44 protein-coding genes and 1 tRNA gene (1 of these 45 only partly in view) are annotated in these 54,506 nt (G+C 69.8%); 33 read left to right on the top strand and 12 right to left on the bottom strand.

What is annotated here, in order from left to right; genetic code table 11:
* Window positions 1–244: 244 nt before the first annotated feature.
* Window positions 245–775, bottom strand: coding sequence for a YceI family protein (locus CIK81_RS12725; RefSeq protein ID WP_096163334.1), 531 nt, complete (start codon window positions 773–775; stop codon window positions 245–247).
* Between the two features lie 256 nt (window positions 776–1,031).
* Here CIK81_RS12725 and CIK81_RS12720 point away from each other — a divergent pair, with 256 nt between their 5' ends.
* The 6 genes from CIK81_RS12720 to ccsB all read left to right on the top strand — a co-directional run bounded on the left by CIK81_RS12720 (window position 1,032) and on the right by ccsB (window position 6,705).
* The gene (locus CIK81_RS12720; protein ID WP_241964151.1) at window positions 1,032–1,568 is read left to right on the top strand and encodes a MarR family winged helix-turn-helix transcriptional regulator; all 537 of its coding nucleotides are present in this window, start codon (window positions 1,032–1,034) and stop codon (window positions 1,566–1,568) included.
* 83 nt (window positions 1,569–1,651) lie between these two features.
* Window positions 1,652–2,299 carry a histidine phosphatase family protein gene (locus CIK81_RS12715; protein WP_096163332.1) on the top strand — a complete coding sequence of 216 codons (648 nt, stop codon included), beginning with the start codon at window positions 1,652–1,654 and terminating at the stop codon, window positions 2,297–2,299.
* Window positions 2,296–2,940: a TlpA disulfide reductase family protein gene (locus tag CIK81_RS12710; RefSeq protein WP_096163331.1), complete on the top strand. Its 645-nt coding sequence runs from the start codon at window positions 2,296–2,298 to the stop codon at window positions 2,938–2,940. Before CIK81_RS12715 ends, CIK81_RS12710 begins: the two co-directional genes overlap by 4 nt.
* Window positions 2,937–3,752 carry a cytochrome c biogenesis CcdA family protein gene (locus tag CIK81_RS12705; RefSeq protein WP_096163330.1) on the top strand — a complete coding sequence of 272 codons (816 nt, stop codon included), beginning with the start codon at window positions 2,937–2,939 and terminating at the stop codon, window positions 3,750–3,752. The genes CIK81_RS12710 and CIK81_RS12705 overlap by 4 nt, the downstream gene beginning before the upstream one ends.
* A gap of 23 nt (window positions 3,753–3,775) precedes the next feature.
* Entirely contained in the window at window positions 3,776–5,542 is a 1,767-nt protein-coding gene (locus tag CIK81_RS12700) for a cytochrome c biogenesis protein ResB (protein ID WP_096163385.1), read from the top strand.
* The gene (gene ccsB / locus CIK81_RS12695) at window positions 5,539–6,705 is read left to right on the top strand and encodes a c-type cytochrome biogenesis protein CcsB (protein WP_096163329.1); all 1,167 of its coding nucleotides are present in this window, start codon (window positions 5,539–5,541) and stop codon (window positions 6,703–6,705) included. Before CIK81_RS12700 ends, ccsB begins: the two co-directional genes overlap by 4 nt.
* A gap of 215 nt (window positions 6,706–6,920) precedes the next feature.
* Here the strand turns inward: ccsB and CIK81_RS12690 are convergent, their stop codons facing one another.
* Window positions 6,921–7,253, bottom strand: a complete 333-nt coding sequence (locus tag CIK81_RS12690) for a PLD nuclease N-terminal domain-containing protein (RefSeq protein ID WP_096163328.1) — start codon at window positions 7,251–7,253, stop codon at window positions 6,921–6,923.
* A gap of 74 nt (window positions 7,254–7,327) precedes the next feature.
* Between CIK81_RS12690 and CIK81_RS12685 the strand changes: the two genes are divergently transcribed.
* Window positions 7,328–7,774 carry a DUF4229 domain-containing protein gene (locus CIK81_RS12685; protein ID WP_096163327.1) on the top strand — a complete coding sequence of 149 codons (447 nt, stop codon included), beginning with the start codon at window positions 7,328–7,330 and terminating at the stop codon, window positions 7,772–7,774.
* 90 nt (window positions 7,775–7,864) lie between these two features.
* Here CIK81_RS12685 and CIK81_RS12680 read toward each other — a convergent pair whose 3' ends face one another.
* From CIK81_RS12680 to CIK81_RS12665, 4 genes are all read right to left on the bottom strand, one after another.
* Window positions 7,865–8,761 carry a 1,4-dihydroxy-2-naphthoate polyprenyltransferase gene (locus tag CIK81_RS12680; RefSeq protein ID WP_096163326.1) on the bottom strand — a complete coding sequence of 299 codons (897 nt, stop codon included), beginning with the start codon at window positions 8,759–8,761 and terminating at the stop codon, window positions 7,865–7,867.
* A 162-nt stretch (window positions 8,762–8,923) separates the two neighbouring features.
* A complete protein-coding gene (locus tag CIK81_RS12675) occupies window positions 8,924–10,324 on the bottom strand; it encodes an AMP-binding protein (RefSeq protein ID WP_114355769.1) in 1,401 nt (466 codons plus the stop codon).
* A 5-nt stretch (window positions 10,325–10,329) separates the two neighbouring features.
* A complete protein-coding gene (locus CIK81_RS12670; protein WP_096163324.1) occupies window positions 10,330–11,340 on the bottom strand; it encodes a 1,4-dihydroxy-2-naphthoyl-CoA synthase in 1,011 nt (336 codons plus the stop codon).
* Window positions 11,341–11,364: 24 nt separating this feature from the next.
* The gene (locus tag CIK81_RS12665) at window positions 11,365–11,928 is read right to left on the bottom strand and encodes a GNAT family N-acetyltransferase (RefSeq protein ID WP_096163323.1); all 564 of its coding nucleotides are present in this window, start codon (window positions 11,926–11,928) and stop codon (window positions 11,365–11,367) included.
* A 123-nt stretch (window positions 11,929–12,051) separates the two neighbouring features.
* Between CIK81_RS12665 and CIK81_RS12660 the strand changes: the two genes are divergently transcribed.
* The 3 genes from CIK81_RS12660 to CIK81_RS12650 are packed head-to-tail and all read left to right on the top strand — an operon-like array spanning window position 12,052 to window position 16,542.
* The gene (locus CIK81_RS12660; protein WP_096163322.1) at window positions 12,052–13,029 is read left to right on the top strand and encodes an o-succinylbenzoate synthase; all 978 of its coding nucleotides are present in this window, start codon (window positions 12,052–12,054) and stop codon (window positions 13,027–13,029) included.
* Window positions 13,030–13,057: 28 nt separating this feature from the next.
* Window positions 13,058–14,968: a 2-succinyl-5-enolpyruvyl-6-hydroxy-3-cyclohexene-1-carboxylic-acid synthase gene (menD, locus tag CIK81_RS12655; protein WP_096163321.1), complete on the top strand. Its 1,911-nt coding sequence runs from the start codon at window positions 13,058–13,060 to the stop codon at window positions 14,966–14,968.
* Between the two features lie 14 nt (window positions 14,969–14,982).
* Complete coding sequence (locus tag CIK81_RS12650) at window positions 14,983–16,542, top strand: S1C family serine protease (RefSeq protein ID WP_096163320.1); 1,560 nt, start codon at window positions 14,983–14,985, stop codon at window positions 16,540–16,542.
* 25 nt (window positions 16,543–16,567) lie between these two features.
* Here CIK81_RS12650 and CIK81_RS12645 read toward each other — a convergent pair whose 3' ends face one another.
* A complete protein-coding gene (locus CIK81_RS12645) occupies window positions 16,568–17,908 on the bottom strand; it encodes an isochorismate synthase MenF (protein ID WP_158542031.1) in 1,341 nt (446 codons plus the stop codon).
* Window positions 17,909–18,081: 173 nt separating this feature from the next.
* Here CIK81_RS12645 and CIK81_RS12640 point away from each other — a divergent pair, with 173 nt between their 5' ends.
* Window positions 18,082–19,491, top strand: coding sequence for a DUF6350 family protein (locus CIK81_RS12640; RefSeq protein ID WP_096163318.1), 1,410 nt, complete (start codon window positions 18,082–18,084; stop codon window positions 19,489–19,491).
* A gap of 112 nt (window positions 19,492–19,603) precedes the next feature.
* Here the strand turns inward: CIK81_RS12640 and CIK81_RS12635 are convergent, their stop codons facing one another.
* A complete protein-coding gene (locus CIK81_RS12635) occupies window positions 19,604–20,029 on the bottom strand; it encodes a hypothetical protein (protein WP_096163317.1) in 426 nt (141 codons plus the stop codon).
* An 89-nt stretch (window positions 20,030–20,118) separates the two neighbouring features.
* On the opposite strand from CIK81_RS12635, the gene purN reads away from it, so the two are divergent.
* The 3 genes from purN to ppk2 all read left to right on the top strand — a co-directional run bounded on the left by purN (window position 20,119) and on the right by ppk2 (window position 23,610).
* Window positions 20,119–20,700: a phosphoribosylglycinamide formyltransferase gene (gene purN / locus CIK81_RS12630; protein ID WP_158542030.1), complete on the top strand. Its 582-nt coding sequence runs from the start codon at window positions 20,119–20,121 to the stop codon at window positions 20,698–20,700.
* Window positions 20,701–20,845: 145 nt separating this feature from the next.
* Window positions 20,846–22,501 (top strand): bifunctional phosphoribosylaminoimidazolecarboxamide formyltransferase/IMP cyclohydrolase, encoded by a 1,656-nt coding sequence (gene purH, locus CIK81_RS12625; RefSeq protein WP_096163315.1) that lies wholly within the window; start codon window positions 20,846–20,848, stop codon window positions 22,499–22,501.
* 203 nt (window positions 22,502–22,704) lie between these two features.
* Entirely contained in the window at window positions 22,705–23,610 is a 906-nt protein-coding gene (gene ppk2, locus CIK81_RS12620; protein ID WP_096163314.1) for a polyphosphate kinase 2, read from the top strand.
* A 99-nt stretch (window positions 23,611–23,709) separates the two neighbouring features.
* Here the strand turns inward: ppk2 and aspA are convergent, their stop codons facing one another.
* Complete coding sequence (gene aspA, locus CIK81_RS12615; RefSeq protein ID WP_096163313.1) at window positions 23,710–25,224, bottom strand: aspartate ammonia-lyase; 1,515 nt, start codon at window positions 25,222–25,224, stop codon at window positions 23,710–23,712.
* A gap of 86 nt (window positions 25,225–25,310) precedes the next feature.
* On the opposite strand from aspA, the gene CIK81_RS12610 reads away from it, so the two are divergent.
* The 4 genes from CIK81_RS12610 (at window position 25,311) to galK (ending at window position 29,633) form a co-directional block, all read left to right on the top strand.
* Window positions 25,311–25,601, top strand: coding sequence for a DUF3017 domain-containing protein (locus tag CIK81_RS12610; protein WP_096163312.1), 291 nt, complete (start codon window positions 25,311–25,313; stop codon window positions 25,599–25,601).
* Between the two features lie 84 nt (window positions 25,602–25,685).
* Window positions 25,686–27,164 carry a threonine/serine exporter ThrE family protein gene (locus CIK81_RS12605; RefSeq protein ID WP_096163311.1) on the top strand — a complete coding sequence of 493 codons (1,479 nt, stop codon included), beginning with the start codon at window positions 25,686–25,688 and terminating at the stop codon, window positions 27,162–27,164.
* Entirely contained in the window at window positions 27,161–28,249 is a 1,089-nt protein-coding gene (locus CIK81_RS12600) for a beta-propeller fold lactonase family protein (protein ID WP_096163310.1), read from the top strand. Before CIK81_RS12605 ends, CIK81_RS12600 begins: the two co-directional genes overlap by 4 nt.
* A 115-nt stretch (window positions 28,250–28,364) precedes the next feature.
* On the top strand, window positions 28,365–29,633 hold the full coding sequence (galK, locus tag CIK81_RS12595; RefSeq protein ID WP_096163309.1) for a galactokinase: 1,269 nt from the start codon (window positions 28,365–28,367) through the stop codon (window positions 29,631–29,633).
* Window positions 29,634–29,636: 3 nt separating this feature from the next.
* Here galK and CIK81_RS12590 read toward each other — a convergent pair whose 3' ends face one another.
* Together CIK81_RS12590 and CIK81_RS12585 are read right to left on the bottom strand one after the other, a co-directional pair.
* Complete coding sequence (locus tag CIK81_RS12590) at window positions 29,637–30,695, bottom strand: adenosine deaminase (protein WP_096163308.1); 1,059 nt, start codon at window positions 30,693–30,695, stop codon at window positions 29,637–29,639.
* Window positions 30,696–30,749: 54 nt separating this feature from the next.
* Window positions 30,750–31,994, bottom strand: coding sequence for a pyridoxal phosphate-dependent aminotransferase (locus CIK81_RS12585; protein ID WP_114355768.1), 1,245 nt, complete (start codon window positions 31,992–31,994; stop codon window positions 30,750–30,752).
* 245 nt (window positions 31,995–32,239) lie between these two features.
* Here CIK81_RS12585 and CIK81_RS12580 point away from each other — a divergent pair.
* The 14 genes from CIK81_RS12580 to tuf all read left to right on the top strand — a co-directional run bounded on the left by CIK81_RS12580 (window position 32,240) and on the right by tuf (window position 51,561).
* Window positions 32,240–32,312: transfer RNA gene (locus tag CIK81_RS12580), tRNA-Trp, on the top strand.
* 63 nt (window positions 32,313–32,375) lie between these two features.
* Window positions 32,376–32,648 (top strand): preprotein translocase subunit SecE, encoded by a 273-nt coding sequence (gene secE, locus CIK81_RS12575; RefSeq protein ID WP_096163384.1) that lies wholly within the window; start codon window positions 32,376–32,378, stop codon window positions 32,646–32,648.
* Between the two features lie 74 nt (window positions 32,649–32,722).
* The gene (gene nusG, locus CIK81_RS12570; RefSeq protein WP_096163306.1) at window positions 32,723–33,670 is read left to right on the top strand and encodes a transcription termination/antitermination protein NusG; all 948 of its coding nucleotides are present in this window, start codon (window positions 32,723–32,725) and stop codon (window positions 33,668–33,670) included.
* 195 nt (window positions 33,671–33,865) lie between these two features.
* Window positions 33,866–34,297 carry a 50S ribosomal protein L11 gene (rplK, locus tag CIK81_RS12565; protein WP_096163305.1) on the top strand — a complete coding sequence of 144 codons (432 nt, stop codon included), beginning with the start codon at window positions 33,866–33,868 and terminating at the stop codon, window positions 34,295–34,297.
* A gap of 4 nt (window positions 34,298–34,301) precedes the next feature.
* The gene (gene rplA / locus CIK81_RS12560) at window positions 34,302–35,021 is read left to right on the top strand and encodes a 50S ribosomal protein L1 (protein WP_096163304.1); all 720 of its coding nucleotides are present in this window, start codon (window positions 34,302–34,304) and stop codon (window positions 35,019–35,021) included.
* A gap of 441 nt (window positions 35,022–35,462) precedes the next feature.
* Window positions 35,463–35,978 (top strand): 50S ribosomal protein L10, encoded by a 516-nt coding sequence (rplJ, locus tag CIK81_RS12555; RefSeq protein ID WP_096163303.1) that lies wholly within the window; start codon window positions 35,463–35,465, stop codon window positions 35,976–35,978.
* Window positions 35,979–36,127: 149 nt separating this feature from the next.
* On the top strand, window positions 36,128–36,514 hold the full coding sequence (rplL, locus tag CIK81_RS12550; RefSeq protein WP_096163302.1) for a 50S ribosomal protein L7/L12: 387 nt from the start codon (window positions 36,128–36,130) through the stop codon (window positions 36,512–36,514).
* 887 nt (window positions 36,515–37,401) lie between these two features.
* Complete coding sequence (gene rpoB, locus CIK81_RS12545) at window positions 37,402–40,890, top strand: DNA-directed RNA polymerase subunit beta (protein ID WP_096163301.1); 3,489 nt, start codon at window positions 37,402–37,404, stop codon at window positions 40,888–40,890.
* A 111-nt stretch (window positions 40,891–41,001) separates the two neighbouring features.
* Window positions 41,002–44,886 carry a DNA-directed RNA polymerase subunit beta' gene (locus CIK81_RS12540; RefSeq protein WP_096163300.1) on the top strand — a complete coding sequence of 1,295 codons (3,885 nt, stop codon included), beginning with the start codon at window positions 41,002–41,004 and terminating at the stop codon, window positions 44,884–44,886.
* Window positions 44,887–45,367: 481 nt separating this feature from the next.
* Window positions 45,368–46,633, top strand: coding sequence for a resuscitation-promoting factor (locus CIK81_RS12535; protein WP_096163299.1), 1,266 nt, complete (start codon window positions 45,368–45,370; stop codon window positions 46,631–46,633).
* Between the two features lie 533 nt (window positions 46,634–47,166).
* The gene (rpsL, locus tag CIK81_RS12530; protein WP_096163298.1) at window positions 47,167–47,541 is read left to right on the top strand and encodes a 30S ribosomal protein S12; all 375 of its coding nucleotides are present in this window, start codon (window positions 47,167–47,169) and stop codon (window positions 47,539–47,541) included.
* Window positions 47,541–48,011, top strand: coding sequence for a 30S ribosomal protein S7 (rpsG, locus tag CIK81_RS12525; RefSeq protein ID WP_096163297.1), 471 nt, complete (start codon window positions 47,541–47,543; stop codon window positions 48,009–48,011). The genes rpsL and rpsG overlap by 1 nt, the downstream gene beginning before the upstream one ends.
* Before the next feature lie 90 nt (window positions 48,012–48,101).
* On the top strand, window positions 48,102–50,249 hold the full coding sequence (gene fusA / locus CIK81_RS12520; protein WP_096163296.1) for an elongation factor G: 2,148 nt from the start codon (window positions 48,102–48,104) through the stop codon (window positions 50,247–50,249).
* Between the two features lie 124 nt (window positions 50,250–50,373).
* The gene (gene tuf, locus CIK81_RS12515) at window positions 50,374–51,561 is read left to right on the top strand and encodes an elongation factor Tu (RefSeq protein ID WP_096163295.1); all 1,188 of its coding nucleotides are present in this window, start codon (window positions 50,374–50,376) and stop codon (window positions 51,559–51,561) included.
* Between the two features lie 356 nt (window positions 51,562–51,917).
* Here tuf and CIK81_RS18355 read toward each other — a convergent pair whose 3' ends face one another.
* Complete coding sequence (locus CIK81_RS18355; protein WP_096163294.1) at window positions 51,918–52,907, bottom strand: general stress protein; 990 nt, start codon at window positions 52,905–52,907, stop codon at window positions 51,918–51,920.
* Between the two features lie 315 nt (window positions 52,908–53,222).
* On the opposite strand from CIK81_RS18355, the gene ngcE reads away from it, so the two are divergent.
* Window positions 53,223–54,506, top strand: partial view of an N-acetylglucosamine/diacetylchitobiose ABC transporter substrate-binding protein gene (gene ngcE / locus CIK81_RS12505; RefSeq protein WP_096163293.1) — the 5' portion only. Its footprint extends 171 nt past the window's final position; the window shows 1,284 of its 1,455 coding nt (coding positions 1–1,284); it begins with the start codon at window positions 53,223–53,225; the stop codon falls past the right edge of the window.

The following is a 54,506-nucleotide window of genomic DNA, read 5'->3' as shown; positions in this document are numbered from 1 at the left end:
GGCGGGGCTCGGGATGCGCGGGGTGGTCATGGCGTGAACCTTATCGAGAGCGGCTGGGCGCCGGGACGCAGGACGCCCCGGTGCCGGGGCGGCAGAGCGGGGCGGTGAGACGGCGAGGGGGCAGTAGAGGGCGAGGCGAAGACGGGTGAGCGCCGGACGACGACGGGCCGCCCGCACCTCGGTGCGAGCGGCCCGTGCCTCTGTCGTGACGCGGTCGACGCGCCGACGGGGGAGGCGGGTCGAGTCAGGCCGCGGTGGGCGCGGTGAACTCGGCCTCGACGGAGATCTTGACCTCGTCGGAGACCAGCACGCCGCCGGCCTCGAGGGCGGCGTTCCAGGTCAGGCCGAACTCCTTGCGGGAGATCGTGGTCTGACCGGTGAAGCCGGCGCGGTAGGTGCCGAAGGGATCGGTCGCGGCGCCCTCGTACTCGAAGCTGAGCTCCACCTCCTGGGTGGTGCCGCGGATGGTGAGGTCGCCGACCAGCTTGTCGTCCGTGACCTTCGTGGAAACGAAGGTGATCTCCGGGAAGTTCTCCGCGTCGAAGAAGTCGCCGCTGCGCAGGTGGTTGTCGCGGTCCTCGTTGGCGGTGGTGACCGAGGCGGTCTTCAGCGAGACGTCGAACGAGAGGTTCTCCCCGTTGTCGCCGACCGTGAGGGCGCCCGTGACGTCGGTGAACTGTCCGCGCACCTTCGAGATGCCCGCGTGGCGCACGGTGAAGCTCGCAGCGGTGTGGGTCGGGTCCAGGGCCCAGGTGCCGGGGGTCAGATCAGTCATGGAAGATCTCCTTGAGGTCGTAGGGAGCGATCATGCTGATGCATGATCGCCTCGCTTCCTTGAAATCTAAACTAAACTGGAGGATGATGCAAGGACATGGCCACAGGGACAGGAGACAGTGATGCGTGACACGCAGTCAAGCACTGAGGGTGAGGTCGGGGCCGGCGCGACCGGATGCGCAGCAGAAGCAGTGGCAGAAGCAGCAGAGGTAGAGGCAGAAGCGGTGGCAGAGGCAGTAGGGGTAGAGGCAGAAGCAGTGGCAGCAGAGGCCGGGAGGGCGTCGACGCCGGAGGACCTCTGGCTCACGCCCTCGGAGCAGAACGCCTGGCGCGGTTTCCTCTACGCGACCACGCTGCTCACCGACCGCTTCTCGGAGGTCCTGCAGGCGGACCCGGAGATCGACCTCACGCTGGGGGAGTACGAGATCCTCGTGCGGCTGTCCGAGGCCCAGGGATCGTTCCTGCGCATGTCCGAGCTCGCGGATCGCGTGGTGCATTCGCGCTCGCGGCTGACCCACACCATCTCCCGGATGGAGAAGCGCGGGCTGGTGGAGCGGGTGCGCTGCTCCAACGACGGGCGCGGGCGTCAGGCGCAGCTGACGGTCGCCGGGCGCGAGCTCCTCGAGCGGGCCGCACCGATCCATGTGCGCTCCGTGCGCGAACTGCTGCTGGACGTCGTCGGCCACGACGACTTCCTCGAGCTCGGCCGGATCCTGGGTCGCGCGGTGCCGGAGGACGCCCCGATCGCCATCGGGAGTCCGGCTGCTCACGTCGAGGCCGCTCCTCAGGGCTGACATGGAGGTTGGATTGGTACCGTGAGGCGGCTCAGCCGCTCGGCTCCACTCCTGCTGATCTCCCGAGGGGGGAACGCGCACCCGTGACCACCACCATCGTCCACCTCGTCCGCCATGGCGAGGTGCACAATCCGGACCGCATCCTCTACGGCCGCATGCCCGGGTATCGGCTCAGCGATCGCGGCGAGCAGATGGCGCAGCACGTCGCCGATCACCTTGCCGACTCCGACATCGCCCTCGTGCGCTCCTCGCCCCTGCTGCGCGCCCAGCAGACCGCCGCGCCGATCGCTGCTGCGCACGATCTCGAGGTCACCACGGACCCGCGGATCATCGAGTCCGGCAACCACTTCGAGGGCCAGCGGATGGGTCACGGCGAGGCGAAGCTGAGCGATCCGCGCAACTGGCGCTGGTTCCTCAACCCCTTCCGTCCCTCGTGGGGCGAGCCCTATCGCGACCAGGTCTCCCGCGTGATCTCCGCCGTGCAGGAGGCCCGCCAGGCCGCGAACGGGCGCGAGGCGGTGCTGGTCCTGCACCAGCTGCCGATCTGGGTGACCCGCCGCAGCGCCGAGGGCAAGCCGCTGTTCCACGACCCCCGTCGTCGCGAATGCGGCCTGTGCTCGGTGACGAGCCTGCACTTCGTCGGTCCGCACCTCGCCGACGTCGGCTATGCCGAGCCGGCGGCCGAGCTGTACGCCGGGGCGGTCGACGCCACCGGAGGCAACCTCACATGACCCGCACGCACAGCGGGCGCTCGCGGGCGCTCCCGCCTCACCTGCCCGCGCTGCCCGGCACGTCGGCACCGCTCACGCGCCGAGGTCTCCTCGGTGCGGCCGGCACCGCCTCGGTCACCCTGCTGCTGGCCGCCTGCGGCTCGGACACCAGCGACCGCTACGAATCCGGGTACGTCTCCGGTGACGGCGTGGCCACCGAGATCGAGGCCGCCGACCGCGGCGAGCCGCTCGACTTCTCCGGCACCACCTTCGAGGACGAGGAGTTCTCCTCGTCCGATGCGCGCGGCGAGGTGCTCGTGGTCAACGTCTGGTACGCCTCGTGCCCGCCCTGCCGCAAGGAGGCCCCGGACCTCCAGGCGATCCATGAGGAGTACGCCGAGCAGGGCGTTGGCTTCGTGGGCGTCAACGTGCGCGACACCGCCGGACCCGCGAAGGCCTTCGAGGAGCGCTACGGGATCACCTACCCCTCGCTGCCGGACCCTGACGCGCAGATCATGTACGCGCTGCGCGGCCAGGTCTCCCCGAACGCGGTGCCCTCGACGCTCGTGCTGGACGGCGAAGGACGGGTCGCCGCTCGCATCTCCGGCGGCATCGACCCCTCGACGCTGCGCGCGATGATCGACAAGGTGCTGGGCGAATGATCAGCGCCGATGCCGGCTCCGCCTTCCAGGCCACCGCGATGTCCGGGTCGCTCCTGCTGGCCGTGGCCGTCGCCGCCGCGGCCGGCCTGGTCGCGTTCCTGTCGCCCTGCGTCCTGCCCGTGGTCCCCGGATACCTGGGCTACGTCTCCGGCCTCGCGGGGCAGGGGGCCGGGGCCGCCGGGCCGGGCAAGGGAGCCAGGAAGCCTGCGGGGCGAGGTCCGGGCGCCGGAAGGATGGCGCTGGGCAGTCTGCTGTTCGTCGCCGGATTCACCGTGGTGTTCATGGTGCTCGGCGGGTTCGCCGGGGCGCTCGGCTACCTCCTGCAGGAGTACATCGTCTGGATCAACCGCGTCGCCGGCGCGGTCGTGATCCTGATGGGCCTGGTCTTCATGGGCGTGTTCCCCGGTCTCGGCATGAACCGCTCCGTGACCAGCAAGAAGCCCGATGCGGGCCTGCTCGGCGCTCCCGTGATGGGGCTCGTCTTCGGGCTCAGCTGGACCCCCTGCATCGGCCCCACCTACGCCGCGATCGTCGCGCTGTCCCTCGAGGGCGGCGGCGACGGGGCGGCCCTGCGCGGCGGCGTTCTCGCCCTCGCGTACTCGCTGGGCCTGGGGATCCCCTTCGTGCTGTTCGCGCTGCTCTTCGAGCGCGCGCTCGGCCTGAGCCGCAAGCTCGCCAAGCACCGCCGCTCGATCGGCCTGCTCTCCGGCGCGCTGCTCATCGCGATCGGCGTGCTGCTCATGACCGGCCTGTGGTCGGAGTGGATGAGCGAACTGCAAGGACTGATCGCCACCTTCGAGCCGGTGGTGTGATGACTCGCCACGACGAGGACCCCATGAGCACATCCGACGGGACGGACGAGACCCTGAACAGCGCACGCACCGGACGCCCTGCAGCGGCCCCGAGCGAGACCGCCGCGAACTCCTGGAGCTCCAAGAAGGACAAGGACGCCCCCCGCGGCGGCGGGAGCGGTCCCTCGATGCCGTCCCTCGGACTGCGCGGCACCCTGCTGTTCCTGTGGCGCCAGCTGACCAGCATGCAGACCGCGCTGATCCTGCTGATGCTGCTCGCGATCGCCGCGGTGCCCGGCTCGCTGTATCCGCAGCGCAGCGTCAACCCCGCGCTCACCCAGCAGTTCCTCGACGAGAACGGCAGGTGGGGGGAGATCCTCGACAAGCTCGGCTTCTTCGGGGTGTTCTCCTCGCCGTGGTTCTCGGCGATCTACCTGCTGCTGTTCATCTCGCTGATCGGCTGCATCATCCCCCGCGTCGGAGTGCACCTGCGCCAGCTGCGCGCCAAGCCGCCCCGCACGCCCTCGCGGCTGACCCGCTTCACCGGCTACACCCGGATCGAGCTGCCGGGCGCCGAGGCGGACGCCGTGCTCGAGACCGCGCACCGGTCGCTGCGCCGCTCGCGGTATCGCACCGTCGTGCGCGAAGAGCAGCGCTCCCGATCCGTCAGCGCCGAGCGCGGCCTGCTGCGCGAGAGCGGCAACCTGGTGTTCCACATCGCGCTGGTCGGAGTGCTGATCTGCGTCGCCGGCGGTCAGCTGACCAGCTACCGCGGGCAGATCACGGTGGTCGAGGGACAGGGCTTCAGCAACTCCCTGACCCAGTACGACTCCTTCGACTCCGGCGCCTGGTTCGATCCCACGTCCCTGCCGCCCTTCAGGTTCACGCTCGACGACTTCCGTGCCGAGTACGTGCTCGAAGGGGCCGACGAGAGCCGCGTGGGCCAGCCGCTGTCCTTCGAGGCCGACGTGGACGTCACCACCCCGGGCGAGAAGAACGAGAAGCGGACCCTGCAGGTCAACAAGCCGCTGCACGTCGACGGCACGTCGATGTACCTGCTCGGCAACGGCTACGCCCCCGAGGTCACCGTGACCGACCCCGAGGGGACCGTCGTGGCCGAGGGCCCCGTGGTCACCGTGCCGTCCGGGGACACCGGTTACACCTCGCAGCTGGTGATCAAGGCGCCGGACGCCCGCCCCGAGCAGACCGCCGTGGTCGGGTTCTTCCTGCCCACCGGCGTGATCGACGAGCAGGGCCCGCACTCGATCTACCCCGACCTGGCCGACCCGCAGCTCGCGATGTCCGTCTTCCACGGCGATCTGGGCCTGGACTCGGGCATCCCGCAGAACGCCTACGAGGTCGACGTCAGCTCGCTGGACCCGGTGACCAACTCCGATGGCGAGCAGGTGCTGATCCGGCTCGCACCGGGCGAGGTGTACGAGCTGGAGGACGGCACCACCATCAGCTTCGACGGGGTGCTGCGGTACGCCGCCTTCGACCTCGCCCACGATCCGTTCGAGCGCTGGGTGCTCGTCAGCGCGCTGGCCGCCGCCACCGGCCTGATCGTCTCGCTGTTCGTGCCGCGCCGGCGCCTCTGGGTGCGGGTCAGCGGCGGATCCGCCGACGATCGCACCGACGGCACCGTGGTGCTCGAGGTCGCCGGACTCGCCCGCAGCGACGATCCGGCGCTCGAAGAGGACGTCAAGACCCTCGCCAAGAAGCTCAGCACGGCGCAGGATGGGACAGGACGTCCTGGCCCTGCTCCGACGACCGGCCCCACCGATGACACCCCCGAAGGAAGTGCACTGTGATTGACCAGCAGCTGGCGGAGATCGCGAATCTCGCCATCGTGGTGACGATCGTGCTGTACGTGCTCGCGCTGATCGGCTTCGCCGCCGATCTCGCCTCCACCTCGCAGCGTCGCAGCGACGAGCGCCTCGCAGCCCGCGAGAAGCACGAGGCGCAGAGCCGTGACCAGGAGACGTCGGCCGAGGCCGCCCTGCCCGCGACAGTCGGGGCATCCGGTGGCGCCGGCGCCCACGTCGCCGGGGATGCGCAGGCCTCCGCCGGTGCGGCCGTCGGGTCGGAGGGAGCCGGGGGCGGCGACGTCGCCGGCACGGACGGGGCGGCCGCCGCGTCCACCCCGTCGGCCACGACGGCGGGTGCTGCGGCATCCGGATCGATGACCGCGCAGAACTTCGCGTTCATCCTGGCCTCCGCGGCGACCGTGCTGCACATCGTGGGTGTCGCGCTGCGCGCCGTGGCCACCCAGCGCGTGCCCTGGGCGAACATGTACGAGTTCGCCACCACCAGCACCGCTGTGGTGATGGCCGCCTTCCTGATCTTCTCGATCAAGCGCACCGACCTGCGGGCGCTGGGCACCTTCGTGGTGGGCCCGGTGCTGCTGACGATGCTGCTCGCCCAGACCCTGTGGATCGTCCCGGCCGCGGAGCTGACGCCGAGCCTGCAGAACTCCCACTGGATCTACATCCACATCGCGGTCGCGATCCTCTCGACCGCGCTGTCGATCCTCGGCGCCGTCGTGGCCTCGCTCCAACTTCTCCAGGCCCGCCATGAACGCGCGCTGATGCTGAAGGCGGAGGCCGGCGAGCAGTTCCCTGAGCACTGGGGCCGCTTCGGGCACGTGCTGGATCGTCTGCCGAGCTCGACCGCGCTCGAGGCGCTCAGCTTCCGCATCCACTCCGTCGCGTTCGTGTGCTGGACCTTCACGCTGATCTTCGGCGCGATCTGGGCCCGCGAGGCCTGGGGCCGTTACTGGGGCTGGGACCCCAAGGAGGTGTGGACCTTCATCATCTGGGTCATCTACGCCGCCTACCTGCACGCTCGCGCCACCGGTGGTTTCCGCGGCAGCCGCGCCGCCGGTCTCGCCCTGGCGGGCTTCGTGGCCGTGGTCTTCAACTACACGATCGTGAACACCGTGATCAACGGCCTGCACTCCTACTCAGGTCTCTGAACAGAGTCCGAGCACGAGCGCGGCCCCGGTGGACGAGAGTCCATCCGGGGCCGCGCTTGTCATGTGGTGGAGGCTGAGGGGGAGCAGTGAGGGAGCAGCCGCTCGGGCAGCGCGTGCTGGTGGGGTGATCGCTCGGGGAGCACGCTCTCGTGGAGCGATTGCTCGGGGCATGGCGTGCGTGGGGCCGGCGTGCGTCGCGCAGAGCGTCGGGAGAGTCAGCCGATGGGGTCGTCGGGCTCCTCACCCTGCTCGCGCTGCTGCCGCTCACGCCGTTCACGACGGATGTCGTCGTCCAGCCGGCGCAGGAACTCGGGGTCCTCGTCGGGGGCCGATGGGCCGTCACGACGCGGCCGCGCATCCGGTTCCGGTGCGCGCTCCCGTCCCACCACCAGCCAGGTGATCGGACCCACCCAGGGCAGCAGCACGATCAGTACGATCCACGCCCACTTGGGAATTCCGCGCACCTTGTCGTCCACCGTCTGCACGCAATCAGCGAGCGCGAAGACGGTGAGCGCGATCGAGAGAACTGCCAGTAACCCCTTAACCATGGCCGAAGTCTAGAGACCCCACCTGAACACTGGTGATTCGGCAAGCTCCCATGCGGTCGAACTACTCTGGGGGCATGCGAGAAATGGCCCTCTTCGCCGTCATCCGTCTGGCCCTGTGGCTGGGCATCTGGTGGCTGCTCACCCAGATCCAGGTCGGAGTGATGCTCGCCGGCGTGCTCGCGGCTGTGATCGCGATGCTCCTGTCGATCCTGTTCCTGGACCGTCTGCGCTCGAAGGTCGCGCTGCGGTGGAAGGCGGCCGACGACCGCCGCCGAGAGCGCAGGGGCGAGAAGCACGACGAGGACGCCGAGGCCGAGGACGCCTACCTCGATGCCCACACCGATGACGACTCCTTCGACGGCGGCTCCTCCGCGACAGGGGTGCAGGGCGCTGCCGCAGACGACTGGACCCGCGCGGTGGACGGTGGTGCCGAGGCCGCGGACGAGAGCACGGCGGGTGAACGCGCAGCGGATGCGGGCACCGCGGACGAGGGCCCGGAGCCCACGGCCTCCCGAGGCTGAGCGAGCAGAGGACGCCGGACTCGAAGCGCCGGCTGCGCTGGCTGAGTCAGCTGTGCCGGTTCAGGCAGCGGTGCGAGCTGCGGGAGGTGCTCACAGGCACAGGCCGAGCAGCAGCAGGAGCGAGAGCACCAGCTCCAGCCGGCCGGTCGCGCCCAGCGCCGGGATGAGGTCCCTGCCCATGGCGCCGCCCAGCACGGTGCGGACGGGACCGATGGCGAGCGGCAGCGCCAGCAGCACCAGCGCCACCTGCCACTGGACGACCATCACCGGGACCAGGAGCACGAAGGGCAGCAGCAGCATCGCGGTGAACAGAAGGCGGGTGCCGCGCTCCCCGAGCCGGACGGCGAGGGTGCGCTTGCCGGCGATCGCATCGGTGGGGATGTCGCGCAGGTTGTTGGTCAGCATGAGCGCCACGGCGAGCAACCCGATCGCGACGGAGACCAGCAGTGCGACCCAGTGCGGATGCGGCGTGATCGCATAGGCGGTGCCGTTCACAGCGACCAGCCCGAAGAAGAGGAACACGAAGACCTCGCCCAGCCCGAGATAGCCGTAGGGCTTCCGGCCGCCGGTGTAGAACCAGGCTGCGGCGATCGCGGCGGCGCCGATGAGCAGCGCGCCCCAGATCTGCGCGAGCACGATGAGCACGAGACCGAAGACTCCGCCGGCGGCGAGCGCACCGAATGCGGCGGCCTTGACGGTCCCCGGGGCGGCGGCTCCCGAGCCGGTGAGCCGGAAGGGGCCCACCCGGTCGTCGTCCGTGCCGCGGATCCCGTCCGAGTAGTCATTGGCGAAGTTCACGCCGATCTGCAGACAGAAGGACACCGCCAGGGCCAGCAGCGCGCGCGGCACGACCAGCGACCAGTCCACGGTGCCGGTGGTCTCGGCCAGCTGCCAGACGGCGACGCCGGTGCCGGCCGCGACGGGCGCGAGGGCGGCGGGCAGGGTGCGGGGGCGGGCGCCCTGCACCCACTGCGACAGGCTGGCCATCGTGCTCCTCAAGACAGGGGCCGCCCGATCGACGGCCTCCACGAGAATACGCCGCGGTCAGGGCCGGCGCCCGGGTCGTGGCCGACGGCACACGCCTGCCGGCGGGGCTCGTCGGCGAGTCGCTCAGCCGCCGAAGGGTCGGCCAGCCCCCGGGTGGGTCGCTCAGTCCCCGGTGGGCCGCTGGCCCTCGGCGAGGCGGCGCGCGGCGGCGCGGTCCTGCTTCCCGATGCCGAGCCGGGGCAGCTGCTCGACCGCGTGGACCCGCTTGGGGATCATGTGCGCCGGGACGTCGCTGGTGCGCAGCGCGGAGCGCACCAGGGCGGTGGCCTCCTCGGGATCGCTCCCCTCGGCCAGGGTGACGAGCGCTTCGACGCGCTGGCCCCATTCCGGATCCTCCACGCCCACGACGAGGCTCGAGAGGACCAGATCGCGCAGCATGAGGGAGCGGTCGATCGCCCGCTCGACATCCTGGGGGAGCACCTTGCGCCCGCCGGTGTTGATGACGTCGTCGGCGCGGCCCAGCACGGTCAGCGCGCCGTCCTCGGCGATCTGCGCGAGATCGGAGGTGGTGAAGCTGCGCATGATGGCGTCGCTGTCATGGACAGTCCCGCTGGTCTGGCTGGTCTGGCTGGTCTGGCTGGTCTGGCTGAACGGGCTCGTGTCGATGCCGCCGTCGGCCGTGAGATAGCCGAGCGCGAGCGTGGGGGAGGAGACGACCAGACGGCCCGCTCCCTCGGCGTCGGGGGACTGAGCGTGCAGGCGCACCCCCGGCAGCGGGAAGCGGTCGTAGACGCAGCCGCCGGCAGTCTCCGAGGAGCCGTAGGTGGTGCGGACGGCGATGCGCTGGGCGCGGGCGGCGGCGAGCACCTCCGGCCCGGTCGCCGCACCGCCCACGAGCACGCCCGCGAAGCGCTTCAGCACGGAGCGGGCCCTCGCGTCGGCCCCGGTGGCGCCGGTGAGGATCCGGGTGAGCTGCGTGGGCACCAGCGAGGTGAAGGCGGGCAGTCCGCGCTGCTCGGCCTGGGCGAGAGCCGGCTCGGCGAGCGCCACGAAAGCGTCGGCGTCGAAGTGGCCACGCAGGTCCGGCAGCGGATCCGGGAGCGCCGGAGAGTCCAGACCGAGCACCTCGGCGGTGCGATGTGCACGGGCGATCACCTGCACGCCGGCGATGTGCGTGGGCGGCAGCAGGGGCAGCCAGAAACCGTGGCCCCGGGTGCCGGTCGCCGTCCCGTCGGCCGCGAAGAGAGCCGCCGTCGCCTCCTGGGAGGCACGCAGCGCTGCGCGGCTCAGGGCCACCGCCTTCGCCGTGCCCGTGGATCCGGAGGTGGGCACCACCAGGGCGGTGTCCTCGAAGTCGGAGGGCAGGGCGGCGGGCGCCGGGAAGGGCCCCAGCCACAGCCGCCCGGTGCCCGTCATCACCTCGCCGATCGCGCGCACATGGGTCGTGAGCGACGCGGCCGAGGCGTCGTACGTCGGCGGGATCAGCCAGGGCGCGGTGCGCGCGGCGGAAGCGCCCGCTCCGGAGGGGCCGGAGGGGCCGGAGGGACCGGGGGGAAGGGTCATCGCCGTCAGCCCTGCGGGTGGGGGAACTGCGACCAGTCGGGCTCGCGCTTGTCCAGGAAGGCGTCGCGCCCCTCCACGGCCTCGTCCGTCATGTAGGCCAGGCGGGTCGCCTCGCCGGCGAACACCTGCTGGCCCATCAGGCCGTCATCGGCCAGATTGAAGGCGAACTTCAGCATCCGGATCGCCTGCGGGGACTTCGTGGCGATGGTCGCGGCCATCTCGAGCGCCACCGCCTCGAGCTGGTCGTGGTCCACGACGCGATTGACCGCGCCCCAGTCGTAGGCGTCCTGCGCGGAGTACTCCTCGGCGAGGAAGAAGATCTCCCGGGCGCGCTTCTGCCCCACCTGCTTGGCGAGATAGGCGGAGCCGTAGCCGCCGTCGAAGGAGCCGACATTCGCATCGGTCTGCTTGAACCGGGCGTGCTCGCGGGAGGCGATGGAGAGGTCCGAGACGACGTGCAGGGAGTGGCCGCCGCCGGCCGCCCAGCCGTTGACCACGGAGATCACGACCTTGCCCATGGTGCGCATCAGGCGCTGCACCTCCAGGATGTGCAGCCGGCCGCTGGAACCGGCGCGCACCTGGTCGGTCTGACCCAGCTCCTCGGCCTCGGAGTACTCGTAGCCGGCGCGACCGCGGATGCGCTGGTCGCCGCCGGAGCAGTAGGAGCGGCCGCCGTCCTTGGGGGAGGGGCCGTTGCCGGTGAGGAGGATGACGCCCACGCCGGTGTCCAGGCGGGCGTGGTCCAGGGCGCGGTACAGCTCGTCCACGGTGTGCGGACGGAAGGCGTTGCGCACCTCGGGACGGTCGAAGGCGATGCGCACGCACGGCAGATCCCGGGGCGCGCCTCCTGCCGTCCCTGCGGCCGCGGCCTCCCCGGCCGGGCGGTCCACGGCGCGGTGATAGGTGATGTCGGTGAAGGCCGGCCCGCCGTGCTCCTGCGCGGGGACGTCCCGCCAGCGGGAGGGGTCGAAGGTCTCGGAGACCTGACGGGGCAGAGGGGCAGGCGCGGAGGTCATGGCCTCAGGGTATCGCCGACGCCGTCAGCCGCGGGCGGGCTCCTCGTGCCACGGGAGCTCCGCCGTGGTCGGGACCGGATCGGTCCTCAGACGGCCGTGGGTGAGCACGTCGTGACGCTCACCGTCGATGAGGAACTTCGCCCTCTCCGTCCCCTCGTGCACGAACCCGGCCGCCCGGGCCACCGCGCCGGAGGCGGGATTGTTCGCCCGATGGCCGAGCTCGAGCCGCTCCAGGTCCCAGCCGCCCTCGGCCTGCGGGCGCAGCGCCCGGTTCGCGACGGTCGCCGCGGCGCGACCGCACACTCCCCGGCCGCGCGCGTCGGCGGCGAGCCAGTAGAAGAACCAGCCCAGACGGTCCTCGGGCTCGACGCTCACGCCCACCACGCCGACCAGCCCGTCGGTCGAGGTCTCGACGATCGCCATGCCGTGGCGGGACGGCGCGGCGAGCCAGGCAGCCATCTCGTGGGCCTGGTCGAGCGTGGAGACGTTCCCCTGACGGGCCATGTCCGCCGCGGAGGAGAACGCGGCGAGGATCGCGGTGGCATCGCTCTCACGGACGCGTCGCAGGGCGTGGGTGCTGGTGCTCATCAGGACCGATCCTAGGCGGGTCCTGGGCGTGCAGGGCCCGAGTTCGGTGGGGGAGGCCACGTCCGGCGGAGAGTCAGGGCGGCGGGTTCCCGGCCACGGCCCTGCGCCCGCTAGCCTCGTGGGATGCTCATCCCCTCCGCACTGCGCGAGCGCGGCATCGATCGCGTGCACGCCTGGACGATCCCCATGACCACGCGCTTCCGCGGCATCACCGAGCGCTCGGGCCTGCTGCTGCACGGCCCGGCCGGCTGGGCGGAGTTCTCGCCGTTCTGGGACTACGACGCCGAGGAGTCCTCGGCCTGGCTGCGTGCCGCGCTCGCCGACGCGACCGCGCAGCGCCCGGAGCCGCTGCGCCAGGAGATCCCGATCAACTCCACGATCCCGGTGGTCCCGGCCGTGCTCGCGCACCGCATCGCGACGGTCGGCGGCGCGGGCACCGCGAAGATCAAGGTCGCCGACCCCGGCTCGACCCTCGCGGAGGACGCCGAGCGGATCGAGGCGGTGCGTGATGCGATGGGCCCGTCCGCCCGCCTGCGGATCGACGCCAACGCCGCCTGGACCCTCGAGCAGGCCCTCGACGCGCTGCCCGTCCTGGACCGCGCCGCCGGCGGTCTGGAGTACGCCGAGCAGCCGTGCGCGAGCATCGAGGACCTCGCCGCCGTGCGCCGCGCCCTGGACATCCCGATCGCGGCCGACGAGTCCGTGCGCCGCGCCGGGGACCCGCTGCGGGTCGCACGCGCCGAGGCGGCCGACGTGCTGGTGATGAAGGTGCAGCCGCTCGGCGGCGTGCAGCGCTGCCTCGATCTCGCGGAGCAGGCGGGGCTCCCGGTGGTCGTCTCCTCGGCGCTGGAGTCCAGCGTCGGCCTCAGCGCGGGGCTGGCGTTCGCGGCCGCACTGCCGGAGCTGCCCTACGCGTGCGGTCTGGCGACCGCCTCCCTGCTCACCGGCGATCTCGTCGATGACCCCCTGCACCCGCGCGACGGTGTGCTGCCGGTGGGGCGCCAGGCCCCCGCCGAGGCGCCGCTGGACCGGCACGTCGCGCCGTCCGACCTCGCTGACCAGTGGCAGCAGCGCCTCCAGGAGTGCGCCGACGCCCTCTGAGGGGCACGGAGAGAACTACCCTGGCAGCATGCACGAGACCGCCGACATCGCCGCCCCGTCCGGGATCACGCCTCCCACACCCACCGGGTCCGGCGCGGTGGATCAGGCCTGCGCGATCTGGCACGCCCTGGCCGAGCTCGGTGTCCGGGACGCGGTGCTGGCCCCCGGCTCCCGCAGCGCCCCGCTCGTCTACGGGCTCGCTCGCCCTGATCTCGAGGCCAGGATCCGCGCGCACGTGCGGATCGACGAACGGGCCGCGGCCTTCACGGCGCTGGGCCTGTCGCGGCATGATCCGGCGCACCCCGCGGTGGTCGTGACGACCTCCGGCACCGCCACCGCCCATCTCCACGCCGCCGTGATGGAGGCCCACCACTCGCGGATCCCGCTGCTGGTGGTCACCGCGGACCGGCCAGCCGAGCTGCGTGAGGTCGGCGCGAACCAGACCACCCGCCAGGCGGGCATGTACCGCTCGCTGGTGCGGTTCGAGGCCGATCTGCCCGCGCCCACCGCCCGCCGTGCCACCGACGTCGAACTGCGCACCGCCGTCTCCACCGTCGCCCGCGCGCTGGCCGCCGCGACCTCCGAGCACCCCGGCCCCGTGCACCTGAACCTCTCCTTCCGCGATCCGCTCGTGCCGCACGTCGAGCCCCCTGCGGCCGACGCAGCGGGTGCATCCGCCGCAGCGGGTGCGCCGGCCGCGGACGAGGACGAGCACGCGACGGGCGAGAGCCGGGACGCGATCGTGCTCACCCGGCGCGCCCGCCCCGTCCCGCCGCAGCCGCAGCCGGTGCCGATCTCCTCGCGCACGGTCGTGGTCGCCGGCGACGGCGCCGGGCCGGCCGCTCGCGAGCTCGCCGAGCAGCATGTGCTGCCGCTGCTGGCAGAGCCCAGCTCGGGAGCGCATGCCGGCACCTCTCTGGTACCCGGCTATCCCGCCCTGCTCGCCCAGGTGATGGCCGACCGCGGGCATCCGCTGCGCCCGGACCGTGCGATCGTGATGGGCCGTCCGACCCTCTCGCGGTCCGTGATCGGCGCGCTGCTCGGCGCCGACGACGTCGACGTGATCGTCGTGGACCCGCACCTGGATTGGGCCGACGCCGCCCGTCGCGCCCGCCTCGTGGTACCTGCCGCGATCGGCGAGGACCCGGCCCTTGCGGCAGACGCGACAGACGAGACAGACACGACTGATGCGACTGATGCGACTGATGCGACTGACGCGACCGATGCGGCAGGTGCGTCAGCCGGGACCGGCGCGACCGAGCGCGACCTGACCGCCGTGACCGACACAGCCGAGCTCGCCGCGCGCCGGGCGCATCTCGCGGCCTGGAGCCGTGCCGCGGCGCAGATCTCCTCCGGGCTCCCACGCAGCTGGCAGCAGACGGCGGCGCTCGCCGTCTGGGACGCCTCCGGGGCACGGGACACGCTGGTCCTGGGCTCCTCCAGCCTGGTGCGCGATCTCGAGCAGCATGCCGGCCCCACCTCCGCCCGGGTGATCGCCAACCGCGGTCTGGCCGGTATCGATGGCACCACCGCGCTCGCCGGCGGCATCGCCCTGGCACAGCAGGACCCGCGCCGCGGCGCTGCGGACCCCGGGCGGGTGCGACTGCTGGTCGGGGACCTCACTGCGCTGCACGACCTCACCGGCCTGATCATCGGCCCCGAGGAGACGCGGCCCGACCTCGACGTGGTGATCGTCGACGACGGCGGCGGCCGGATCTTCTCCGGGCTCGAGCACTCCGCAGCGCCCCCGGAGCTGCTGCGCCGCTTCTTCACCACCCCGCACGGCACGGACCTCGCGGCGGCCGCCGCTGCACTGGGCGCCGAGGCCCGCGAGCTGACGACGGACAGCCTCGGCACAGCTCTGTCACAGCCGGGACCCGGGCTGCGGGTGTTTGTTGTGGTGCAGGAAGAGCACAGCACTCTCTCGTCGACCCTGTAGCTGGAGGTGTTCCCATGGCGGACATGAACGATCCGTACGAACCGACCGAGCGCCCGGAGGGCGCCATGCCCCCCGCCGACCACCCGAGCACCGGCACTCCTCCCCGTGACCAGCAGGCGTTCGACGACGGAGGGCAGCAGCCGACCAGCGGCTATGGCGCACCGTGGCAGCCCGCCTCCGGAGACGGCGAGGGCAGCCGGCAGCCCGCGCCCTATCCGGGCCCCGACGCCCGGACCGAGCAGCTCTTTCCCGCGCCCGGTTCCGCGCACGGCGTCGCACCGGCCCCCGGGACCGCCGATGGCGCTGACCCCTCCGCTCACGGGATGCCGGCCTTCGGCCCCTCGACTCATGGGGCGTCGGCCTTCGGCGCTGCCACCCACGCGGCTCCTGCCGCCGGTGGGGGCTCCCACGGGGCTCCTGCCGTCGGTGCGGCGGCTGCTGCCCCTGCGCGTCGACGCGGGCCCGGCTGGGCGGGCGTGACCGGTCTGGTCGCCCTGGGCATGCTGGTCTCCAGCGGCCTGACCCTTTCCGGAGTGGTCGCCTACGACCAGCTGCTGGGCCCGGAGACCGCTGCGACCTCGCAGGCCGGCTCGAGCACCGAGGAGCCGAGCACCGCTCGTCCCGCGTCGGTCTCCACGACCGACACCCCGGACTGGGGGACGGTCGCCGAACAGGTCTCGCCCAGCGCGGTCGCCATCCAGGTCGCGACTGATTCCGGCGCCGGGGAGGGCACGGGCGTGGTCCTGGACGACAACGGTTCGATCCTCACCAACAATCACGTGGTCGACGGCGCGCGCTCGATCCAGGTCACCATGAACGACGGCCTCGGATACACCGCGACCGTCGTCGGCACCGACACGACCACCGACCTCGCCGTGATCCGCCTGGACTCGCCGCCCGATGATCTCCAGCCGGCGACCTTCGCGGACTCCGCGACCGTCGAGGTCGGCCAGCCGGTGATGGCGCTGGGGACACCGCTGGGCCTCGAGAACACGGTGACCACGGGGATCATCTCCGCCGTGGATCGCCCGGTGACCGCCGGCGGCGAGGATCCCAGCGGCTCGGACGCCACCTACACCTCGGCGCTGCAGACCGACGCCGCGATCAACCCCGGCAACTCCGGCGGGCCGCTCATCGACGCCGCCGGGCAGGTGATCGGTATCAACTCCTCGATCGCGGGGATCGCCAGCAGCACGGGACAGGCCGGCAGCATCGGGCTCGGGTTCGCGATCCCGTCGAACACCGCCACCATGATCGCCGAGCAGCTCAAGGACAGCGGCTCCGCGGATCATTCCTTCCTCGGCGTCACCAGCAGCGACGGCACCGAGACCGTCGGCGACGTCTCCTATCGCGGAGCGCAGGTGCGCGGTGTGGAGGGCGGCAGCCCCGCTGCCGAGGCCGGGCTGCGCGAGGGTGACCTGATCACGAAGGTCGACGACACCCCGGTGGGCGGCGCCGCCGCCCTGACCGGCGTGGTGCGAGGGCTTCCCGTCGATTCCTCGCACACGCTCACGGTGGTGCGGGACCAGGACGAGCAGACCCTCGACGTCACCCTGGCGGGCCAGCCCTCCTGAGCCGAGCGCCGACGCGGATCGCGCGTCAGGCGCCGAGAGTGCGCGAGATGCGCGAGGTGTCGACCTCGCCGGTGCGCGGGGTGGAGCGACGCAGCGCCCGCAGCATCGGCCGGCATTTGGCGAGCGTCTCGGCATGCTCGGAGACGGGATCCGACGCCGCGACCAGACCGCCGCCCGCCTGCAGCGTCACCGTGCTGTCGCCGTGCAGATGAGCCATCCGCAGGGCGATCGCCCACTGGCCGTCGCCCGCCGCGTCCAGCCAGCCCACCGGAGAGGCATAGCCGCCGCGGTCGCGGGGCTCCAGGCGCGCGATGATCTCGTCGGCCCGATCCCGCGGCGTGCCGGAGACAGCGGCCGACGGGTGCAGCCGCGCGGCGACGTCGAGACTGGTGACGCCCTCGCGCAGGCGGGCGGAGACATCGGAGGCCAGATGCTCCAGCCCCGGCAGGCGCAGCACGAACGGGGCGGGGGAGACGTCCAGGTCCTCGGCGAGCCCCTCGAGACGGTCCACCACCGAGTCGACCGCGAAGGCGTGCTCGGAGAGCTCCTTGGCATCGGTGCGGAAGGCACGGCGGTCCACCTCATCGAGCTCGCTGTCGTCGGCGACCGGGCGGGTCCCGGCCAGGACCCGGGAGAAGATCCGACCCTCCTGGGTCTGGGCGAGCATCTCCGGGCTCGCGCCGATCACGTCATCGAGGTGGTACACCCAGGTGCTCGGATAGTCATGGGCCAGGCCCGCGAGCAGCAGCGCCGGCTCGAGGCGCTGCGGGGCGGTCACCGTGGTGCGCTCGGACAGGACCACCTTCTCGGCACGGCCCTCGCGGATCTCCGCCACGGCCTGCTGCACGAGCGACTGGTATTCGTCCGGCGTGTGATCCGCCTCGACCTCCAGCTCCGCCGGAAGATCCGACGCGGCAGGCGTCGAGCCGAACAGATCACGCCAGGACCTCGGCATCACCGGCTCCTCGTCGACCCCGACCACCGTCAGGAAGGCCTCGCCGTCGTGCACCCCCAGCAGGGCGCGGGGGACCACCAGGCGCGAGGGCCGCTCGGATCCGTCGGCGTAGGAGAAGCTGCCCAGGGCGATCAGCCCGGACATGCGCGTGCGCACCTCGTCATCGACCCGGGCGCGGGCCGCGATGCCCTGGAAAGCGGCACCCGCTGCGGCGAAGCGGTGCGCGCCGGCCGTCTGCACGCTCCAGGCGGTGCCGCGGGCGACCACGCCCTGGCCATGGCGCAACCATGCTCCGCTCACGTCGGCAGGGATATGGCCGAGCAGGTCGACGGGTTCCTCGATGCGCACGGTGCGCACCACCAGCGTCACCTCGGCAGCGGAGGGCTCAGGGGAAGACAGGGAGGCGGGCATCGGAGTCATTATGCGTCACCTGCCCGGCTCTGCGCCGTGACTCGCGTCCCGTCCCGAGGTGCGCGGGTGCGGGGCACGGAGGTGCGACCATGGACCGGCGACCGCGCCCGCGAGGTCGCTCGGCCCGTATCCGGGGCCGCTTCCCCCGTCGTGACCCGCTCAAGGAGCAGTTCGTGAACAGCACCGGCGACAGCATTGCGACGCCCCTGGTCCGTGGGACGATCGCCGCCGCCGTGTCCCTGGGCACCGCCATCGCCCTCGTCGTCGTCCCCGCGCTCGCCGCGCAGGTCGCCGGCACCCGATCCACCGCGACCGCGCTCGACGCGATCATCATCGCGCTGAACGTCCTGGTGCTCGGCCACGGCGGCGGGATCGTGCTCAGCACCGGTGTGGTCGACGGCGCGGTGACGCTCACTCCCTTCGGTCTGCTCGCGCTGTTGATCCTCGTCTCCACCCTCGGCATGCGCCGCGTGGGAGGCGCGCTGGAGCTGGTGCGCGACGACGGCGTGCTGCGCGTGCGCGCCCTCCGTGACGCCGGCGGTGCACTCGGCGCCTACGTCGGGGTGTACGCGATCGGCTTCACGGTGATCGCCGCGATCGGGCGCAGCAGCGAGAGCAGTCCCGTCGTGACCTCCGCGATCGTCTCCGGCGCGATGGTCGCCGTGGTGGGCGGCCTGCTGGGCCTGCTGTGGTCGCTGCGCCGCGAGCCGACGTCCACCGTGCCCGGCGTGCGGGTGCTCGGCCTGCTCCCCGCCCCGTACGGCGACGTCGCCCGCGCCGCGCTCATCGCCCTGATCGGGATGCTCAGTGCCGGGATGCTGCTGGTGCTGGTGATGATGCTGGTCTCCCTCCCCGCGCAGTCCTCCCTGTTCCAGACCCTCGACCCCGGAGCGGTGGGCGGCATCGTGCTCACGCTCGTCCAGCTGGCGCTGCTGCCGCTGCTTGCGGTGTGGGCGCTCGTGGTCGCCCTCGGCGGCACGATCGGCGTGGGAACCGCCACCTCGCTCTCGCTGAACGGCTCCGAGACCGGCGTGCTGCCGGCCCTGCCCCTGCTCGGGGCACTGCCGGGCCCGGGAGATTTCGGATGGTGGGTGTGGCTGCTGATCGTGCTGCCCGCGGTGCCCGTCGTGCTCGGTGCGCTCCGCCTGGTGCGGGACACCGGCGACCTCGGGCGGCGCGACCGGATCTCCGCGTGGGTCGCCTATCCGCTGACCGTGATGGTCGGCGTGCTGCTGCTCGCGGGGCTGTCCACCGGCGGCATCGGCGAAGGCCGGCTGGTGCATCTCGGGCCACAGATGGCCACGCTCATCCTGCCGCTGCTCGGCGTGGTCGTGGTCAGCACCGGTGGCGTGCTCCTCGTGCGCGTCTCGCCGCTGGTGCCGTGGGTGCAGGCGCAGATCGCCGCACTGCGGGACAGGGTCGAGAGCGCCGAGCGCACCGAGCGTCTGGGAAGGCCAGACGGCGCCGAGAGCGGCGCCGACTCCGATGAGGAGGGTGACGCCGACGACGAGGGCGGCGCCGGTCCCGACACCGACGCCAGCGCCGAGGACGAGCAGGACGGGTCGAGAGACCAGGAGAACTGATCAGCAGCCCTGACCAGCGTGCCAGATCAGCACGCCCGATTGACCGACCAGCGGCCCTGATCGGCACGCCTGACCGGTGCGCGGTGCCGAGGGTGATCAGCCGCTCAGCCGCTCAGCCGCCCAGCAGCTCGCTGACCCACGTGGCCATCGAATCCTGCGCGTCGGCCGTGCAGGAGGACCGCGCGTGCTCGGTGAGCGCGGAGGCGTGGCACTCCTGGATGTCGAGCATCGGACCATAGAACAGCAGCGAGAGCAGCGACCCGGTGACGATCATCAGCGTGGCCGGGACGCCCACGACGAGCGAGAGCACGGCCATGAGGTGACGACCTTGACGGAAGGTCTGCACCGCGGCCAGCACCAGCAGCACCATCGCGGCCAGCGCGGTCACACCGGCGGCCAGCGAATAGGGGAGCGGCGCGAGCAGCAGCAGCCAGGACGCGAGCATCGTCAGCAGCAGCGCGGTCAGCGTGCGGGGGCGTCGCGTGGTGGCCGGGTCCTGGGGGCGTTCCTGCCGCTCGCCGTCGTGTTCGCTGCTCATTCGTCCTATTGTGCCCGTTCCGGCGGCTGTGCGTGCGCCCGGCCCGAGCCCGCCCACATCGCCGTGGCCGCGGGGACTATCCTGGCCCGGTGACCCGCACCCCCATCACCGTTCTCATCTCCGGCACCGGTTCGAACCTCTCCGCCCTACTGCGGGCGACCGCCGAGCCCGACTGCCCCTACACCGTGGTGGGAGTGATCGCGGACCGGGACGCGACCGGGCTCGAGCATGCCCGCACCGCGGGGATCCCCACCGAGGTGGTGCGTCTGCGCGACCATGCCGACCGCGCCGCCTGGGACGAGGCCCTGGCCGCGGCCGTCGCCCGGACCGAGCCGCAGCTGGTGGTGCTGGCCGGCTTCATGAAGCTCGTGGGCCCGCCGCTGCTGGACGCCTTCGGGGGCCGCATCGTCAACACCCATCCCGCGCTGCTGCCCTCGTTCCCCGGCGCCCACGGCGTGCGCGACGCCCTCGCCCACGGCGTGAAGATCACCGGGGCCAGCGTGATCGAGGTCGACGCCGGCGTGGACACGGGGCGGATCCTGGCGCAGGTCGCCGTGGAGATCCTCGAGGACGACACGGAGGACACCCTCCACGAGCGCATCAAGACCGCCGAGCAGCCGTTGCTGGTGGACGTGGTGCGTCGCCTCGCCGCGGAGTCGACCGGCCGCTGAACAAGTCGTGCGGAGCGCGAGGGCGACTGGCTAGGATGGCCCCACACGACTGGCGAAGGTGGGCGACCACCGGGGAGTGACCGATACGAGCATCGACCGCCTGGGTGCTCGACGCAAGGACCCGATCCGAACAGGAGCACGCCTCGTGACCACCACTCAGCGCCGCCCGATCCGCCGCGCCCTCATCTCCGTCTTCGACAAGACCGGCATCGTCGACCTCGCCCGCACCCTGGCCGAGCATGATGTCGAGATCGTCTCCACCGGTTCCACCGGTGCGACCATCCGGGAGGCCGGGATCGACGTGACCGACGTCGAGACCGTGACCGGTTTCCCCGAGATGCTCGATGGCCGGGTGAAGACCCTGCACCCGCGCGTGCACGGGGGGCTCCTCGCCGACCAGCGCCTGGACTCCCACCGTGCGCAGCTCGCCGAGCACGGTATCGAGCCGTTCGACCTCGTCGTGGTGAACCTCTACCCGTTCAGCGAGACCGTCGCCGCGGGCGGCAGCTTCGACGAGATCATCGAGAAGATCGACATCGGCGGCCCGTCCATGGTGCGCGGCGCGGCGAAGAACTTCGCCTCCCTCGCCGTGGTCGTGGATCCCGAGAACTACTCGACCGCCGCCGAAGCGGTCGCCGTCGGCGGGTTCTCGCTGTCCGAGCGCCAGGAGCTCGCCACCATCGCCTTCACCCGCACCGCCGAGTACGACGAGGCGATCAGCGACTGGATGCTCTTCCAGCTCGCGGACGACGACGCCGAGGCCGAGGAGCAGGAGGACGAGCAGGAGGCGGAGTCCCTCAACATCCTCGACCTCAGCGAGGAGGACGCCGCGGAGCTCGGCTTCACCGCCACCCTGCGCTACGGCGAGAACCCCCACCAGCGCGCGCGCCTGGCCGTCACCGATCCCGACGTCCCCGGGATCGCCGGTGCGGAGCAGCTCGGCGGCAAGGCCATGAGCTACAACAACTACGTCGACGCCGACGCCGCCGTGCGCGCCGCCTACGACCACGAGCGGCCCTGCGTCGCCGTGGTCAAGCACAACAACCCGTGCGGCCTCGCCGTGGCCGAGGAGAGCGAGGACATCGCCGTCGCCCATCTGCGCGCCCACGGCACCGATCCGCTGTCCGCCTACGGCGGCGTCATCGCCACCAACCGGACGGTGACTCTCGCCATGGCCCAGCAGGTCAAGCCGATCTTCACCGAGGTCATCCTGGCCCCCGCCTATGAGGACGCGGCGCTCGAGCTGCTGCGCACCAAGAAGAACCTGCGGATCCTGCGGCTGCAGGGCGAGTACTCCCGCGAGATCGAGATGCGCGAGATCTGGGGCGGCCTGCTGATCCAGGACGCCGACGTGATCGACGCCGACGGCGATGACCCGTCGGCATGGACGCTCGCCGCCGGAGAGGCGGCCGACGAGGCCACCCTGGCCGATCTCGCCTTCGCCTGGCGCTCGGTGCGCGCGGTGAAGTCCAACGCGATCCTGCTGGCCTCGGGCGGTGCCGCCGTGGGGCTCGGCATGGGGCAGGTCAACCGCCTGGACTCCTGCCGCCTCGCGGTCTCCCGCGCGAACTCCCTGGGCGAGCACGCCGAGGGAGAGGCCGCACCGGAGCGCGCCCGGGGTGCGGTCGCCGCATCGGATGCCTTCTTCCCGTTCGCGGACGGCGCCCAGATCCTGCTGGACGCCGGCGTGCGCGCGATCGTGCAGCCGGGCGGATCCATCCGCGACGAAGAGGTCATCGAGGCCTGCCGCGCCGCCGGCGCGACGCTCTACCTCACCGGCACCCGCCACTTCGCGCACTGAGCGCATCCCGGGCCCGACACCGCACGCCGGGCCCGTCCAACCGACCGGTCGCCCCGAGATCCCGCTTCCGGGCTCGGGGCGACCGCCCTCCCGGCGTCCGCTGCACGGATCCGAGCCCGTCGTACGATGATCCGTTCACCGTCGCGACACCCGCGCCCCCTAGAGTTGGGGCCATACATCTGCGTGATCCCGAAGGAGTGGACGTGAAGATCCCCGATAACCAGAGCCTGCGCGAATACATCGAGCATCTGCGCGAAGAGGGGTATTCGGTCAAGGACGGGCACACGCCGGACCCGGATCTCATCGATCCGCAGGGCAACCCCGTCTACACCTGGCAGGAGGGGTACCCCTACGAGACGCGCATGGATCGCGACGAGTACGAGCGTGAGAAGTACAAGCTCCAGGTCGAGCTGCTGAAGTACCAGTACTGGCTCGAGGACAACGATCAGAAGTCGATCATCATCTTCGAGGGGCGCGACGCCGCCGGCAAGGGCGGCACGATCAAGCGCTTCACGGAGCACCTGAACCCCCGCACCGCCCGGGTGGTGGCGCTGAACAAGCCCAGCGACCGCGAACGCGGCCAGTGGTATTTCCAGCGCTACATCCAGCATCTGCCCACCGAGGGCGAGATGGTGCTGTTCGATCGCTCCTGGTACAACCGTGCCGGCGTGGAGCGGGTCATGGGCTTCGCCTCGCCGGAGGAGTACGAGACCTTCATGAATCAGGTGCCGTACTTCGAGCGCATGCTCGTGGACTCCGGCATCTTCGTCACCAAGTTCTGGTTCTCCGTGTCCCAGAAGGAGCAGCGTACCCGTTTCGCGATCCGTCAGCTGGACCCGGTGCGCCGCTGGAAGCTCTCGCCGATGGACCTCGAGTCGCTGGACCGCTGGGAGGCGTACACCGAGGCCAAGGAGGAGATGTTCCGCCGCACGGACAAGAAGTACGCGCCGTGGACGATTATCCGCTCCAACGACAAGAAGCGTGCGCGCCTGAACGCGATGCGGTACTTCCTGTCCCAGTTCGAGTACGAGGGCAAGGACCATGAGGTGGTCGGCGTGCCGGACCCGAAGCTCGTCATGCGCGGCAAGATGGAGGAGGCCGACGAGTGATCCCGGGCTCCCCGCGCGACGCTCAGCGCCCTGCCGCCTCGACGACGCCCTGCCCCGTTCCTCGCCACGGTGGCGGGGCGTCGTCGATCAGGGGCGGCGTCAGCCCTCGGTGGTCGGATCCAGCGGCAGCCGCGTGATCTCCCCGGAATCCAGTCCGGCGTCCGGTATCACCGGCATGGTGCCGGTGTTCGTCGTGCGGTGCGGGCTCGTCATCGAGTCGGGGGAGAGCAGGCTCTCCAGGCGCCGCTCGTCGAGCAGACCCCGCTCGAGCACCAGTTCCGCGACCGGCCGGCCGGTCTCCAGCGCGGTGGAGGCGACATCGGTGGCGGCCGAGTAGCCGATCACCGGCACCAGCGCGGTGACCACGCCGATCGAATGCCGCAGGTAGTCCTCGAGCACGTCCGTGTTCAGGGTGATCCCGGAGACGCAGCGGTCGGCCAGGGTGTTCATCGCCCGAGTCATGATCCGGGTCGACTCCAGGATGTTGAAGCAGATCACGGGCTCGAAGGCGTTCAGCTGCAGCTGCCCGCCCTCCGCGGCGAAGGTCACGGTGAGGTCGTTGCCGATCACCTCGAAGGCGACCTGGTTGACGACCTCGGGGATCACCGGGTTCACCTTGCCCGGCATGATCGAGCTGCCCGGCTGCACGGAGGGCAGGTTGATCTCGTGGAAGCCCGCCCGCGGCCCGGAGGAGAGCAGCCGCAGGTCGTTGCAGATCTTGGAGATCTTCACCGCGATGCGCTTGAGCACCCCGGAGTAGGTGACGAACGCCCCGGTGTCGCTCGTGGCCTCGACCAGGTCGTCGGCCACCACGAAGGGCACGCCGGTGAGCTCGGCGAGCTCCTGCGCCGCCATCTGGGAGTACCGCGGATCGGTGGTGATCCCGGTGCCGATCGCGGTGGCGCCGAGATTGATCTCCTGGAACAGCGTCGCGGAGCGGGTGAGGCGCTCGACGTCCTCCTCGATCGTGGTGGCCCAGGCGTTGAACTCCTGGGCCACCGTCATCGGCACCGCGTCCTGCATCTGCGTGCGGCCCATCTTCAGCACGTCCGCGAACTCCTCGCCCTTGGCGCGCAGCGTGGTGATGAGATGGTCCATCGCCTCGGTCAGCGCCGGGAAGGTGAGCAGGATCGCGAGCCGCACGGAGGTGGGATACACGTCGTTCGTGGACTGCGAGAGGTTCACATGGTTGTTGGGGTGCAGGAAGTCGTAGTCGCCCTTGGCATGCCCCAGGATCTCCAGCCCGCGGTTGGCGATCACCTCGTTGGCATTCATGTTCGTGCTGGTCCCGGCGCCGCCCTGGATCATGTCCACCACGAAGTCCTCGTGCAGGGACCCGTCCACGATCTCGGCGCACGCCTGCTCGATCGCGGCCGCGTGCTCGTCGTCCAGTGCTCCGAGGCGGTGATTCGCACGCGCCGTGGCCCGCTTCACCTGCGCGAGCGCCTCGATCAACCGGGGGAAGTGGTGCAGGGGCACATCGGTGATGTGGAAGTTCTCCTGCGCGCGCAGGGTCTGGACGCCGTAATAGGCATCGGCGGGGACCTCGCGGTCGCCGAGCAGATCGTGCTCGATGCGGTGCGCGGAGGCGGTCGTCGAACCGGGGCTGGTCATATCGGGGGAGTCCTCCAGGTCGTCTGCGGCCGACGTCGTTGCCGACCACGGCCAGCGTAGCCCCGGGCGGCCCGTAGCATGGGGCCGTGCGTGATGACCGATCCCCCTTCACCCTCGGCGCCGCCTGCAGGCGGCAGGCCGTGCTGGTCCTGACGGTCCCCGCCGTGATCGTGATCGTCGTGGTCGGAGCGGTGGTGGGAGCGCCCGTGGCCGGAACGGCGCTCGCCGTGCTGCTGGGCGTGCTCGCCCTGGCACGAATCGTGCTGCCCGTCCGCGTGGTCGGGGCGCTCGCCGTGCGCTCCCGAGGCCTGGACGCGAGCGTCCTGGCGCTGCTCGCGATCGGCCTCGCGGTGCTGTCGGTCTCCCCGAACCTCTGAGACGCCGGGGCGTCCCGGGAATGTGAGCAGAACACCGCGGGCGGAGCCTGTATGCGGTGAACCTCCTTGTGGGACGATCGGTGCGTGCCCACCGATTCTGTCCGGCTCCATGCCGTGTTCGACCTCGCCATGAGGATCGGAGAAGGCCTGCTCACCAACGGGGCCGCGGCGTCCGAGGTGACGGCGACCGTCCTCCGGATCACCAGCTCGTCGGGCCTGCGCAACGTCTCGGTGCAGGTCACCTTCGACGAGGTGGTCATCTCCTATCTCGCGGACGAGACCTCGACCCCCTTCACCAGGGTGCGCTCCGCAGCGGCCCGGGTGCAGGACTTCGCGCGCCTGTCCGCCTTCGAGGACATCACCCACGGCTACATCGCCGGTGATCTCCCGCTGGAGGAGGCCCGGCGGATGGCCGAGTCCATCCCGCGCACGCCCCCGGCCTACAAGCTGCCGCTGGTGGTCCTCGGCTTCGCCGTGATGGGCGGCGCCGCGGCGCTCAGCTTCGGCGCCGGCACGCTCGTGGTGCTGGCGGCGACCGTCGCCGCCGGGTTCCTCATCGCCTCCGGGGAGCTGCTGGGCCGCAAACAGATCCCGCCCTTCTACGGGCAGGCCATCGGCGGCTTCCTCGCCGTGGCCGCGGCGATGCTGGTGAGCCTCATCAACCCGAACGTGAACTCCTCGATCGTGGTCGTCTCCTGCATCATCGTGCAGCTGTGCGGACTCTCCTCGATCGCGGCCGTGCAGGATGCCGTGACCGGCTGGTACGTCACGGCCGCCGGGCGCATCCTGGAGACCCTCATGCTCACCATCGGCCTCGTGGTCGGGGTGCGCGGGGGCATGCTCCTGGCCGACGGGCTGGGCGTGGACATCTCCGTGAACGAGTCGATCCCGATCTCCCTGATCACGATCGCGTGGGTGGTCGTCTCCGGCATCGGGATGGGCATCGGCTTCGGTGTGGGCACCCAGGTGCCCTGGCGGGTGCTGCCCTGGATGGCACTGGTGGCCACGATCTCCGCCCTGATCTCCCACGTCGTCACCGGCCTCCTCCTGGAGCGGGTGTACGCGGTGACGCTCGCCGGGCTCGTCACGGGACTGCTCGCCGTGGTGCTCGGGGACCGCCTGCGCCGGCCCACCCTGCTGTTCGTCATGGGCGGGATCATCCCGCTGGTGCCCGGCAGCCTCATCTACCGCGGTCTGCTGCTCCTCGGGGAGGACGTCAGCGCAGGCGGTGCCCAGCTGTTCGGCGCGGCCGAGATCGCGATCGGGATCGCGGCCGGTGCGGTTCTCGGGCAGCTGCTGGCCTCGCGCGTGCTGCCGTACTTCCGTCGCAGCGAGATCGCCTACACCCCGAGCATCTCCTCGCCGTTCACCACCATGCGCCGGCGTCGTCTCAGCCTCGGCTCGCGCAGTCTCCGGCGTCGCAACGGCCCCCAGCTGGTCGAGCCGTCTACGATGACGGGCGAGATGACGGCGCTGTCACCCGCGATGTTCGACGAGCTGGAGGACTTCGATCCTCCCGCCCATGCGACGGGGACGGCCGCGGACCCCGAGGAGACCCCATGAGCCCCACCGCCCTGATCGCCACCGGCGGCTACTCGCGCAGCGGCACCGGCCGTGGCAGCGGTATCGAGCTGCTGCGGATCACCACCGCTGATGCCGACTCCGAGGCGGGAGCCGCGCAGCACCTGCAGGACGTCGAGCACCTGGCGACCGTCGACCTCCCGGACCCCTCGTTCGTGCTGTGGAGCGCCGAGGGCACCCTGCTCTACGCCGTGCTCGAGACGTCCCCCACCCGCGTGGTCGCCATGCGGGTCGCGGCCGACGGACGCAGCGCCGAGGTGGCCGCCGATCTCCCGCTCGAGGGCTCCGGCGGCTGCCACCTGGCCATCGGCCGCAGCCCCTCGACCCTGGTGGTCGCGGACTACGGCTCCGGGACCGTCGAGACGGTGCGCCTGGACGCCGACGGTCTGCCCACCGAGGTCATCGACGTGGACGATCACCACGACCGCGCCGACGGCCAGGATCCGCACCCCCACCAGGTGAGGACCCTGCCGGGGACCGAGACGCTCGCGGTGCCCGACCTCGGCCTGGACCGGGTCTTCCTCTACCGGCAGGATCTCGAGGGCCAGATGGGGCTGTGCGGCGAGATCCCCCTCAGCCGGGGCAGCGGCCCGCGGCACATCGCCCCTGATCACGAATCCGAGCTGCTGCACATCTCCTGCGAGCTGTCCGGCATGGTCGCCACCGCGGCCCGCCAGCCGCTGGAGTCCACGCGCTCCGCCCCGGCGGCTCTCGGCGGCACCGTGCACCGGTGGAGCGTGCGCTCGATGATCCCGGCCAGCACCCGCCCGGGAGAGAACTTCCCCTCCCACATCGAGCTCGCCGGCGAGGACGCGCTGCTGCTGGTCGCCAACCGCGGGCCGGACACGCTCTCGGTGCTGTCGCTGACGATGATGCGCCCGGAGATCGTCGCCGAGATCGAGGTGGGCGCCCATCCGCGGCACTTCACCCGTCTGGGGGACCTGGTGCTCGTCGCCGCCCAGGAGGCCGACCGCATCGACGTGCTCCAGCTGCAGGGCGAGGAGCTCTCCGTGGCCGGCGAGCCCATCCCCGCCCCCTCGGTGGCCTGCCTCGCCGTCCGCCCCTGAGGGACGGCTCAGCAGCGATGCGAGGGTGACGGCTAGACTCTTCCCGGCCGCGTCGGAGAGTGCCGCGGGGTTTTCGTCCCGCGCTCCGGCTCCTGATCGTCCTGGAGGAACAACCATGACCACTGCCGCAGATGCCGGCGCCGCTGATACCCGATACCCCGGTGCCACGGCCGCCCAGCCATCAGTGGTGGAGCTGTCCTCCGCCCCTGATCGCGGCGAGGCCGCTGCACGGGCGGAGGCGCTGTTCGAGGAGGCCTTCGGCTATGCGCCCGACGGCGTCTGGTCCGCTCCGGGCCGTGTGAACATCATCGGTGAGCATGTCGACTACCAGGACGGCCTGTGCCTGCCGATGGCGATCTCGCATCGCTGCTTCGCGGCCGCGGCCCGCACGCCCACCGACCGGGTGCGCCTGCGCTCCGCCCAGGACGACCTCGTGCTCGAGCTCGACGCTCGCGACCTGCGACCGGGCGCCGTCGAGGGCTGGCCGGCCTACGTGGCCGGCGTGCTGTGGGCGCTGCGGCCGCACATCTCCGGCGTCTCCACCCAGGGCATGGACATCATGATCGACGGGCAGGTGCCGCTGGGCGCCGGGCTGTCCAGCTCCGCCGCGCTCGAGTGCGCCGCCGGTGAGGCGATCGAGGCGCTGCTGTCGCTGGGCACCTCGCCGCTCGAGCGCGTACGGGCCGCGATCACCGCGGAGACCGACTTCGCCGGTGCCTCGACGGGTGGCCTGGACCAGTCCGCCTCGGTGCTCTCCCGCGCGGGCCACGCCCTGTTCCTGGACTGCCGCGACTTCTCGACCCGCGCCGTCCCGTGGGACCTGGCCTCCCAGGGCCTCGCCCTGCTGATCACCGATACCCGCGCCGAGCACTCGCACGTGGACGGCGAGTACACGGCCCGACGGGCCGACAGCGAGGCGGCCGCCTCCGTGCTGGGCATCGACACCCTGCGCGATGCGGACGTCGAGCAGCTCGACGAGCTGCTCGGCCGGATCCAGGACGAGGTGGTGCGCCGCCGTGCCCGCCATGTGCTCACCGAGATCCAGCGCGTGAAGGACTTCGACGCCCTGCTCGCCGCGGGCACCGTGCGGGAGAACGTCTCCGCCCTCGGCGCCCTGCTGAACGCCTCCCACGACTCGCTGCGCGAGGACTACGAGGTCACCGTCGAGCAGCTCGACGTGGCGGTCGACGCCGCCCGTGCGGCCGGCGCCCACGGCGCCCGGATGACCGGGGGCGGCTTCGGCGGCTCGACGATCGCTCTGGTCGAGGCCGACCAGGCGCAGATCGTCGCCGAGGCGATCGCGGCGGCTTTCGCCGAGCACGGCTTCACCGCCCCGGAGTTCTTCCTGGCCCTGCCCTCGGAAGGCGCCGGACAGGACCGCTGAGCCTCAGGAGGCGGCTGGGGGAGGGGCCGCGAGCCAGTCGCGCACCCCGTCCAGGAGGCGTGTCCTGGTGGCGTCGTCGGCCGCGGAGATCCGGATCGAGGAGGCGGCGAGGGCCGCGAGCTCCTCGTCGCTGAAGCCCATCTGGCGCGCGATCTCGTACTGCGCGACGAGCCGCGTGCCGAACAGCAGGGGATCGTCGGCGCCCAGAGCGATCTGGGCACCGGCATCGACCAGCTGACGCAGCGGCACGTCGGTGGGGTCCGCGACCACGCCGAGCGAGGCGTTGGAGGCAGGACACACCTCGAGGCCGACGCCCGCCTGCACGATGCGGTCCAGCAGTGCGGGGTCGTCGGCCGAGCGCACTCCGTGGCCCAGACGGTTCGGGGCGAGGTGGTCCATGACCGCCTCGACATGGGCGGGCCCCAGCAGTTCGCCGCCGTGCGGCACCGAGAGCAGGCCGGCCCGTCGAGCGATCGCGAAGGCGGGCCCGTACTCGCTGGTCACACCACGACGCTCGTCGTTGGACAGACCGAAGCCGATCACCCGGCCCGCGTGCTTCGCGGCGAGACGGGCCAGGGTGCGCGCGTCCAACGGATGGCGGGTGCGGGAGGCCGCGATGACGATCCCGACGCTCACCCCGGTCTCCTGCTCGGAGCGGTCGGCCTGGTCCAGCACGATCTCTGTGGCCGGCGTCAGACCGCCCACGAAGGGCGCGTAGCTCGTGGGATCGACCTGGATCTCCAGCCGGCCGGAGCCTTCCGCGGCGTCATCGAGCACCGCCTCGTGGAGGATCCGCCGCATCGCGGCCTCTGAATCCACCACGGTGCGCGCGGCGTCGTACTGCCGCTGGAAGCGGAACCAGCCCCGCCGCGTCGGCTCGACCTGCAGTGCGACGTCGTCGACCAACGAGCGCGGCAGGCGGATGCCGCGCTCGTCGGCCAGGTCCCACAGCGTCGTCGGCCGCATCGACCCGGTGAAATGGAGGTGCAGATGCGCCTTGGGCAGCGCGGAGAGATCCCGGCCGGCTGAGGCGGTCGCTGAGGAGGCAGCCGCTGCGGTCATCGCGTCTCCGCCCCGTGCAGGGGGCGGGGCCGTGTGCTCACTCGCACGTCGGGCTCATTCCGACAGCAGTGCCGCCACGCGGTCGATGCCCTCGGCGAGGTCCGCGTCGTGGAGCGCATAGGAGAAGCGCAGGTGACCGGGCGCCCCGAAGGCTTCACCGGGAACCGCCGCCACCTCGGCCTCCTCGAGGATCACCGTGGCGAGCTCGGTCGAGGTGGTGACACGGGTGCCCCGGATCTCTCGACCCAGCGCCCCGGAGACGTCCGGGAAGGCGTAGAAGGCACCGGTCGGGGTGGGCACCGAGAAGCCTGGCACCGCGGAGAGCTTCTCCACGATGGTGCGCCGGCGACGGTCGAAGGCCTCGCGCATCTCCTGGACGGGCTCCATCGGGCCGGTCAGCGCTGCGACCGCTGCCCGCTGCGCGATGTTGTTGACGTTCGAGGTCAGATGCGACTGCAGGTTCGAGGCCGCCTTGACGACGTCCTGCGGGCCGACCATCCAGCCCACCCGCCAGCCGGTCATCGCGAAGGTCTTGGCGACGCCGCCGAGGAGCACGGTGGTCTCGGCGAGCTCGGGCACCTCGGCGAGGATCGAGACGAACGGGACCCCGTCGTAGGTGAGGTGCTGGTAGATCTCGTCGGTGATCACCCACAGCCCGTGCTCGTGGGCCCAGCGGCCGAACTCCCGGATCTGCTCGGCGCTCATCACCGACCCGGTCGGGTTCGAGGGGGAGCACAGCACCACTGCCCGCGTGGCCTCGGTGCGGGCCGCCTCGAGCTGCTCGATCGTGGGCAGGTAGTCCTGGTCGGCACCGGCCAGGACGGGCACCTCGCGCGCACCGGTGAGCCGGATCGCCTCGGGGTAGGTGGTCCAGTACGGAGCGGGCAGGATCACCTCGTCGCCCGGGTCCAGGAGCGTGGCGAAGGTCTGGTAGACGGCCTGCTTGCCGCCGTTGGTGATCAGCGTCTGCGCCGACTCGATGGTCAGTCCGGTGGTCGCGGAGACGCTCTCCGCGACCGCGGTGCGCAGCTCGGGCAGCCCGGCGCCGGGGGAGTAGTGGTGGTTGGCGGGATCCTTCGCCGCCTCGATCGCCGCATCGACGACGTGCTGGGGCGTGGGGAAATCGGGCTCGCCGGCTCCGAAGCCGATCACGGGCCGACCGGCGGCCTTGAGCGCCTTGGCCTTCGCATCGACCGCGAGGGTCGCCGAGGGAGCGATCTCACGGACGCGCCGCGAGATGCGGTCGTGCGCGGCAGGCTGAGCGGAACGGGTGGCGGGGGCGGAGTCGTCGGAGGTCACACGCCTATCGTGGCAGAGGTCTCGCTCCGCTGCCAGGCCGACCGGTGTGCGGATGTCTCGGAGCATGTACTCTCGTGCCCGGTCCTCAGGCACGTCGCAGCACCAGCGCGGCAACGCGATGTGACGTGATCTGCGGCCGACGGATTCGCACCAGGTCCTTGCGGCTTGTATGCTGATCGCTGGTCAGAATCATGAATTCCGGCAACGGACTCATGGCACGACCGTTCGAGGGTTCTCCCTCGTGAAGGGCAGTGGCGCAATTGGTAGCGCAGCGGTCTCCAAAACCGCAGGTTGCAGGTTCGAGCCCTGTCTGCCCTGCCGGTCCGACCGGGTTCACCCGGTCGGATGCGGATGACCTCGACGAGATCGGACAGCTCAGACGTGAATTCCAGTCAGAACGCGCCGTCGACGCCCACCGGCGCCGACGCGGCGGGCCACAGGTCCCGCAACCCGTTCGTGGCTATCGGTCTGTTCGTCCGTCAGGTCATCGCCGAGCTCCGGAAGGTTGTCGTCCCGACCCGCAGGGACCTGGTCGTCTACACGATCACGGTCCTCGCATTCGTCGTGGCGATGATCCTGATGATCTTCGGCCTCGACGCAGCATTCAGCTGGTTGTCCCGGATCGCCTTCTCGGATCCCAGCGCGGGACTCTGAGTCCGGCCCGCGCCGTCGTACGCCGCACCGTGCCCGATCAGTCCCACCGCTGTCAGGAAGGCAGGTTCCCGCTGATGAGCGAGCAGACCTCATCCCCCGAAGACTCCTACCAGGACGTCGACGACTCCCTGTCGTTCTCGGCATCCCCCCAGTCCGAGGCCGCCGCGCCCCAGGGCGAGGACTCGGATCCCACGACGTCCGACGTCCAGGACGTCGCCGGCGAGGCTCCCACCGAGGATGAGGCCGCCGTCGAGACGCCCTCCGAGGGTGAGCCGGCCGCCGAGAGCGACGCGACCGTCGAGGGCGAGGCAGTCGCCGAGGGCGCGGAGGCCGACGCCGCTGATGCGGGCGACAGCGCGGAAGCCGGCGAGGCGGAGGAAGCCTCCGAGGAGACCGCCGCCGAGGACGAGGAGGAGGACCCCCTCGTCCAGCTCAAGCGCCACCTGCGCTCGGCCTTCGGCGAGTGGTACGTCATCCACTCCTACTCCGGTCACGAGAACCGCGTGAAGACGCAGCTCGCCACGCGCACCGAGACCCAGGACATGGAGGACTACATCTTCGAGGTCCAGGTCCCCATGGAGGACGCGACCGAGGTCAAGAACGGCCAGAAGAAGATCGTCCGCCGAGTGCGCATCCCCGGCTACGTGCTGGTCCGTATGGACCTGACCACCGAATCCTGGCGAGTCGTGCGCGATACGCCCGGCGTGACCGGCTTCGTGGGCAACGCCACCGAGCCCACTCCGCTCACGTTCGACGAGATCTACTCGATGCTCGAGCCGTCCGTCGGCCTGCCGGAGAAGAAGCGCTCCAGCGGCGGCACCCCGGCCAAGGCCCCGGCCGCGCAGAAGATGCCCGACTTCCACGTCGGCGAATCCGTCACGGTCATGGACGGGCCGTTCGAGACCATGCCGGCCTCGATCTCCGAGATCCACACCGAGTCGCAGAAGCTGCAGGTACTGGTCTCCATCTTCGGTCGCGAGACCCCGGTCGAGCTCGGCTTCGACCAGGTCGCGAAGATCTGACCCCGAGAACTGCTCGGCACTGCGGTCCTCCGACCGCAGGAGTACGACCAGGATCACTCGTGATCACGGTCGACGCCGACGCGGCGTGCAGGTAACGTCGCACCGGACCTCCTCGCGTTCCGCGCGAGCGGGGTCCCGCTGTGGGAGGAGCGCATGATGAGCTCCGCCCGAACCACGACAGAATGAGGAAGAGCAATGGCTCCCAAGAAGAAGATCGCGAGCGTCATCAAGCTCCAGATCCAGGCCGGCCAGGCCACACCTGCGCCGCCCGTGGGTCCCGCGCTCGGCGCTGCCGGCGTGAACATGATGGAGTTCGTCAAGGCGTACAACGACCGCACTGCTGATCAGCGCGGCAACATCGTCCCGGTGGAGATCACCGTGTACGAGGATCGCTCGTTCACGTTCATCACCAAGACCCCGCCGGCCGCTGAGCTCATCAAGAAGGCCGCAGGCCTCCAGAAGGGCTCGGCAACGCCGCACACCGACAAGGTCGGCAAGATCACCCAGGCTCAGGTCCGCGAGATCGCGGAGACCAAGATGCCTGATCTGAACGCGAACGACATGGAGGCCGCGGCGAAGATCGTCGCCGGCACCGCTCGTTCCATGGGCATCACGGTGGAGGGCTGACGATATGGGTTTCCGTAGCAAGGGTTACAAGGACGGCGCTGCCAAGATCGAAGAGGGCCGGGCGTACGCGCCGCTGGACGCTCTCCGTCTCGCGCAGAAGACCTCTCCCGCCAAGTTCGACGCGTCCGTCGAGGTCGCCATGCGTCTCGGCGTCGATCCCCGCAAGGCCGATCAGATGGTGCGCGGCACCGTCAACCTGCCCAACGGCACCGGCAAGACGGCCCGCGTGATCGTCTTCGCCACCGGCGCCCAGGCCGAGGCCGCGCTCGAGGCCGGCGCCGACGAGGTCGGCGACGACGAGCTCATCGCCAAGGTCGCAGGCGGCTGGACCGACTTCGACGCGGCTGTGGCCACGCCGAACCTGATGGGCAAGGTCGGCAAGCTGGGCCGCGTGCTCGGCCCCCGCGGCCTCATGCCGAACCCGAAGACCGGCACCGTCACGATGGACACCGCCAAGGCCGTGTCCGACATCAAGGGCGGCAAGATCGAGTTCCGCACCGACCGTGCAGCCAACCTGCACTACATCGTCGGCAAGGTCTCCTTCTCCGATCAGCAGCTCGTGGAGAACTACGTCGCCGCGCTGGACGAGATCCTTCGACTCAAGCCGTCCGCTTCCAAGGGCCGCTACATCTCGAAGATCACCGTGTCCACCACCATGGGCCCGGGCATCCCGGTCGACGTGAACCGCACGCGCAACCTGCTCGAGGAGACCGACGAGGCCTGATCCGGCCCGTCACCTCCTCAGGTGCGTCTCGGCGCCCCGTCCACCATCACGGTGGGCGGGGCGCCGTCGTGCCTGCCGTGCACCGCTGTGCGGGGCCCTTCCCCGCACAGGGGGAGGTGACGCGCGCAGTCGGCTCGGGCAGGGCGCGGATGTGACGCAGACCGCCGCTCTCAGCATGGCGTCGGGGTGCCCTCTGGTCTACGCTGGAGATACCGAAGACCGCCGGTTGTCGTGCTCGACCTCGAGGACGACCGAAGAGATCCCATGGGATGGCCTGCGCAGGTGAAGAAGCGACTTTCGCATGGTCGCCCGTCCGGCTCCGGCCGGCGCCCTCGTGGCGTGGGTGAACAGTGCGTTCGAGGCCTCGACACTTGCGTGTCGAGGCCTTTCCTGTTCCTGGACTTCTTCACCCGGTGGCGAGAGACCTCTGGAAGGAGGGCCATGGCGAACCCCGAAAAGGTGGATGCCGTCTCGGAGATCGCGGATCTGTTCCGCGAGTCCGATGCCGCCGTCATCACCGAATATCGCGGTCTCAGCGTGGGGGACCTCAAGGAGCTTCGTCGCTCCCTGGGTTCCGAGACGACCTACGCCGTGGTGAAGAACACGCTCACGGAGATCGCTGCCCGCGAGGCCGGCATCACCGCTCTGGATGGCACGCTCAGCGGTCCGACCGCTATCGCGTTCATCAAGGGTGAGCCGGTTGCGCCTGCAAAGGCTCTGCGTGACTTCGCCAAGACTCACGAGCAGCTCGTGATCAAGTCCGGCTACTTCGAGGGCAATGCGCTCTCGAAGGAGGACGTCCAGAAGCTCGCGGACCTCGAGTCCCGCGAGGTGCTGCTGTCCAAGACCGCCGGCGTCATGAAGGCGTCGATGGGCAAGGCCGCCGCTGTGTTCGCAGCGCCGCTGTCGAAGGCAGCGCGCACCGTGGACGCACTGCGCGAGAAGCAGGACGCCTGAGGAGCCTGAGTCCTCGGACTCGGTCCCCTCAGCCCCAGCGCTGTATCCCCGTCCGTCCCCTCCGGGATGCACGGACCGCATGACCTGGCGCGTAAGCGCCGCCTCACACCGCAGGGACTCCGGTCCCGCCCAAAGGAAGGAACGCCACCATGGCGAAGCTCAGCAACGACGAGCTCATCGAAGCTTTCAAGGAAATGTCGCTCATCGAGCTCTCTGAGTTCGTGAAGCAGTTCGAGGACGTCTTCGACGTCACCGCTGCTGCTCCCGTGGCCGCTGCCGCCGCCGGCCCCGCCGCCGGGGCGGAGGCGCCCGCCGAGGAGGAGAAGGACGAGTTCGACGTCGTCCTCGAGTCGGCCGGTTCCGCGAAGATCGCCGTCATCAAGGAGGTGCGCGGCCTCACCTCCCTCGGTCTGAAGGAGGCCAAGGCGCTCGTCGACGAGGCCCCCAAGGCCGTCCTCGAGGCCGTCAAGAAGGACGACGCCGAGGCTGCCAAGATCAAGCTCGAGGAGGCCGGCGCGACCGTCTCCGTCAAGTGATCTCCGGCGCTCGCTGACGTGAGCGCCGCACCTGATGGCAGTCGCACTGCTCCTGAAGGGCCGTCCCGCATCTGCGGGGCGGCCCTTCTGCTGTGCCCGGGAGCCGCACCTGTCAGGAGTGTCCGTCGGCGGCCCCCGTCGGGCGTGCCGGTCGGCAGCCCCCGTCGGCAGCCCTGGCCCGACGTGCCCGTCGGCAGGGCCCGCCTGCTGCCCCGGGTGACTCTGCGCCCGACCGGTCCCGTCGGGCCCCGCCTTGTCCGCGGGGCAGGATCCACGAGGTGTGCTCGACGATCCCGCTGAGGGGCTCGGTTGAGGATCGGCCTGGCCCGGTGAGCAAGGACACGACGGCGCGAGGCTCCCGGCACGACGGCGCAGGCCGTCACACTGCGCCGTCAGCCCGCGCTCGTGGGGGCGAGCGGCTTGGCCGTCGGGGGAGTGCGCGGGCCACGCGGAGCGGCGAGGAGCGGCGGGGAGGGACGGTCGCACCGACGATCGGCGGAACGGGCCGTCAGCGCTCCGACGTGCCGCGACACCCCGGGAACGACCCCTCCTGCTTGACTCCAGCACGATTTCCCTTCATTCTGTGTGCCGTACGGAGCTGTTCCTGCCGCATGCGTCCCGCTGAGCCGAGCTCGCGAGGGCCGGTCGAGCCAGACAGGCAGGGAGCACCGCAGAACTTCCGCGCCAGGCATATAGCGGCCGACGCGGATGGACCTCTCGCGTCGCGAGCCTTGTGTCCATCCGCGATTTTATGTATGCTCGGTCCTTGCGCTGCGCGTCGCCCGTGGGTTCTGCTGTTCTGACAGCATGATCGTCTTGCTCCACTGCCCTTTTGACGGGCCTCGCCGCGCCTGGGATTCCGTCATCGGCCTGTGGAAGGACCCCCCTTGGCTGCCTCGAGCACCGATCGCACTACCGACATTGCACTTCGTACCGCCTCTCCTCGCGTCACGTTCGCGAAGCTCGGCGACCCGTTGGACGTTCCGGATCTGCTGAGTCTGCAGACCACGTCGTTCGACTGGCTGCTGGGCAACGAGCGCTGGCAGGAGCGAGCCGAGGAGGCCGCTTCCGCCGGACGCGAGGACGTCCCCCAGACCTCTGGTCTCGCCGACATCCTCGAGGAGATCTCTCCGATCGAGGACTTCGCGGGCAACATGTCGCTGTCCTTCCGGGACCACACCTTCGACGACCCGAAGTACACGGTCGACGAATGCAAGGAGAAGGACCTCACCTACTCCGCTCCGCTGTACGTCATCGCGGAGTTCATGAACAACGAGACCGGCGAGATCAAGACCCAGACGGTGTTCATGGGCGAGTTCCCGCTCATGACCGGCAAGGGCACCTTCATCATCAACGGCACCGAGCGTGTCGTCGTCTCCCAGCTGGTCCGCTCCCCGGGCGTGTACTTCGAGGAGAGCATCGACAAGACCAGCGACAAGCGCATCTACAGCACGAAGGTGATCCCTTCGCGCGGCGCCTGGCTCGAGTTCGAGGTCGACAAGCGCGATCAGGTCGGTGTGCGCATCGACCGCAAGCGCAAGCAGTCCGTCACGACGCTGCTGCAGGCCCTGGGGATGTCCCACTCGGACATCCTGGAGGAGTTCGGCGAGTTCGAGTCGATGCGCTCGACGCTCGAGAAGGATCGCGTCTCCTCCCAGGACGAGGCGCTCATGGACATCTACCGCAAGCAGCGCCCGGGCGAGCCGCCCACGCGCGATGCGGGCGAGGCCATGCTGAACAACCTCTACTTTAACGCCAAGCGCTACGACCTCGCGAAGGTCGGCCGCTACAAGATCGACAAGAAGCTCGGTCTCGACGGCAGCCTCTCGGAGTCCACCCTGCGCCTCGAGGACATCGTGGCGTCGATCAAGTACATCGTCGCGCTGCACGACGGCGTCTCGGAGTACACCAGCAAGGATGGCAAGACCATCCGCGTGGAGACCGACGACATCGACCACTTCGGCAACCGTCGCATCCGCGCGGTCGGCGAGCTGATCCAGAACCAGGTCCGCACCGGCCTGTCCCGCATGGAGCGCGTCGTGCGTGAGCGCATGACCACGCAGGACGTCGAGGCGATCACCCCGCTGACGCTGATCAACATCCGTCCGGTCACCGCGGCGATCAAGGAGTTCTTCGGAACCTCCCAGCTGTCGCAGTTCATGGACCAGAACAACCCGCTGTCGGGCCTGACGCACAAGCGTCGCCTGTCCGCGCTCGGCCCGGGCGGCCTGTCCCGTGACCGTGCCGGCATGGAGGTCCGTGACGTCCACCCGTCGCACTACGGCCGCATGTGCCCGATCGAGACCCCTGAGGGCCCGAACATCGGTCTGATCGGCTCGCTGGCGACCTTCGCGCGCATCAACCCCTTCGGCTTCATCGAGACCCCGTACCGCAAGGTCACCGATGGCGTCGTCACCGACGAGATCGTCTACCTCACCGCCGATGACGAGGATCGCCACGTCATCGCGCAGGCCAACGCGAAGATCGACGAGACCGGCCGCTTCCTGGAGGAAGAGGTCCTCGTGCGCCTCACCGGCGGCGAGCCGGATCTGGTCACGGTCGACGAGGTCGACTTCATGGACGTCTCAGCACGTCAGATGGTCTCCGTCGCGACCGCGATGATCCCCTTCCTCGAGCACGATGACGCCAACCGTGCGCTCATGGGCTCGAACATGCAGCGTCAGGCCGTGCCGCTCCTCCGTGCGGAGATGCCGCTCGTCGGCACCGGCATGGAGCGTCGCGCGGCGGTCGACGCAGGCGATGTGGTCGTGGCGCAGAAGGCCGGCGTCATCGAGGAGCTCTCCGCGGACATCATCTCGGTGATGGCCGACGACGGCACCCGTCAGACCTACACGATCGGGAAGTTCCAGCGCTCCAACGCCGGCAACTCCTACAACCAGCGCGTGCTCTTCGACGAGGGCGACCGCGTCGAGGCCGGGTCGATCCTCGCCGATGGCCCCTCCACCGACGAGGGCGAGCTCTCGATCGGCAAGAACCTGCTGGTCGCGTTCATGTCCTGGGAGGGCCACAACTACGAGGACGGCATCATCCTGTCCTCGCGCATGGTCCAGGACGACGTCCTCACCTCGATCCACATCGAGGAGCACGAGGTCGACGCCCGCGACACCAAGCTCGGCAAGGAGGAGATCACCCGGGACATCCCGAACGTCGGCGACGACGTGCTGGCAGATCTCGACGAGCGCGGCATCATCCGCATCGGTGCCGAGGTCGGCCCCGGCGACATCCTCGTCGGCAAGGTCACCCCGAAGGGCGAGACCGAGCTGACCCCGGAGGAGCGCCTGCTGCGTGCCATCTTCGGCGAGAAGGCCCGCGAGGTGCGCGACACCTCGCTGCGCGTGCCGCACGGCGAGTCCGGCACCGTCATCGGTGTGCGCGTCTTCACGGAGGACGAGGACGGCGACATCCTGCCGACCGGCGTCAACGACATGGTCCGCGTGTACGTGGCCCAGAAGCGCAAGATCACCGATGGTGACAAGCTCGCCGGCCGTCACGGCAACAAGGGCGTCATCGCGAAGATCCTGCCGGTCGAGGACATGCCGTTCCTCGAGGACGGCACCCCGGTGGACATCATCCTGAACCCCATGGGCGTTCCGGGCCGCATGAACATCGGCCAGGTCATGGAGACGCACCTCGGGTGGGTCGCCAAGGCCGGCTGGGACCTCGACGAGTCGGATCCGGTGGCCGCCGAGCTGCCGAGCTCCGCTCTGCACGGCGAACCCGGCACCCCCGTGGCCGTCCCGGTCTTCGACGGCCTCTCGGCCGAGGAGGTCACCGGTCTGATCGCCAACCACCGTCCCAACCGCGACGGTGTGCAGATGGTCAAGGAGGACGGGAAGGCGCAGCTGTTCGACGGCCGCTCCGGCGAGCCGCTGCCCGAGTCGATCTCCGTGGGCTACATGTACATGCTGAAGCTCCACCACCTGGTGGACGACAAGCTGCACGCCCGCTCCACCGGCCCCTACTCGATGATCACGCAGCAGCCGCTGGGCGGTAAGGCCCAGTTCGGCGGCCAGCGCTTCGGCGAGATGGAGGTGTGGGCCCTCGAGGCCTATGGCGCCGCCTACGCCCTGCAGGAGCTGCTGACCATCAAGTCCGATGACATCGCCGGCCGCGTGAAGGTCTACGAGGCGATCGTCAAGGGCGAGAACATCCCCGAGCCGGGCATCCCGGAGTCCTTCCGCGTGCTCCTCAAGGAGATGCAGTCCCTGTGCCTGAACGTCGAGGTCCTGTCCTCCGACGGCACGGCCCAGGAAGTTCAGGAAGGCGATGAGGAGGTCTTCCGCGCTGCGGAGGAGCTCGGCATCGACCTGTCCCGCCGACCTCACGAGGGCGTCGGCTCCATCGAAGAGGTCTGAGGGACGCGGGCTCGGGAGAGCGGGACGGCACGACGCCGTCCCCCTCCCTGAGCCCCGCCCTCGACCCCCGTTCCCTCAGACACCACTCTTCCGATCGAGAGAAGGACACCTGTGATCGACGTCAACACCTTTGACGAGCTGCGCATCGGCCTCGCCACGGCCGACGACATCCGCGGCTGGTCCCACGGCGAGGTCAAGAAGCCGGAGACCATCAACTACCGCACGCTCAAGCCCGAGATGGATGGGCTCTTCTGCGAGCGCATCTTCGGTCCCACCCGGGACTGGGAGTGCTACTGCGGCAAGTACAAGCGCGTGCGCTTCAAGGGCATCATCTGCGAGCGCTGCGGCGTGGAGGTCACCAAGTCCTCCGTGCGCCGTGAGCGCATGGGGCACGTCGAGCTCGCCGCTCCCGTCACCCACATCTGGTACTTCAAGGGCGTGCCGAGCCGCCTCGGCTACCTGCTGGACCTGGCGCCGAAGGATCTCGAGAAGATCATCTACTTCGCCGCGTACATGATCACCTCCGTGGACGAGCAGGCTCGCCACGAGGACATGCCGGACCTGCAGGCCCGCTTCGACCTCGAGGTCAAGGAGCTCGCCAAGGATCGCGACGCGGCCCTGAACGACCGCGCCCTGTCCGCCGAGAAGGATCTCACCCAGCTCGAGGAGGAGGGAGCCAAGGCCGACGCGAAGCGCAAGGTCCGCGACTCCTCCGAGCGCGAGCAGGCTCAGATCCGCAAGAAGTACGACGCCGAGATCGACCGCGTCACCCGCGTGTGGGACCGCTTCAAGTCGCTCAAGGTCGCCGACCTCGAGGGCGATGAGCAGCTCTACCGTGCGATGAAGCTGCGCTACGGCACCTACTTCGAGGGCGGCATGGGCGCCGAGGCGCTCCAGCGTCGCCTGCTCGACTTCGATCTCGACGCCGAGGCCGAGCTGCTGCGCGAGGTCATCGCCACCGGCAAGGGCCAGAAGAAGGCTCGTGCGCTGAAGCGCCTGAAGGTCGTCTCGGCCTTCCGCTCCACCACGAACTCGCCCGCCGGCATGGTCCTGGACTGCGTCCCGGTCATCCCGCCGGACCTGCGTCCGATGGTGCAGCTGGACGGTGGCCGCTTCGCGACCTCCGACCTCAACGATCTGTACCGTCGCGTGATCAACCGCAACAACCGCCTCAAGCGGCTGCTGGATCTCGGCGCCCCCGAGATCATCGTGAACAACGAGAAGCGGATGCTGCAGGAGTCGGTCGACTCGCTGTTCGACAACGGCCGTCGCGGCCGTCCGGTCACCGGACCGGGCAACCGTCCGCTGAAGTCGCTCTCGGACATGCTCAAGGGCAAGCAGGGTCGTTTCCGACAGAACCTGCTGGGCAAGCGCGTGGACTACTCCGCTCGCTCCGTGATCGTCAACGGCCCGCAGCTCCACCTGCACCAGTGCGGCCTGCCCAAGGGCATGGCGCTCGAGCTGTTCAAGCCGTTCGTCATGAAGCGCCTGGTCGAGCTCTCGCACGCCCAGAACGTCAAGGCCGCCAAGCGGATGGTCGAGCGTGCACGCCCCGAGGTGTGGGACGTCCTCGAAGAGGTCATCACCGAGCACCCGGTGCTGCTGAACCGTGCGCCCACCCTGCACCGTCTCGGCATCCAGGCGTTCGAGCCGCAGCTCGTCGAGGGCAAGGCCATCCACCTGCACCCGCTCGTCTGCGCCGCGTTCAACGCGGACTTCGACGGCGACCAGATGGCTGTCCACCTGCCGCTGTCGGCGGAGGCGCAGGCCGAGGCCCGCATCCTCATGCTCTCGAGCAACAACATCCTCAAGCCGTCCGACGGTCGCCCCGTGACCATGCCCGCACAGGACATGATCATCGGTCTGTACCACATCACGACGGTCCGAGAGGACGTGCCGGGCAAGGGTCGCTCCTTCTCCTCCGAGGCGGAGGCCATCATGGCCGCCGACCGCGGGGAGCTGCACCTCAACGCCCCCGTCACCATCCGCTTCACGGACATCGTGCCGCCGAGCGACTGGCAGGCCCCCGAGGGCTGGACCGAGGGCGATCCGATCCTCCTCGAGACGACCCTCGGCTCGGTCTACTTCAACGAGACCCTCCCGCCGGACTTCCCGTTCGTGCAGGGCCAGGTCGGCAAGAAGCGTCTGGGCGGAATCGTCAACACGCTCGCCGAGCGCTACGAGAAGGGCCAGGTCGCCGCGTCCCTGGACGCGCTGAAGTCCTACGGCTTCTCGTGGTCCACCCGGTCGGGTGCGTCCTTCGCGCTGTCCGACGTCGTGACCCCGCCGAACAAGGCCGAGATCATCGCCAAGTTCGAGGCGAAGGCCGCTCAGGTCCAGGAGAACCGCGACCTCGGTCTCGTCTCCGAGAACGAGCGCAACATGGAGCTCATCGACATCTGGACCGAGGCGACCAACGAGGTCGACCAGGCGATGCGCTCCCACTTCGACTCGACCAACACCATCTTCCGGATGGTGGATTCGGGTGCACGAGGCAACTGGATGCAGGTGCGTCAGATCGCCGGTATGCGTGGTCTGGTGAACAACCCGAAGGGCGAGATCATCCCGCGCCCGATCCTCTCCAACTACAAGGAGGGGCTCTCGGTCCTGGAGTACTTCATCGCCTCCCACGGTTCCCGCAAGGGGCTCGCGGACACGGCGCTGAAGACCGCTCAGTCGGGCTACCTGACCCGTCGTCTGGTCGACGTCTCGCAGGACGTCATCGTCCGCGAGGACGACTGCGGCACCACCAAGGGCCTGGTCCTGCCGATCGCGGTCGAGGAGGGCGGCACGCTCCGTCCCCACGAGCACGCCGAGTCCACGGTCTACGGCCGTGTCCTGGCCACTGCGGCGATCGGCGCCGACGGCACCGAGGCGGCTCCGGCCGGCACGGAGCTGGGCGATGTGCTCATCGAGCAGCTCGTCGAGGCCGGCGTGCGCGAGGCGAAGATCCGCTCCGTGCTGACCTGTGACTCCGCTGTGGGAACCTGTGCTCAGTGCTACGGCCGTTCGCTCGCGACCGGCCAGCTCGTCGACATCGGCGAGGCCGTCGGCATCGTCGCGGCCCAGTCGATCGGTGAGCCCGGCACCCAGCTGACCATGCGTACCTTCCACTCCGGTGGCGTGGCCAGCGCGGATGGCGACATCACCCACGGTCTGCCCCGTATCCAGGAGCTCTTCGAGGCCCGTACCCCGGCCGGCTTCGCGCCGATCTCGGAGTTCGCCGGTCGCGCGGAGATCGAGGAGAACGACAAGCAGCGTCGGATCACGGTGACCCCGGACGACGGCTCCGAGCCGGTCGTCTACACCGTGTCCAAGCGCGTGACCCTGCTGATCGCCGACGGGGACAAGGTCGACGTCGGCCAGCAGCTCACCCAGGGTTCGGTGGATCCGAAGCAGGTGCTGCGGATCCTCGGCCCCCGCAAGGTGCAGCAGCACCTGGTGGACGAGGTGCAGAAGGTGTACATCTCGCAGGGTGTGGACATCCACGCCAAGCACATCGAGGTCATCGTGCGCCAGATGCTGCGTCGCGTGACGATCATCGAGTCCGGTGACACCGACCTGCTGCCCGGAGACTTCGCCGAGCGCGTGTCCTTCGAGCGGGAGAACCGTCGTGTCCTGTCCGAGGGCGGCCAGCCCGCCTCCGGTCGACCGGAGCTCATGGGCATCACCAAGGCGTCTTTGGCGACCGACTCGTGGCTGTCGGCGGCCTCCTTCCAGGAGACCACCCGCGTGCTCACCGAGGCCGCCCTGAACCGCAAGAGCGATCAGCTCATGGGGCTCAAGGAGAACGTCATCATCGGTAAGCTCATCCCCGCCGGTACGGGCCTGTCTCGCTTCCGTCGGATCGCGGTCGAGCCCACCGACGAGGCCAAGGCGCAGATGTACCAGGTGCCCGGATACGACGAGCTGGACTTCTCCGGCTTCGGTCAGACCGGTGCGGTCAACCTGGACGACATCGACTACGCCGATCCGTTCCGCACGGACTTCCGCTGAGTCGCTGAACGCCCCCGCGGCGGCCTGAGGGCCGGCGCGGGGAGCGGACGATGAAGGGCGGTCCCACTCCGGTGGGGCCGCCCTTCGTCATGCCCGACGACCGGCTGCGCTGGCAGTGCCCGACGGGGGAGCGGGCACCGATGCCCGAGCGGGCGCGCACCACCTGTGAGCCCGGACAGTGACGCACGACCGTGGCCGCCGCCACGGAGCACAGCCCGAACACGCCGCGAGGGTGATCTGTCGGACGTCCTGAGTCACGGGCGGGTAAAGACCTTCTGGTGGCTGCCCCAAAGTCTTGGCGTTGCCCTTCACGGGGAGCGGCTCGCGAGAAACGATGGGTCCTGGCTCCCCGTGCGACTTCCTCGCTGCGCTCCGATCGCGGACGCGCGCACGCATAGGGGGTGTCGGGCCCCGTCTCCGGGGCACTCGTGCTCAGGGATTGACGGCGCCGCCGGACGGTGGCAGAAGAACAGGTGGAACAGTGAAGAAGACCCCGTGGATCGTCGCGGCCGCAACCGCGTGCGTCGTCGTGGTGGGCGGTGGCGGCACCGCCTTCGCGATGTCGAACGAAGCGGCGCTCTCCGTGTACGGCGAGCAGTCGATGGTGCGCACGTTCTCGCAGCCCACCGTCGGTGAGCTGCTCGAGGCCCAGGGCATCTCGCTGAAGGACACCGACCTGGTGCTGCCGGACACGAGCGCACAGATCACCGACGGCATCGAGATCCAGATCATCCAGCGCACGCCGGTCACCGTGACCGTCGACGGCGAGGAGCAGGAGGTGCTCACCACCGGTGACACCGTCGCCGATGCGCTCGACGAGGTCGACTACGACGCCGACGGCGCGGCCATCTCCCCGGCCCCCGAGACCGAGCTGACCGGTGACTCCGCCGAGGTGGACGTCGTCACCCGCAAGACCGTCACGTTCAAGGGCCAGAACGGCCAGGACACCTTCGACGTCACCGCGCTGACCGTCGACGACGCGATGAAGAAGGTCCTTGGCGACATCGAGGACACCGACAAGGCCTCCGTCGACCGCGACTCGATCCTCGAGGACGGCGCCACCATCACGGTGAAGCGCGTCCGCGAGGCCGAGCGCACCGAGACCGAGGAGATCCCCTTCACGACCAAGACGGTCGAGGACGACACCCTCCTCGAGGGCAAGACCAAGACCAAGACCGAGGGCAAGAAGGGCACGGCCGAGAAGGTCTTCGCCGAGACCACCGTCGACGGCGAGGTCACCGAGTCCGAGCTGGTCTCCGAGGAGACCACGGCCGAGCCGGTCACCGAGGTCGTGCTCAAGGGCACCAAGAAGGCCCCGCAGCCCGAGGCCCCCGCCGAGACGACGAGCGAGAAGTCCTCCTCCTCCGATTCCTCGAGCTCCTCCTCGAACGAGAAGAGCGAGAAGAGCACCAAGAGCGATTCGAAGGACAGCAGCTCGCGCAGCTCCGAGCGGAAGTCCACCGACTCCGGATCCAGCAAGAGCGCACCGTCGGTGTCCGACGGCTCCGTGTGGGACCGTCTCGCCCAGTGCGAGTCCGGCGGCAACTGGTCGATCAACACCGGCAACGGCTACTACGGCGGCATCCAGTTCAACAACCAGACGTGGGCTGCCTACGGCGGCACCTCGTACGCGGCACGGGCCGACCTCGCGACCCGCGAACAGCAGATCGCCGTCGCCAAGAAGGTCCAGGCCAACCAGGGCTGGGGCGCCTGGCCCTCCTGCACCTCGCAGCTCGGGATCCGCTGAGCGGAGCCCTTCCTCGGCAGCGGTGCCCCCACGGAGCATCCGCCGGCGAGAATCCTGCACTGTGCACGAGCGCGTCGCGGATCACCGCGGCGCGCTCGTCGCTCGTCGAGTGGGAAACCGGAGCGCGCCGTCCGACGCACTGCGTCATGTGATCTGCGTCGGATGCCCGAAGAAGCTTTGACCGCGTACCACAGGCGTCAGTAGACTGCGAGTGCGTCCGGAGTGCCCTCTGGTCGTGACCCGGGACGAGAACCGCGGAACCCTTCGGGGCCTGCGGGGGGTGTCCCCCGCGAGGAGCGGATCCTCGCGGCGTGCCCGAATACGGAGAAGGCGGCCATGCCCGTCCGCTCTCCGCGGGCACCGATCACGGTCCTCCTGGACGCCCGGCAGGTGCCATCACCTGACGGGCGGGTCGATCCGCCGACTATCCCCGGGCCATGGGGACGGTGCTTCGGGTCGCCGGCCGCGCAAGCGGTCGAAGAAGTTGATCCTTCGGGGCGAACAGTTCCGAGGGCTGAACAGGAAGAGAAGCTGTGCCTACTATTCAGCAGTTGGTGCGCAAGGGGCGGGACGCCAGGTCCTCCTCCTCCAGCACGCCTGCGCTCAAGGGTTCGCCCCAGCGCCGCGGCGTCTGCACGCGCGTCTACACCCAGACCCCCAAGAAGCCGAACTCGGCGCTGCGCAAGATCGCTCGCGTGCGTCTGTCGACGGGCATCGAGGTCACCGCATACATCCCCGGTGAGGGCCACAACCTGCAGGAGCACTCCATCGTGCTCGTCCGTGGCGGCCGTGTGAAGGACCTCCCCGGTGTGCGCTACAAGATCGTCCGTGGCGCCCTGGACACCCAGTCGGTGAAGGGCCGCAAGCAGGCTCGTTCGCTCTACGGCGCGAAGAAGGAGAAGAAGTAATGCCTCGTAAGGGCCCCGCTCCCAAGCGCCAGCTCGTCGTCGACCCCGTCTACGGCTCGCCGATCGTCACGCAGCTCATCAACAAGATCCTCCTCGACGGCAAGAAGACCGTCGCCGAGGGCATCGTCTACGGCGCGCTCGAGGGCGCCCATGAGAAGAACGGCCAGGATCCGGTCGTCACCCTGAAGAAGGCCCTGGACAACATCCGTCCGAGCCTCGAGGTCCGCTCCCGTCGAGTCGGCGGCGCGACCTACCAGGTCCCGATCGAGGTCAAGCCCGGCCGCGCCACCACCCTGGCGCTGCGCTGGCTGGTCAGCTACTCCCGCGCCCGTCGCGAGAACACGATGACCGAGCGTCTGATGAACGAGATTCTCGACGCCTCCAACGGCCTCGGTGCCGCTGTGAAGCGTCGCGAGGACACCCACAAGATGGCCGAGGCCAACCGGGCCTTCGCGCACTACCGCTGGTGAGTTCCGGTGGGGCCTTCCCCTCCGGGCAGGCCCCACCGACCGCCCTCCGGCGCGTCGACCAGCTTCCGTTCTCCAGAAAGGCACAAGCCAGTGGCACTTGCAGTGCTCAGTGACCTCAACAAGGTCCGCAACATCGGCATCATGGCCCACATCGATGCCGGTAAAACCACGACCACCGAGCGCATCCTCTTCTACACCGGCGTCAACTACAAGATGGGCGAGACCCATGATGGCGCCGGCACCATGGACTGGATGGAGCAGGAGAAGGAGCGCGGCATCACCATCACGTCCGCCGCGACCACCTGCTACTGGCATGACAGCCAGATCAACATCATCGACACGCCCGGTCACGTCGACTTCACCGTCGAGGTGGAGCGCTCGCTCCGCGTGCTCGACGGCGCGGTCGCAGTGTTCGACGGCAAGGAGGGCGTGGAGCCCCAGTCGGAGACCGTGTGGCGTCAGGCCGACAAGTACGACGTGCCCCGCATCTGCTTCGTCAACAAGATGGACAAGCTGGGCGCCGACTTCTTCTTCACGGTGAAGACCATCGTCGACCGCCTCGGCGCCAAGCCGCTGGTCATGCAGGTCCCGATCGGTGCCGAGAATGACTTCAACGGCGTCGTCGACCTCGTCGAGATGAAGGCCTACGAGTGGCCCGACAAGCTCGAGGAGGACATGCCCGCGATCAACTCGAAGAAGGGTGATCCCTCGCTCGGCCAGTGGCAGCGCGAGATCCCGATCCCCGCCGACCTGCAGGACACGGTCGACGAGTACCGTGCGAAGCTGGTCGAGGACGTGGCCGAGAGCTCCGAGGAGCTCATGGACAAGTACCTCGAAGAGGGCGATCTCACCCTCGACGAGCTCAAGGCCGGCATCCGCTCGATGACCGTGAACTCCGAGGCATACCCGGTCTTCTGCGGCACCGCGTTCAAGAACAAGGGCGTCCAGCCCATGCTCAACGGTGTCATCGACTACCTGCCCTCGCCGCTCGACGTCCCCCCGATGGTCGGCCACAAGCCGAATGCCGAGGACGTGGAGCTCACGCGCAGGCCCGACTGGGACGAGCCCTTCTCGGCGCTCGCGTTCAAGGTCGCCTCGCATCCGTTCTTCGGATCGCTGACCTACGTGCGCGTGTACTCCGGCCAGGTGAAGCAGGGCGATCAGATCCTGAACGCCACCACCGGCAAGAAGGAGCGCGTCGGCAAGCTGTTCCAGATGCACTCCAACAAGGAGAACCCGGTGGAGGAGGCCTTCGCGGGCCACATCTACGCCTTCATCGGCCTCAAGGACACCACGACGGGTGACACGCTCGCCGACCCGGCGAACCCCATCCAGCTGGAGTCCATGAGCTTCCCCGAGCCCGTGATCTCCGTGGCCATCGAGCCCAAGACCAAGGGCGACCAGGAGAAGCTGGGTGTGGCCATCCAGAAGCTCGCCAAGGAGGATCCGACCTTCCAGGTGGAGCTCGACGAGGAGACCGGGCAGACCGTCATCAGGGGAATGGGCGAGCTGCACCTCGACATCCTCGTGGACCGCATGCGTCGCGAGTTCAACGTCGAGGCCAACATCGGCAAGCCCCAGGTGGCCTACCGCGAGACGATCAAGCGCGTCGTGGAGAAGTACGACTTCACCCACAAGAAGCAGACGGGCGGCTCCGGCCAGTTCGCGAAGATCCAGGTCACCTTCGGTCCTCTGACGGACGCCGAGGACGGCGTGTTCTACGAGTTCGAGAACAAGGTCACCGGCGGCCGCATCCCGCGCGAGTACATCCCGAGCGTGGACGCGGGCATCCAGAGCGCCCTCGAGTCGGGCATCATCGCCGGCTACCCGGTGGTCAACGTCCGGGCCACGCTGCTCGACGGTGCGTTCCACGACGTCGACTCCTCGGAGATGGCGTTCAAGATCGCCGGCTCCATGGCGGCCAAGGAGGCCCTGCGCAAGGCGCAGCCGGTCCTCCTCGAGCCCCTCATGGACGTCGAGGTCCGTACTCCTGAGGAGTACATGGGAGATGTCATCGGCGACCTGAACTCGCGACGCGGGCAGGTCCAGTCGATGGAGGACGCGAGCGGGGTCAAGATCGTCCGTGCTCTCGTCCCGCTGTCCGAGATGTTCGGGTACGTCGGCGACCTGCGGTCCAAGACCCAGGGTCGCGCGATGTACACGATGCAGTTCGACAGCTACGCGGAGGTCCCCTCCAGCATTGCTGAGGAGATCATCGCGAAGACCCGGGGCGAGTGAGACGAGGGGGAACAGGTAGGCTCCTTCTCCTGCTCCCCCTCTTCCATCGGGCCGCCTCCCACCAGGAGGGGCACCGATCCCGATCCAGAAGTACCACGATTAGAAGTCCTAGGAGGACAACATCATGGCCAAGGCCAAGTTCGAGCGGACCAAGCCGCACGTCAACATCGGCACCATCGGTCACGTCGACCATGGCAAGACCACGCTGAGCGCAGCGATCTCCAAGGTTCTGTACGACCGGTTCCCGGAGATCAACCAGAAGCGTGACTTCGACACGATCGATAACGCGCCCGAGGAGAAGCAGCGCGGCATCACGATCAACGTCTCGCACATCGAGTACGAGACCGACAAGCGCCACTACGCGCACGTCGACGCCCCCGGTCACGCTGACTACGTCAAGAACATGATCACCGGCGCCGCTCAGATGGATGGCGCGATCCTCGTGGTCGCCGCCACCGACGGCCCGATGGCTCAGACCCGTGAGCACGTCCTGCTCGCCAAGCAGGTCGGCGTTCCGTACCTGCTCGCAGCTCTCAACAAGTCCGACATGGTCGACGACGAGGAGATCCTCGAGCTCGTCGAGATGGAGGTCCGCGAGATGCTGGCTTCCCAGGGCTTCGACGAGGAGGCGCCTGTCATCCAGGTGTCCGCACTCAAGGCGCTCGAGGGCGACGAGAAGTGGGTCAAGAAGGTCGAAGAGCTCATGGAAGCCGTCGACGAGAAGATTCCGGACCCGGTCCGCAACCTGGACCAGGCCTTCCTCATGCCGATCGAGGACGTCTTCACGATCCAGGGTCGTGGCACCGTCGTCACCGGCAAGGTCGACCGCGGCAAGCTGTCGATCAACTCCGAGGTCGAGATCGTCGGCATCCGCGAGCCGCAGAAGACGATCGTCACCGGCATCGAGATGTTCCACAAGCAGATGGACGAGGCCTGGGCCGGCGAGAACTGCGGCCTGCTGCTTCGTGGCACCAAGCGTGAGGACGTCGAGCGCGGCCAGGTCGTCGTGAAGCCGGGCTCCATCACCCCGCACACGAACTTCGAGGGCCAGGTCTACATCCTCTCGAAGGACGAGGGCGGCCGTCACAACCCGTTCTACTCGAACTACCGTCCGCAGTTCTACTTCCGGACCACCGACGTCACCGGCGTCATCACGCTGCCCGAGGGCACCGAGATGGTCATGCCCGGCGACAACACCGAGATGACGGTCGAGCTGATCCAGCCGATCGCCATGGAGGAGGGCCTCGGCTTCGCCATCCGTGAGGGTGGCCGCACCGTGGGCTCCGGCCGCGTCACCAAGATCATCAAGTGATCTGAGCGGGGGTGACCCCGCAGCGGTGAGGCGTTCGTCCTGCGGACGCCGAGCAGCCTGAAGGCCCCGATCCGGGATACCGGATCGGGGCCTTCATGCATTCCGGAACAATGACTCCTGCGGCTCCTGCGGCTCCTGCGGCTCCTGCGACTCGTGCGACGAAGGGCGTGCACCGGGTCCGAGACTCGGACGATGCCAGGGCCGCCGACTGGGGGCAGAACGACTGGCTTGGCCCCGGGGCGCAACGGCTGCGCAGGTCCTCGCCTGGAGGGGCCGGCAGAGAAGAACCCCAGAGAAGAACCCCTGCTCCACACGACGTGGAACAGGGGTTCGGCCAACCCCGGGGAGCTGTTCGGTCAGCGACCTCGGTGGTAGTAGTCCTGAGGATCCTCGGGGCGATCCTCGCCGAAGCGGGGCTCAGCGGCGGGATCCACCTCGGGATCGGAGGAGTGAGGCCGAGAGTCTTCGTGCAGGGGAGTGCCGGCCGGCTGTCCGAAGCTGGGACGCGAGGGTCGCCCCGGGGTCTCAGAGGTCGGGGCCGACGGAGCACTCGGAGCCGGTTGGCCGTAGAGCGGGCGGCCCGTCGGAGTCTCTGCTCCCGGCGCAGCCGGTGCCGACGGGGCGGATCGCGAACCCGGCTGGCCCCCACCCGGCTGCTGCGGCGCGTTCTGCCGCGGTGCGGCCGGGTGATCGGCACCGGAGGACGGGCGGCCTCCCTGCTGGCTGGCGCCGAACGATCCCGATCCCTGCGGGCTCGCGCCGAAGGGGCCTGAACCCTGCTGCTTCGCGCCGAACTGACCGGCAGGGCCGCTGTGGCCCGGCAGCGGGGTGGCAGGGGAGACCGGTGCCGGGGCGGGTGACGCCCCCGACTCCGCGAGCAGGCGGCGCGCCTGATCAGCATGCTTGTGCTCCACGAGGAGCTCGTACTGCATCGGGATCGTCGCGACCATCGAGGTGAAGTCCCGCTTGCCGCCGGACATCGCGTACCCGATGACCGACCACACGGTGAAGAAGACGATGCCCAGCAGCACGCTGGTGAGCACCACGAGCACGTTGCTGGGCGTGATGAACATGAGCAGCAGCCCGAGGAACAGGCCCATCCACAGGCCCGACAGCACGCCCTGGCCGATCACCCGCCCCCAGGTCTTCCGGCCGGTGACCCGCTCCATCAGCTTGAGGTCGGTGCCGACGATGAGAGTGCTCTGGACCGGGAAGTGGTTGTCGGCGAGCGTATCCACCACGGCCTGGACCTCCTGATACGTGCTGTAGACCCCGAGGGAGCGCGGATACTCCAGGTCGTACAGTCGCGCGGTCAGGGGCGAGGCGGATCGTGGTGGCTGTGTCATGGGGCTACCGTAATCGAGCAGACCCGGAGCGGGCTGGATGTGCGCAGGACGCCCCGTGTGAGCAGCTGGCGAGATCGCCGCCGATGGCGCCGCCCGGGTGGCGCACTGGTGCCGCCCGGGGGAGCGGTTCGCGCCTGTCACGCGCAGCGACATCACAGTTCGATGACACGTGTTCACCTTCGACGTACCTCCGACCGGAAGTGGGCTGGACCACGTAGCATGTCGAGCACCACTCGTCCCGTGGGACGAGCAGCTGTGCAGCTTCGTGGTGCACGAGCGACCTTTTCGACGACGAAGACGAAAGAGGACCCGATCATGGGCACTTCCCCTGAGGACATGACCCCGCTCGACAGGCTCGGCGCCTCTCGACGCAATTTCCTGGCGCTCGCCTCAGCAGGCACCGGCGCCGTCGCTCTGAGCGCCTGCGCCGCCGGCGGAGGCGGGGACGACGACGAGTCCGATGCGGGCGGCGCGCCCGAAGGCGGCGGCGAGGTCAGCGACGACAACCCGTTCGGCATGGCCGAGGACGAGCCGGTCGATGTCGTCATCTTCAATGGTGGCTATGGAGATCAGTACGCCAAGGACTCCGGCGAGAAGTATCAGGAGCTGCACCCCGACTCCGAGGCGAAGGTCAGCTCGACGGTCAACATCCAGTCGGACCTCCAGCCCCGCTTCATCGGCGGCAACCCGCCGGATCTCTTCGACAACTCCGGCGCCCAGTCGATGAACGCGTCGGCCCTGATCTCCGAGGGCAGCCTTGCAGAGCTCGACAGCCTGATCGACGCGCCCTCCCTGGACGGCGACGGCACGATCGGAGACACGCTCCTGCCGGGGGTCCTCTCGCCGGGGACCTATTCGGGCAAGCTCTTCGCCCTGAACTACATGTACACCGTCTTCGCCCTGTGGTACTCGGCGAAGCAGTTCGAGGACAAGGGCTGGGAAACGCCCAAGACCTGGGACGACGTCATGACCATCGGCGAGGCGGCGAAGGGCGAGGATCTCGCGCTGTTCGCCTGGGGCGGCCAGAACGCGGCGGACTACTACCACGAACTCGCGATCTCGATGGCGATCAAGGAGGCCGGGCCGGACCTGGCCAAGAAGCTGGACTCGCTCGATGACGACGCCTATTCGCAGGACGCCGTGGTCGCGGCGTTCACCGCGATCGAGGATGCCGTCTCCGCCGGCTACTTCCTCTCCGGCGGCGCCGGCATCAAGCACACCGAGGCGCAGACCGAATGGGTGACGGGCAAGGCCGTCATGTACCCCTCCGGATCCTGGATCGAGAACGAGCAGCGCGACACCACGCCCGACGACTACGAGATGACCGGCGCGGCGACGCCCATGCTCAGCGAGTCCGCAGCGATGGGTGAGGCGGCGATGCACGGCGCCGCCGGAGAACCCTTCATGGTGCCGGCGAAGGCGGCCAACGGCGCCGGTGGCCTCGAGTTCCTGCGCGTCATGCTCAGCAAGGAGATGTGCCAGAACTTCTCCGAGCTCACCTCGTCGATGACGATCGTGCAGGACACCATCCCCGAGGATGCCTTCGGCTCCACCGCGCTCGCCTCCGTCAACGCGATGACCGAGGCTGCGGGCGATGAC

Origin of the sequence: Brachybacterium sp. JB7 (genome assembly GCF_003335205.1) — a bacterium.
GTDB classification, from domain to species: domain Bacteria; phylum Actinomycetota; class Actinomycetes; order Actinomycetales; family Dermabacteraceae; genus Brachybacterium; species Brachybacterium alimentarium.
The sequence above is the reverse complement of the archived record's forward strand: the minus strand, read 5'-3'. Positions and strand labels throughout refer to the sequence as shown.

Excerpts from the sequence above, each read along its gene's own strand:
- CIK81_RS12600 (WP_096163310.1), top strand. The coding sequence starts at position 27,161 with ATGAGCCCCACCGCCCTGATCGCCACCGGCGGCTACTCGCGCAGCGGC.
- rplJ (WP_096163303.1), top strand. The coding sequence starts at position 35,463 with ATGGCGAACCCCGAAAAGGTGGATGCCGTCTCGGAGATCGCGGATCTG.
- CIK81_RS12665 (WP_096163323.1), bottom strand. The coding sequence starts at position 11,928 with ATGAGCACCAGCACCCACGCCCTGCGACGCGTCCGTGAGAGCGATGCC.
- CIK81_RS12700 (WP_096163385.1), top strand. The coding sequence starts at position 3,776 with ATGAGCACATCCGACGGGACGGACGAGACCCTGAACAGCGCACGCACC.
- rplA (WP_096163304.1), top strand. The coding sequence starts at position 34,302 with ATGGGTTTCCGTAGCAAGGGTTACAAGGACGGCGCTGCCAAGATCGAA.
- CIK81_RS12690 (WP_096163328.1), bottom strand. The coding sequence starts at position 7,253 with ATGGTTAAGGGGTTACTGGCAGTTCTCTCGATCGCGCTCACCGTCTTC.
- rplK (WP_096163305.1), top strand. The coding sequence starts at position 33,866 with ATGGCTCCCAAGAAGAAGATCGCGAGCGTCATCAAGCTCCAGATCCAG.
- rpsG (WP_096163297.1), top strand. The coding sequence starts at position 47,541 with ATGCCTCGTAAGGGCCCCGCTCCCAAGCGCCAGCTCGTCGTCGACCCC.
- nusG (WP_096163306.1), top strand. The coding sequence starts at position 32,723 with ATGAGCGAGCAGACCTCATCCCCCGAAGACTCCTACCAGGACGTCGAC.
- CIK81_RS12650 (WP_096163320.1), top strand. The coding sequence starts at position 14,983 with ATGGCGGACATGAACGATCCGTACGAACCGACCGAGCGCCCGGAGGGC.
- CIK81_RS12660 (WP_096163322.1), top strand. The coding sequence starts at position 12,052 with ATGCTCATCCCCTCCGCACTGCGCGAGCGCGGCATCGATCGCGTGCAC.
- CIK81_RS12685 (WP_096163327.1), top strand. The coding sequence starts at position 7,328 with ATGCGAGAAATGGCCCTCTTCGCCGTCATCCGTCTGGCCCTGTGGCTG.
- rplL (WP_096163302.1), top strand. The coding sequence starts at position 36,128 with ATGGCGAAGCTCAGCAACGACGAGCTCATCGAAGCTTTCAAGGAAATG.
- CIK81_RS18355 (WP_096163294.1), bottom strand. The coding sequence starts at position 52,907 with ATGACACAGCCACCACGATCCGCCTCGCCCCTGACCGCGCGACTGTAC.
- CIK81_RS12635 (WP_096163317.1), bottom strand. The coding sequence starts at position 20,029 with ATGAGCAGCGAACACGACGGCGAGCGGCAGGAACGCCCCCAGGACCCG.
- aspA (WP_096163313.1), bottom strand. The coding sequence starts at position 25,224 with ATGACCAGCCCCGGTTCGACGACCGCCTCCGCGCACCGCATCGAGCAC.
- CIK81_RS12590 (WP_096163308.1), bottom strand. The coding sequence starts at position 30,695 with ATGACCGCAGCGGCTGCCTCCTCAGCGACCGCCTCAGCCGGCCGGGAT.
- CIK81_RS12710 (WP_096163331.1), top strand. The coding sequence starts at position 2,296 with ATGACCCGCACGCACAGCGGGCGCTCGCGGGCGCTCCCGCCTCACCTG.
- CIK81_RS12725 (WP_096163334.1), bottom strand. The coding sequence starts at position 775 with ATGACTGATCTGACCCCCGGCACCTGGGCCCTGGACCCGACCCACACC.
- CIK81_RS12675 (WP_114355769.1), bottom strand. The coding sequence starts at position 10,324 with ATGACCCTTCCCCCCGGTCCCTCCGGCCCCTCCGGCCCCTCCGGAGCG.
- galK (WP_096163309.1), top strand. The coding sequence starts at position 28,365 with ATGACCACTGCCGCAGATGCCGGCGCCGCTGATACCCGATACCCCGGT.
- CIK81_RS12680 (WP_096163326.1), bottom strand. The coding sequence starts at position 8,761 with ATGGCCAGCCTGTCGCAGTGGGTGCAGGGCGCCCGCCCCCGCACCCTG.
- menD (WP_096163321.1), top strand. The coding sequence starts at position 13,058 with ATGCACGAGACCGCCGACATCGCCGCCCCGTCCGGGATCACGCCTCCC.
- CIK81_RS12705 (WP_096163330.1), top strand. The coding sequence starts at position 2,937 with ATGATCAGCGCCGATGCCGGCTCCGCCTTCCAGGCCACCGCGATGTCC.
- CIK81_RS12670 (WP_096163324.1), bottom strand. The coding sequence starts at position 11,340 with ATGACCTCCGCGCCTGCCCCTCTGCCCCGTCAGGTCTCCGAGACCTTC.
- tuf (WP_096163295.1), top strand. The coding sequence starts at position 50,374 with ATGGCCAAGGCCAAGTTCGAGCGGACCAAGCCGCACGTCAACATCGGC.
- CIK81_RS12645 (WP_158542031.1), bottom strand. The coding sequence starts at position 17,908 with ATGCCCGCCTCCCTGTCTTCCCCTGAGCCCTCCGCTGCCGAGGTGACG.